This is a genomic window from Pandoraea soli, from assembly GCF_902459595.1.
Classification (GTDB): domain Bacteria; phylum Pseudomonadota; class Gammaproteobacteria; order Burkholderiales; family Burkholderiaceae; genus Pandoraea; species Pandoraea cepalis.
The window spans coordinates 690,303-746,362 of the sequence record NZ_CABPSG010000001.1 but is presented as its reverse complement, the minus strand read 5'-3'; the positions used below and the strand labels follow the sequence as shown (position 1 = coordinate 746,362).

53 protein-coding genes, 1 tRNA gene and 3 pseudogenes (2 of these 57 cut by a window edge) are annotated in these 56,060 nt (G+C 63.8%); 32 read left to right on the top strand and 25 right to left on the bottom strand.

The window, feature by feature from the left end; genetic code table 11:
• Both PSO31014_RS03185 and PSO31014_RS03180 read right to left on the bottom strand, forming a co-directional pair.
• Positions 1-668 (bottom strand): annotated as a pseudogene (locus PSO31014_RS03185) (VOC family protein); it reaches 255 nt to the left of the window's first position.
• A gap of 52 nt (positions 669-720) precedes the next feature.
• Positions 721-2,007 (bottom strand): alpha/beta fold hydrolase, encoded by a 1,287-nt coding sequence (locus PSO31014_RS03180; RefSeq protein ID WP_150550252.1) that lies wholly within the window; start codon positions 2,005-2,007, stop codon positions 721-723.
• A gap of 98 nt (positions 2,008-2,105) precedes the next feature.
• Here PSO31014_RS03180 and PSO31014_RS03175 point away from each other — a divergent pair, with 98 nt between their 5' ends.
• The 4 genes from PSO31014_RS03175 (at position 2,106) to PSO31014_RS03160 (ending at position 4,596) form a co-directional block, all read left to right on the top strand.
• The gene (locus PSO31014_RS03175) at positions 2,106-2,876 is read left to right on the top strand and encodes a TetR/AcrR family transcriptional regulator (protein ID WP_246176196.1); all 771 of its coding nucleotides are present in this window, start codon (positions 2,106-2,108) and stop codon (positions 2,874-2,876) included.
• Between the two features lie 204 nt (positions 2,877-3,080).
• Positions 3,081-3,698, top strand: a complete 618-nt coding sequence (locus PSO31014_RS03170) for a DUF3841 domain-containing protein (RefSeq protein ID WP_150550251.1) — start codon at positions 3,081-3,083, stop codon at positions 3,696-3,698.
• Positions 3,699-4,001: 303 nt separating this feature from the next.
• Positions 4,002-4,268 carry a BrnT family toxin gene (locus PSO31014_RS03165; RefSeq protein ID WP_150550250.1) on the top strand — a complete coding sequence of 89 codons (267 nt, stop codon included), beginning with the start codon at positions 4,002-4,004 and terminating at the stop codon, positions 4,266-4,268.
• Positions 4,255-4,596 (top strand): BrnA antitoxin family protein, encoded by a 342-nt coding sequence (locus tag PSO31014_RS03160; RefSeq protein WP_246176195.1) that lies wholly within the window; start codon positions 4,255-4,257, stop codon positions 4,594-4,596. The genes PSO31014_RS03165 and PSO31014_RS03160 overlap by 14 nt, the downstream gene beginning before the upstream one ends.
• Before the next feature lie 243 nt (positions 4,597-4,839).
• On the opposite strand, the gene PSO31014_RS03155 is transcribed toward PSO31014_RS03160, so the two are convergent.
• Positions 4,840-5,802 (bottom strand): LysR family transcriptional regulator, encoded by a 963-nt coding sequence (locus tag PSO31014_RS03155; protein WP_150550249.1) that lies wholly within the window; start codon positions 5,800-5,802, stop codon positions 4,840-4,842.
• An 88-nt stretch (positions 5,803-5,890) separates the two neighbouring features.
• On the opposite strand from PSO31014_RS03155, the gene PSO31014_RS03150 reads away from it, so the two are divergent.
• The gene (locus tag PSO31014_RS03150) at positions 5,891-6,619 is read left to right on the top strand and encodes an SDR family oxidoreductase (protein WP_150550248.1); all 729 of its coding nucleotides are present in this window, start codon (positions 5,891-5,893) and stop codon (positions 6,617-6,619) included.
• A 444-nt stretch (positions 6,620-7,063) separates the two neighbouring features.
• Here the strand turns inward: PSO31014_RS03150 and PSO31014_RS03145 are convergent, their stop codons facing one another.
• Entirely contained in the window at positions 7,064-7,984 is a 921-nt protein-coding gene (locus PSO31014_RS03145) for an alpha/beta fold hydrolase (protein WP_150550247.1), read from the bottom strand.
• 104 nt (positions 7,985-8,088) lie between these two features.
• Between PSO31014_RS03145 and PSO31014_RS03140 the strand changes: the two genes are divergently transcribed.
• Positions 8,089-8,457 carry a MerR family transcriptional regulator gene (locus tag PSO31014_RS03140; RefSeq protein WP_150550246.1) on the top strand — a complete coding sequence of 123 codons (369 nt, stop codon included), beginning with the start codon at positions 8,089-8,091 and terminating at the stop codon, positions 8,455-8,457.
• A 289-nt stretch (positions 8,458-8,746) separates the two neighbouring features.
• On the opposite strand, the gene PSO31014_RS03135 is transcribed toward PSO31014_RS03140, so the two are convergent.
• Positions 8,747-8,836, bottom strand: a tRNA-Ser gene (locus PSO31014_RS03135).
• 314 nt (positions 8,837-9,150) lie between these two features.
• Between PSO31014_RS03135 and PSO31014_RS03130 the strand changes: the two genes are divergently transcribed.
• Positions 9,151-10,875, top strand: a complete 1,725-nt coding sequence (locus PSO31014_RS03130) for an acyl-CoA synthetase (protein ID WP_150550245.1) — start codon at positions 9,151-9,153, stop codon at positions 10,873-10,875.
• Positions 10,876-10,893: 18 nt separating this feature from the next.
• Here PSO31014_RS03130 and hemW read toward each other — a convergent pair whose 3' ends face one another.
• Genes hemW through rph form a run of 3 tightly spaced genes read right to left on the bottom strand, consistent with a single transcriptional unit; the run spans position 10,894 to position 13,468 of the window.
• Complete coding sequence (gene hemW / locus PSO31014_RS03125) at positions 10,894-12,114, bottom strand: radical SAM family heme chaperone HemW (RefSeq protein WP_150550244.1); 1,221 nt, start codon at positions 12,112-12,114, stop codon at positions 10,894-10,896.
• Positions 12,115-12,119: 5 nt separating this feature from the next.
• Positions 12,120-12,737 carry an RdgB/HAM1 family non-canonical purine NTP pyrophosphatase gene (rdgB, locus tag PSO31014_RS03120; RefSeq protein ID WP_150550243.1) on the bottom strand — a complete coding sequence of 206 codons (618 nt, stop codon included), beginning with the start codon at positions 12,735-12,737 and terminating at the stop codon, positions 12,120-12,122.
• Between the two features lie 2 nt (positions 12,738-12,739).
• Entirely contained in the window at positions 12,740-13,468 is a 729-nt protein-coding gene (gene rph, locus PSO31014_RS03115; RefSeq protein ID WP_017233496.1) for a ribonuclease PH, read from the bottom strand.
• A 211-nt stretch (positions 13,469-13,679) separates the two neighbouring features.
• Here rph and PSO31014_RS03110 point away from each other — a divergent pair, with 211 nt between their 5' ends.
• From PSO31014_RS03110 to PSO31014_RS03095, 4 genes are all read left to right on the top strand, one after another.
• On the top strand, positions 13,680-14,609 hold the full coding sequence (locus PSO31014_RS03110; protein ID WP_174976353.1) for a YicC/YloC family endoribonuclease: 930 nt from the start codon (positions 13,680-13,682) through the stop codon (positions 14,607-14,609).
• A 5-nt stretch (positions 14,610-14,614) separates the two neighbouring features.
• Positions 14,615-15,292, top strand: a complete 678-nt coding sequence (gmk, locus tag PSO31014_RS03105) for a guanylate kinase (protein WP_150550242.1) — start codon at positions 14,615-14,617, stop codon at positions 15,290-15,292.
• Between the two features lie 90 nt (positions 15,293-15,382).
• On the top strand, positions 15,383-15,589 hold the full coding sequence (gene rpoZ, locus PSO31014_RS03100; protein WP_150550241.1) for a DNA-directed RNA polymerase subunit omega: 207 nt from the start codon (positions 15,383-15,385) through the stop codon (positions 15,587-15,589).
• Between the two features lie 60 nt (positions 15,590-15,649).
• Positions 15,650-18,073 (top strand): RelA/SpoT family protein, encoded by a 2,424-nt coding sequence (locus tag PSO31014_RS03095; RefSeq protein WP_150550240.1) that lies wholly within the window; start codon positions 15,650-15,652, stop codon positions 18,071-18,073.
• Positions 18,074-18,139: 66 nt separating this feature from the next.
• Here PSO31014_RS03095 and greB read toward each other — a convergent pair whose 3' ends face one another.
• Positions 18,140-18,703: a transcription elongation factor GreB gene (gene greB / locus PSO31014_RS03090; RefSeq protein ID WP_150550239.1), complete on the bottom strand. Its 564-nt coding sequence runs from the start codon at positions 18,701-18,703 to the stop codon at positions 18,140-18,142.
• Positions 18,704-18,902: 199 nt separating this feature from the next.
• Here greB and PSO31014_RS03085 point away from each other — a divergent pair, with 199 nt between their 5' ends.
• Positions 18,903-19,802 carry a pirin family protein gene (locus tag PSO31014_RS03085; protein WP_150550238.1) on the top strand — a complete coding sequence of 300 codons (900 nt, stop codon included), beginning with the start codon at positions 18,903-18,905 and terminating at the stop codon, positions 19,800-19,802.
• Positions 19,803-19,902: 100 nt separating this feature from the next.
• Here the strand turns inward: PSO31014_RS03085 and PSO31014_RS03080 are convergent, their stop codons facing one another.
• Entirely contained in the window at positions 19,903-22,425 is a 2,523-nt protein-coding gene (locus PSO31014_RS03080; protein ID WP_150550237.1) for a cation:proton antiporter domain-containing protein, read from the bottom strand.
• 191 nt (positions 22,426-22,616) lie between these two features.
• Between PSO31014_RS03080 and trxA the strand changes: the two genes are divergently transcribed.
• The 15 genes and pseudogenes from trxA to PSO31014_RS03005 all read left to right on the top strand — a co-directional run bounded on the left by trxA (position 22,617) and on the right by PSO31014_RS03005 (position 39,214).
• Positions 22,617-23,468: a thioredoxin gene (trxA, locus tag PSO31014_RS03075; RefSeq protein ID WP_150550420.1), complete on the top strand. Its 852-nt coding sequence runs from the start codon at positions 22,617-22,619 to the stop codon at positions 23,466-23,468.
• 32 nt (positions 23,469-23,500) lie between these two features.
• The gene (locus PSO31014_RS03070; protein ID WP_150550236.1) at positions 23,501-23,878 is read left to right on the top strand and encodes a cupin domain-containing protein; all 378 of its coding nucleotides are present in this window, start codon (positions 23,501-23,503) and stop codon (positions 23,876-23,878) included.
• Positions 23,875-24,462, top strand: a complete 588-nt coding sequence (locus PSO31014_RS03065; RefSeq protein WP_150550235.1) for a P-loop nucleotide/nucleoside kinase family protein — start codon at positions 23,875-23,877, stop codon at positions 24,460-24,462. Before PSO31014_RS03070 ends, PSO31014_RS03065 begins: the two co-directional genes overlap by 4 nt.
• Positions 24,463-24,740: 278 nt before the next feature.
• Positions 24,741-25,733 (top strand): amino acid ABC transporter substrate-binding protein, encoded by a 993-nt coding sequence (locus PSO31014_RS03060; RefSeq protein WP_174976352.1) that lies wholly within the window; start codon positions 24,741-24,743, stop codon positions 25,731-25,733.
• A 138-nt stretch (positions 25,734-25,871) separates the two neighbouring features.
• Positions 25,872-25,998, top strand: a pseudogene (locus PSO31014_RS22570) (amino acid ABC transporter substrate-binding protein); the annotation flags it as partial.
• Positions 25,999-26,258: 260 nt separating this feature from the next.
• Entirely contained in the window at positions 26,259-26,351 is a 93-nt protein-coding gene (gene kdpF, locus PSO31014_RS03050; protein ID WP_017231679.1) for a K(+)-transporting ATPase subunit F, read from the top strand.
• Positions 26,348-28,153, top strand: a complete 1,806-nt coding sequence (kdpA, locus tag PSO31014_RS03045; RefSeq protein WP_150550233.1) for a potassium-transporting ATPase subunit KdpA — start codon at positions 26,348-26,350, stop codon at positions 28,151-28,153. Before kdpF ends, kdpA begins: the two co-directional genes overlap by 4 nt.
• A 28-nt stretch (positions 28,154-28,181) precedes the next feature.
• On the top strand, positions 28,182-30,308 hold the full coding sequence (gene kdpB / locus PSO31014_RS03040) for a potassium-transporting ATPase subunit KdpB (RefSeq protein ID WP_150550232.1): 2,127 nt from the start codon (positions 28,182-28,184) through the stop codon (positions 30,306-30,308).
• A gap of 77 nt (positions 30,309-30,385) precedes the next feature.
• Complete coding sequence (kdpC, locus tag PSO31014_RS03035; protein WP_150550231.1) at positions 30,386-30,970, top strand: potassium-transporting ATPase subunit KdpC; 585 nt, start codon at positions 30,386-30,388, stop codon at positions 30,968-30,970.
• A 183-nt stretch (positions 30,971-31,153) separates the two neighbouring features.
• Positions 31,154-33,970 carry a sensor histidine kinase gene (locus tag PSO31014_RS03030; RefSeq protein WP_150550230.1) on the top strand — a complete coding sequence of 939 codons (2,817 nt, stop codon included), beginning with the start codon at positions 31,154-31,156 and terminating at the stop codon, positions 33,968-33,970.
• Complete coding sequence (gene kdpE / locus PSO31014_RS03025) at positions 33,963-34,673, top strand: two-component system response regulator KdpE (RefSeq protein ID WP_150550229.1); 711 nt, start codon at positions 33,963-33,965, stop codon at positions 34,671-34,673. Before PSO31014_RS03030 ends, kdpE begins: the two co-directional genes overlap by 8 nt.
• Before the next feature lie 286 nt (positions 34,674-34,959).
• The gene (sugE, locus tag PSO31014_RS03020) at positions 34,960-35,277 is read left to right on the top strand and encodes a quaternary ammonium compound efflux SMR transporter SugE (RefSeq protein ID WP_017231395.1); all 318 of its coding nucleotides are present in this window, start codon (positions 34,960-34,962) and stop codon (positions 35,275-35,277) included.
• A gap of 281 nt (positions 35,278-35,558) precedes the next feature.
• Positions 35,559-36,155, top strand: a complete 597-nt coding sequence (locus PSO31014_RS03015) for a DUF4126 domain-containing protein (protein WP_150550228.1) — start codon at positions 35,559-35,561, stop codon at positions 36,153-36,155.
• Positions 36,142-38,691, top strand: coding sequence for an ABC transporter permease (locus PSO31014_RS03010; RefSeq protein WP_246176193.1), 2,550 nt, complete (start codon positions 36,142-36,144; stop codon positions 38,689-38,691). Before PSO31014_RS03015 ends, PSO31014_RS03010 begins: the two co-directional genes overlap by 14 nt.
• A 79-nt stretch (positions 38,692-38,770) precedes the next feature.
• Positions 38,771-39,214, top strand: coding sequence for a group II truncated hemoglobin (locus PSO31014_RS03005; protein ID WP_150550227.1), 444 nt, complete (start codon positions 38,771-38,773; stop codon positions 39,212-39,214).
• A gap of 64 nt (positions 39,215-39,278) precedes the next feature.
• Here PSO31014_RS03005 and PSO31014_RS03000 read toward each other — a convergent pair whose 3' ends face one another.
• The 4 genes from PSO31014_RS03000 to PSO31014_RS02985 all read right to left on the bottom strand — a co-directional run bounded on the left by PSO31014_RS03000 (position 39,279) and on the right by PSO31014_RS02985 (position 42,471).
• Positions 39,279-40,199 (bottom strand): hypothetical protein, encoded by a 921-nt coding sequence (locus PSO31014_RS03000; protein ID WP_150550226.1) that lies wholly within the window; start codon positions 40,197-40,199, stop codon positions 39,279-39,281.
• A gap of 78 nt (positions 40,200-40,277) precedes the next feature.
• Positions 40,278-40,808, bottom strand: coding sequence for a hypothetical protein (locus tag PSO31014_RS02995; protein WP_150550225.1), 531 nt, complete (start codon positions 40,806-40,808; stop codon positions 40,278-40,280).
• Between the two features lie 146 nt (positions 40,809-40,954).
• The gene (locus PSO31014_RS02990; protein ID WP_150550224.1) at positions 40,955-41,908 is read right to left on the bottom strand and encodes a hypothetical protein; all 954 of its coding nucleotides are present in this window, start codon (positions 41,906-41,908) and stop codon (positions 40,955-40,957) included.
• Positions 41,909-42,033: 125 nt separating this feature from the next.
• Entirely contained in the window at positions 42,034-42,471 is a 438-nt protein-coding gene (locus PSO31014_RS02985; RefSeq protein WP_150550223.1) for a tetratricopeptide repeat protein, read from the bottom strand.
• A gap of 367 nt (positions 42,472-42,838) precedes the next feature.
• On the opposite strand from PSO31014_RS02985, the gene PSO31014_RS02980 reads away from it, so the two are divergent.
• Together PSO31014_RS02980 and PSO31014_RS02975 are read left to right on the top strand one after the other, a co-directional pair.
• Complete coding sequence (locus PSO31014_RS02980) at positions 42,839-43,570, top strand: alanyl-tRNA editing protein (RefSeq protein ID WP_150550222.1); 732 nt, start codon at positions 42,839-42,841, stop codon at positions 43,568-43,570.
• Positions 43,571-43,625: 55 nt separating this feature from the next.
• A complete protein-coding gene (locus tag PSO31014_RS02975; protein WP_150550221.1) occupies positions 43,626-44,237 on the top strand; it encodes a DUF924 family protein in 612 nt (203 codons plus the stop codon).
• Positions 44,238-44,255: 18 nt separating this feature from the next.
• On the opposite strand, the gene PSO31014_RS02970 is transcribed toward PSO31014_RS02975, so the two are convergent.
• The 11 genes and pseudogenes from PSO31014_RS02970 to PSO31014_RS02920 all read right to left on the bottom strand — a co-directional run bounded on the left by PSO31014_RS02970 (position 44,256) and on the right by PSO31014_RS02920 (position 52,856).
• On the bottom strand, positions 44,256-44,801 hold the full coding sequence (locus tag PSO31014_RS02970) for a DUF2062 domain-containing protein (RefSeq protein WP_150550220.1): 546 nt from the start codon (positions 44,799-44,801) through the stop codon (positions 44,256-44,258).
• Between the two features lie 242 nt (positions 44,802-45,043).
• Entirely contained in the window at positions 45,044-45,640 is a 597-nt protein-coding gene (locus tag PSO31014_RS02965; protein ID WP_150550219.1) for an LOG family protein, read from the bottom strand.
• A 3-nt stretch (positions 45,641-45,643) separates the two neighbouring features.
• Positions 45,644-46,312, bottom strand: coding sequence for a TetR/AcrR family transcriptional regulator (locus tag PSO31014_RS02960; RefSeq protein ID WP_150550218.1), 669 nt, complete (start codon positions 46,310-46,312; stop codon positions 45,644-45,646).
• Between the two features lie 142 nt (positions 46,313-46,454).
• Positions 46,455-46,850 (bottom strand): annotated as a pseudogene (locus PSO31014_RS02955) (diacylglycerol kinase); the annotation flags it as partial.
• A 77-nt stretch (positions 46,851-46,927) separates the two neighbouring features.
• A complete protein-coding gene (locus PSO31014_RS02950; RefSeq protein WP_150550217.1) occupies positions 46,928-47,962 on the bottom strand; it encodes a glycosyltransferase family 4 protein in 1,035 nt (344 codons plus the stop codon).
• Positions 47,963-48,170: 208 nt separating this feature from the next.
• A complete protein-coding gene (locus PSO31014_RS02945) occupies positions 48,171-49,091 on the bottom strand; it encodes a UDP-2,3-diacylglucosamine diphosphatase (protein WP_425494841.1) in 921 nt (306 codons plus the stop codon).
• A gap of 170 nt (positions 49,092-49,261) precedes the next feature.
• Positions 49,262-50,218 carry an esterase/lipase family protein gene (locus PSO31014_RS02940; protein ID WP_150550215.1) on the bottom strand — a complete coding sequence of 319 codons (957 nt, stop codon included), beginning with the start codon at positions 50,216-50,218 and terminating at the stop codon, positions 49,262-49,264.
• The gene (locus tag PSO31014_RS02935) at positions 50,215-50,787 is read right to left on the bottom strand and encodes an RDD family protein (RefSeq protein ID WP_150550214.1); all 573 of its coding nucleotides are present in this window, start codon (positions 50,785-50,787) and stop codon (positions 50,215-50,217) included. Before PSO31014_RS02935 ends, PSO31014_RS02940 begins: the two co-directional genes overlap by 4 nt.
• Before the next feature lie 215 nt (positions 50,788-51,002).
• Positions 51,003-51,836 (bottom strand): DUF3106 domain-containing protein, encoded by an 834-nt coding sequence (locus PSO31014_RS02930; RefSeq protein WP_174976351.1) that lies wholly within the window; start codon positions 51,834-51,836, stop codon positions 51,003-51,005.
• Positions 51,837-51,858: 22 nt separating this feature from the next.
• A complete protein-coding gene (locus tag PSO31014_RS02925; RefSeq protein ID WP_150550212.1) occupies positions 51,859-52,287 on the bottom strand; it encodes a DUF3619 family protein in 429 nt (142 codons plus the stop codon).
• The gene (locus tag PSO31014_RS02920; protein ID WP_017233284.1) at positions 52,284-52,856 is read right to left on the bottom strand and encodes an RNA polymerase sigma factor; all 573 of its coding nucleotides are present in this window, start codon (positions 52,854-52,856) and stop codon (positions 52,284-52,286) included. Before PSO31014_RS02920 ends, PSO31014_RS02925 begins: the two co-directional genes overlap by 4 nt.
• 437 nt (positions 52,857-53,293) lie before the next feature.
• Here PSO31014_RS02920 and PSO31014_RS02915 point away from each other — a divergent pair, with 437 nt between their 5' ends.
• The 3 genes from PSO31014_RS02915 to ilvC all read left to right on the top strand — a co-directional run.
• A complete protein-coding gene (locus PSO31014_RS02915) occupies positions 53,294-55,063 on the top strand; it encodes an acetolactate synthase 3 catalytic subunit (RefSeq protein WP_150550211.1) in 1,770 nt (589 codons plus the stop codon).
• An 82-nt stretch (positions 55,064-55,145) separates the two neighbouring features.
• The gene (gene ilvN, locus PSO31014_RS02910) at positions 55,146-55,637 is read left to right on the top strand and encodes an acetolactate synthase small subunit (protein ID WP_039374158.1); all 492 of its coding nucleotides are present in this window, start codon (positions 55,146-55,148) and stop codon (positions 55,635-55,637) included.
• A 78-nt stretch (positions 55,638-55,715) separates the two neighbouring features.
• A protein-coding gene (ilvC, locus tag PSO31014_RS02905; RefSeq protein WP_150550210.1) for a ketol-acid reductoisomerase crosses the window boundary here: on the top strand, positions 55,716-56,060 show its 5' end (the start). The gene runs 672 nt beyond the window's last position; only the first 345 of its 1,017 coding nucleotides appear in the window; the start codon lies at positions 55,716-55,718; its stop codon lies off the right edge, out of view.

The window sequence follows — 56,060 nt, the reverse complement described above, 5'->3', positions numbered from 1 at the left end:
AGGCTGTGGCGTTTGAGTTTTCATGACTGACGCTCCCCATGAAGCCGTTGGCCGAGGCGCTGAGCCTTGCGTTGCCACACGGTATCGATGCAGGCGAAGGGAGCACCTCCTGCGAGGGCTTCATCTTCGATTTCCATGGCGGCCTCGAGCGTGGCCGACGCGTCGCGCGCATCGATGCCTTCCAGCGCGCGCAGCTTGCGGGTGATCTCGATGAAGTAGCCGTTCGGGTCGCGAAAGTAAATCGACTCGATCACCTCGTGCGCCGTCTCGGTCGAGACTTCCACGCCGCGTGCTTCCAGCCGGGTCTTCCAGGCCCGCAATGCCTCCGGGCTGTCGACCAGCCACGCGGTGTGCGTGGCGTCGAATACGTGGTCGTCGGGCAATGGTGCTCGGCCAGGACGATTGGCGAGGAACACCGGTTCCTCACTGCCCAGATAGTAGAAGAAGGCGATCGTGCTGCCGTGGCCGCTATCGAAGAAGAAGTGCAGGAAGTCGGGGTGCGTTGCCGGCCCCCAGCCGCGGGCGGAAATCGTGTGAATCAGTGGCAGGCCGAGAGTGTCGCGATAGAACTCGACCGTTTGCCGCAGTCGCCAGGTCGGCCGCGCCGTGTGATCCACGCCGTGCAGACGCAAGGCGAGATCGGCTGCGGGGATGTCGTTCAACTTCATATCGGGTCTCCCGAAGTTCGGTAGTGCATTTGGGGGGTAGGGGCAGGGCGTGTCATTGTGGGAAGGTCTCGCGCAGCCAGTCCTGCAGCAGGCGACCGGCGATGTAGCGTCCCGCTTCTTCGCCATCGGCCAGCGCGCGGCCGTGGTGGTCGCCACGTACGCGCCGGTGCGACTTCTGCGTCGAGCCGAGGCTGGCGTAGATGTCGGCGATGACGCTGGGAAAGCAGGCCTGATCGCCCGTGTACTCGATGAGCAGCGTAGGCTGCACGATGGCCGGTGCGGTTTTCGACAGCAAGGCGTTCGAAGACAACCCCGACCATGTGGAGAGCCAGGCCTCGGGAGAGCAGACGCGGCCAAAACCGACCGAACCGTAGTTCGAGGTGAACGGATCGCTGCCCCAGAGCGAGCCGAAACGCCGGTCGGACGGGTCCAGCGTCAGGTCGAAGCAGCGCAGGTCGGCATCGGTTCGCCAGACCGTCATCACGGGCGTGTGCGCGGCTATGCGGCGCAGGCGTGCGTCAGTCCGATCCGAGTCGTGTTTGAGGCGCTCGCGAGCGCCTTGACGCGCCGCGATCAGATCGCGCGCCATGGCGTCGAGACGCGCCGCGCGAGCGGTTTGCGCAGCGCGGTAGCGTGCTACGAAGTCGGCGTCGTAGCGCGTCGCGGGGGCGACTCCCGACTGCCGCGGCGAGAACCCGTTGGCCGGGTCGAACGGGTCGAGCGTCGGGTCGACGGACAGGGCATCTTGCTCGTTGGTCACCGACGGATCGATGCAGGTTTGTAGCAGCGCACCTTGTCCGGGGTGGGGGGCGACAAAAACCACACCGTCGATGGCCGGCATGTCGAGCGAAGCCAGTTTCGTCGGACGTCCGCCTGGCGTGCGCTCGATTCGCGCTTCCGGGGCCAGCCCGGATTGCTGCGCGTATAGGGCGTAGAGGCCACTGCCGCCCGAGTTGCCGAGCAGGATGACGCGTTTGAACCCCGCCTCGCGCAGGAATCGCATGCTGGCGGCGACGTCATAGAGTGCGAACTCGTGTTCCAGTCGCATGTCGTTGCCGACCGAGCGCGGCGCCTGTGTCCACGCCGCATAGCCTGCATTCACGATATCCGGGATCAAGTAATGACACGCCATGAATTCACGCGGATGCATGATGCAGACCACGGTATCGGGAGAACCCGCGGTGTAGAGGGCGCCGCTCGTCGCCGCGCCGTCCGCTGTGCGAAGGACGACATTCCGTGTCGTCGCACCCAATGGCAGATCTCGCGGATTCCAGTCCGTGTTGAGAAATCCCGCCGTCGCGCCGTGACCGACGTTACGACCCTGCAGTTGTTGACTCATCTCCTCACCTCCTTTTTTTACATATTAGTCCAGTTTTTTACGAATGAGTAAACATTCGTGTTGAAATTTGACGCGCGTGTAAAAAAGTCTGGGGCGAAGTGCTTGCGGGGCTTTGCGCTGCAAGGGAATTTGGTTATCGTTGGGGTTTTCTGACGCCTGCGTCAAAAGAGGAACTGAAGGTCGCCATGAGCAAAACACAGACAAAGAGCGACGCGTTGCGGGAGAACATTCTGGAGGTCGCGACGCGGCTATTTATCGAGCGGGGTTTCGACGGGACGAGCTTCAACGACATTGCGGATGTCGTGGGCGTGAGTCGTCCGGCGCTGTACTACTACTTCAAGAGCAAGGAAGCGATTCTCGAAGTGTTGACCACGGTGGTCACGCGTGCGGCAGGGGAGTTAGCCTCCGAGGCGTTACCGGAGGATTTGCGGCAACCGGCCGCGATGTTGCGGCATCTTGTGTTGCGGCATGCCCATTTGATCCTCACACATCCGTTGCAATTTCGTGTGGTGGAGCGCAATGAGGACAACTTGCCGCTCAAGCAGAGGAAGCTCGCCGAGCAATCGCGGCGCGCGGTGCTTGAACAGTTCCGGCAGGCGATTGAGTTGGGTATCGAACGCGGTCAGTTTCGCATGATGGACGCGAAGGTCGCCGCGTTCTCGATCATCGGTATGTGCAACTGGACAGCCTGGTGGTTCACGCCGTCCGGCCCGCGTAAGGTTGACGAGATCGCGGAGCAGATCGCCGACATGGCGCTGCGCTCGGTCGAGCAAGATGCGGGGCGGCAGCTCAGCGAGCAAAGTGTGGCGGGCGTGTTGAAGCTGTTGCGTGACGATATTGATTTGCTCGAGCGACATGTCAAGCCGTGAGCGCGTTGCAGTGCTTGCGCACATAGGTCATGTCGCCGCACGAAACTTGTTCGATGCATGAACCTCGAAATGACGGTTGCGATGGTTCGGGATATCGATCCAACCATCGCCGCGCTTGTATGTATGGCGACCGTGCGGCTTGCTGTTTGAACTCAGTGGAAAACATACGTCGTTCTTTGAATTCGGAATCCCGAGTTTCCCTCCATGCGAAAAATACCCACGCCGACGGCGGAAAATCACGTGCAGCTATGGACTTTTCAACATGTTGAACAATTAAGCACTTTGCTGCGAGAGGGTGTGCTGTGCGGGGATTGGAAGAATATCGAACCCGCTGATGAGAAAGCGTATCGGTATATGTGCCGAGCAATGGAAATGTACGAATTGGATTGCGGGGATGCGCCTCCAATTTGGGCGTGGCACTCTTGTTGGGGGGCTCGGAAGGCGCCTGATAGTGCGGTTGCGGCGCAGTTTCTCAGTCTCGCCCAGCTTGCTGCGAATAACACGGTATTGCTTTCGCTGGAGTGCCCTGATGACCAGTATCTACTCTCCAATTACCACGAATGGTGTGATTTAGTCTATTTTCCGTCATTGTCGAAAGGGATTGATTGCGTTTCGGAAAGGGCATGGCAGGAAGATGATGAGACAGACCATCGAATCTTTTGCGTTGATCTTGTCACCAACGAAGCTGACCTGGTTCAAGCAACACTGCCGATTGTCCGCAAAGAATGGCTGAGACAGGTTCATCGTGTTGGATTGGACGGAGAGGGCGTTCAGTTCCGGCGTTTGACCGATGCAATCGACACTGTATTGCTCATGCCATAAGGCTGACGATGGCTGGCACAAACGCGTCGGTTTCGAGACGCGTGCCAGCTAGAACGTTTGCCCCTTCTCTGTTTTCAAGTCTCACTGGGAAATCGTTGTGGCGGAAGGGGTTAGGGGAGGTTTTGCTTCGAAGGCGGGGGAGCGTGAACAGCCGGAAACCCGAGTGTTCGCTGTGTGTGGGAAACGGGTTGCGGAGCAGTATTCGGAGGGATTTGGTGATGAACAATCGGGAAACTTCCCGATTTATTGTCGCCACAAAAAATAGTTGATGGGCATACATTTTTGTGGGTACAATAAATGCCCATGGATATCAGTTTCGACCCGGCGAAAAGTGACCGGAATGTGCAGGAACGGGGTTTGCCGTTCACGATGGCCCAAGACTTTGAATGGGACAGCGCGGTGATCGAAGAGGATATCCGAGTCGACTATGGCGAAAGACGCTACCGGGCCTTCGGGTATATCGGTGACCGACTGTTCGCATTGGTCTTCACGCCTCGCGCAGAAAAAATACACGTCATCAATTTGCGCAAGGCGAATTCGCGAGAGGTGAAACGCTATGCCGAAACTTAAGCCGGGAACCGTCCTCCCTACACCGGCTGAGGACGCCAAGATCAAAAAGCAAATGCGTCAGGATTCGCAGAATCCAGAATGGACGAAGAAGGACCTCGCCAAGGCACGGCCTGCGAGTAAAGTGTTGCCGGGGATTGTTGGCGAGGAAATTGCTGAGAAGCTGCTCAAGCCTCGTGGTCGGCCCAAGGCCGAGACTACGAAGGAGCGAATCAACATTCGGCTGTCGCCGGAGGTTGTCGATTACTTCAAGGCGTCCGGTAACGGTTGGCAGACGCGAATCGATGCGGCGTTGCGGCAGTTCATTGCAGAGCATCCGCACGTGGTGTGATGGGAGTTGTTGCAGCGGGATAACGAGCGCATTGTCCCACAGGGGATGTTTGCAGCTATCGTGTGCATGACTCTGTGCATCGTCTTCACGGGTGGGCTTGGATTGGGACCAAACTATATTCCGCCCGCTGAGGCTGAGGCAAACCACTACGGGCAACTCAGAAATATTGCGGACCTACCTGCATTAATTCAAAGCAACCGGCCTCCAAGATTCCCGGTGCGGTTCACAACGTTATATCGAGCGTTAAGCAATTTTCGCGGAGTCCGCTGCTGCCACAGGCGAGCGTCGTGTAGCGTTCTGCTCCTCTTTAACCAGTTCGATGAATGCCCTGAGTGGAGCGGACGTAAATCTGCTCGAGAAGTACAGTTGAGGCCCTTCGAATTCTCGCCACCAGTCATGCAAGACAGGGAGAAGCTCGCCGCTTTCCAGATAAGGGGTTAGCCAGTTTTCGAAGGTGCCGATGACGCCGCGTCCGTCGCGCGCGAATCCAATGGCTGCCGAAGCACCATCCACGCCGACGATGAGGCGGCCTGGCGGATCGACCCTGACTGTTTCCTGTCCAAGCTCGAATAGCCAGTCGACGAGAGCGCCGCTCGAAAAACGCAACCGGATACATTCGTGATTCAGCAAGTCGCTCGGGTGTCTGGGAATACCGCGCGCGGCAAGGTATCCGGGTGCAGCGGCCCATGCGATCCGCTGATAACGCGGTCCAATTGGCACAGCTATGGTGTCTTGTGCCAAATGCTCTCCGTATCGGATCCCAGCGTCGCAACCAGCTGCCACGATATCGACGAGTCGGTCATCCACCATGATTTCAACGCGAACTTGCGGATGCGCTTCCATGAAGCGGTCGATGATCGGCGGCAGGATATCGACCATCACCGCGCCCGTCACGTTGATCTTCAGAAGCCCACGTACGACGCGCTGCGAACTGGCGGCGTCACGCAATGCGGCACGCGTTTCTGCCATTAGCGGCGCAATACGGGTGGCAAGTGTGCGCCCCGCTTCTGTGGGCATGACGCTGCGTGTGGTGCGGATCAGCAATGGGACGCCCAACTGCGCCTCAAGTTGTGCGATCCGCTCGCTTACGGTCGAAGGGGACAGGCGCAGCCGTTTGGCAGCGGCCCGAAAACCTCCGGTATCTAGCACAGCGAGGAAGACCGCGAGCAGATCCAGATGGGAGTCGTCGTCATGATTGTTCGGCATGGCGATCAGTCTATTCGATTTTTACATTATTATCAAAAATTGCCGAACTGAATAGAGTAGCCGCAAGCTCATTCTGGAGGACGAAAACATGAATACGACTAAAACTGTTTTGATCACAGGCGCTAACAAGGGCATCGGCTACGAAACGGCTCGACAACTCGGTCGGCTGGGATATCGCATCTGGCTCGGCGGCCGTGACGCCGCACGCGGCGAGACAGCGATGAAGTCTCTGGTGGCGGAGGGTCATGATGTTCGGTTTTTGCCAATCGACGTGACGCGGGACGAAAGCGTACGTGCCGCTGCTGCGCGTGTACGGGACGAAGACGGTCGACTTGATGTGCTGATCAACAACGCCGGCGTTCCAGGCGGCCCTCACACGACACCCAGCAAGCAACCAATCGACAGCATCCGCGCTGTATTCGAGACAAACGTTTTCGGCCCGATCCGCGTGACTCAGGCGTTCGTGCCGTTGTTGCAATCTGCTGGTCGAGGTACCGTCGTGATGGTGAGCAGCGGACTCGGATCTCTCGGCTGGCTGTCTGATCCGGCTAACCAGTTCTATGGCGTGAATATTCTTGGTTACAACAGTTCGAAGTCGGCCCTCAACGCTGTTGCGCTGGCATTTGCAAAAGAGTTCGCGTCGGTCGGCATCAAGGTTGACGCTGTCGATCCAGGCTATACCGCCACCGATTTCAACAGCCACTCGGGTTACCGCACGGTGGAACAGGCAGCCGCAGGCATCGTCTGGCTTGCGACCCAGGACCCGGCCGGGCCGTCAGGACGTTTCTACTTCGAGCAGAACCAGATTCCTTGGTGATGGGGCCTCTGTGCGTGCGCCCGGCGCCTTTGCGCCACAGTAGCGCCGGAGCGGTTCGGAGGAGTCGAGAGCACACGCGAATCAAGGAGAGCACGAGATCGGAGAGATCTCCTTGGTGGCAGGGCTCGCGCGTTAGCACTCGAAGAACAATCCAGGATTGAGCGAACCTGGACGCTGGTCGCCTGCTCGAATGACCGCTTTCGATAAACCTGGCTGGCCGTTCTCGGTCGGGCCATGCCTTTTGCATGAGAGGCCACACCCGGAGTGATTGCTTCGCTTGGGCGTGGGGCGGCGGTCGGCCATAAACGGACTTCGACAAAGCACGAACGTCTGGCCGTTCTCCTCGGACGTTGCGACGCTCAATCCGCGCCAGGCTGCGGGGAAAAATTGAAATGATCGACTCCGGACACACCAGGCCGGTTTTGCGGGCCGGCCAAGTGCGAGTTAGTGGGCCTTCAAGAATGCGGCAATCAGTTCGGTAATCTCTTGCGGCGCATCCTCGAAGCTGTAATGGCCGACTCCGGCGAGTCGGTGAACCGGCGCCATGGGAAAGATCTCGCAGAACAGCGGAAGAAAGTGTTCGGCTGCCAGCGTCCGATCGGCCTCGCCCCAGATGGCAAGCGCTGGCTTTGAACGGATCGCGTCGAGTGCTAGCGCGTCTGGCACTTCGAAACGATGTGCGCCGATCGCGAAGCCCTTTGCCCAGCCAATCGCGCCGGCACTATCGGTCGGCAGAGCGAAGCGCGAGCCGTAGGCGCGCAGCCACGCATCGTCAATACGCGCGTGGTTTTCGAAGCCGTTAAGCTTCAAGACACTCAGGATGTTGAAGCCGAGTTCGTCCAGCACGGGTTCGAGACGGCCTTGCGAATCGGAGCGGAGAATCCACTGGAACCATGGCGAGACTGCGGCATTCGCATTCAGCCGGTCGAATAACGTGCTTTGACCAAACGGCGTCGGGCCGTTCGTGCTGACGACTCGGCGAATGCGGCCCGGATGCCGTGCGGCGAATCCCATGCCAACGGGGCCGCCGAAGTCGTGCATGACGAGAGTGATGTCGTCTAAATCCAGCGCAAGCACGAGCTTTTCAAGGTTGTCGATATGATCCTGTAGCCAGTACGTGCGATGTTCCGGCGTCTCGCTCTTGCCGAATCCCATGTGGTCGGGCGCGATCACACGGTAGTCGCCCGCGAGCGCCTTGATCAGATCACGAAACAGGTAGCCCCACGTCGGTTCCCCGTGAATGCACAGGACGACCGCGCCGTCGGCAGGCCCTTCGTCAACGTAATGCATGCGAAAGCCGGCAACATCGCTGAAGCGCGGCGAAAACGGAAACGTTCCGTCAAACGTGTCATTGGATGGTGTCATATTGGGGGCCTCTTGACGAACGGACCGGCGGGAAATCCGCGCGGTCGAAAGAGGTTAAACTTTGACATCGCTGTCAAGGTCAAGCGTGTCTTTCGGGGGATGTCATGCGTATCGGAGAACTGGCTCGCCGCACCGGCGTCAGTGAGCGGATGCTGCGGTATTACGAGAACGAAGGTCTCCTCAATCCGACGAGGACCGATTCGGGCTACCGCGATTACGGTTCTGACGAAGTAGACGCCGCACAGCGCATCCGCATGCTCACCGCGGCAGGTTTGAAGATCAGCAGTATCCGGCTGTTGCTGCCTTGTGTACTCGGTGAGAAACCGGTGTTTCATCCATGCCTAGAGGCGCGCGCGTTGCTGCGCGGTGAAGTCGAAAAGCTCGACGTTCGGCTGCGCGAACTCAGTGAAACGCGAGAAGTCGTTGCGAGACTGCTCAATGCGGTCGATACCAACGAGACATTGGCGCTCTAACAGTTGCGTGGGTTTGAGTATTGATGCACCGTCGCTGGGCGAGGCCGATCAAGTTGGCGCGTTTCGATCGACGGTGGAAGCCAATGCTTCGGATCACCGTCCAGAAAATGTCTCCACGAACGACCTTAATCGAGCGTGGTAGAGACGCTCACAAATAACCGTGCGACGGCGGAGAAGGGTCGAAAGCCGCAAATAATCGCACCTAAGCGCCTTCGCGGCGCAGTTTCGTGCTTTTGCGGAGCACCGCCCTAAAAAGTCAGCAACCCCTACCGGGAAAACCAAGAAAAACTGGCGGAGGCGGTGAGATTCGAACTCACGGAAGGGTTACCCCTTCGCTGGTTTTCAAGACCAGTCCATTAAACCACTCTGGCACGCCTCCGAGGCGTTGCGCACGACCGGGTGTCGTGGCAGGGGAGGTCGTCTGGTGCGACGACTTGGGATGCGTGCGGTCCGGGAGAATCGGCGTCGGTACCCCGGCGCAGACCGGTACCGCACGGCAGCCGAGATTATACCCGCTCCTCCCGCCATGTGAAGCCTTCGTTCCACCCAAATCGCCCCACACCCCGCCCAAACGCTCACGCTTCCCCCGTCCCCCTCTTGTTTTGTGCCCGTCCGGCATGCATCATGCTTGAAGACGTACGGTGAACGCCCCTCGCGTCACCGTGCGAGGCCTGACATGACCCGGAGACACTCATGGATGCCGACACCTCCCGCGATTCCGCCCAAGAGACGTCAAATGACGCCAGCGGCGAGCGCGCGACCGACACCCCGACGGCCAACGCCTTCACCTGGCAGATTCCGATCCTGTTCAACATCGGTGTCGACGTTTGCGACAAGTGGGCCGATGGCACCAACCGGCTCGCCCTCATCCACGAAAGCGCCGACGGCTCGCACGTGCGACTCACGTTCGATGTCCTGAAACAACTCTCGAATCAGCTCGCCAACGAATGGCGCGCCCACGGCGTCAAGGCCGGCGACCGCGTCGGCATCTTCCTGCCGCAATCGCCCGCCACGCTCGTCGCCCACGTCGCCGCCTATAAACTCGGCGCCATCGCCGTCCCGCTCTTCACACTCTTCGGCCCCGAGGCGCTCGCCTATCGTCTGCAAAACTCCGGCGCCGCCGTGCTCGTGACCGACCTCGCGAGCGTCGCGAAGATCGACGACATTCGCGCCGAATTGCCCGACCTGCGCCTCGTATATGTCGTCCACGACGACCTCCCCGAAGCCCATCATCACGTCGCCGACGACCAGGACTGGGGCGTCGCCGAAGACGGCCTGCTCGCGCTCTGGCCCGCCATTGCATCGCGCGACACCCATTTCGAACCCGTTCAGACCCGCGCCGACGCCCCCGCGCTGATCATCTACACCTCCGGCACCACCGGCAAACCCAAAGGCGCACTGCATGCGCACCGGGTGCTGCTCGGCCACCTCCCCGGCGTGGAGACCTCGCACAACGGCTTTCCGCAAGACGGCGACCTGATCTGGACACCTGCCGACTGGGCCTGGATCGGCGGACTGCTGGACGTTCTGCTCCCCGCACTGCATCACGGCGTGCCCGTGCTCTCGCGACGCTTCGAGAAGTTCGATCCGGTCGCCGCGTTCGATCTCATGGCGCGCCACGGCGTGCGCAACACCTTCCTGCCGCCTACCGCGCTCAAGATGCTGCGCACCGTCCCGTCGCCGCGCGAACACTGGCCGCTGCAACTTCGTTCCGTCGCCAGCGGTGGCGAGTCGCTCGGCCCCGAACTGCTGGCCTGGGGGCGCGAGCACCTCGGCGTCGATATCAATGAGTTCTACGGGCAGACCGAATGCAATATGGTTGTCTCGTCATGCGCCGCGGAATTTCCGGCGCTGCCCGGCGCCATCGGACGCGCCGTTCGCGGACATGACGTGACCATCGTCGACGACGAGGGCACGCCGCTACCGGTGGGCGCCGTCGGCAACATCGCGATTGCAAGACCCAACCCGGTCATGTTCCTCGGCTACTGGCATAACCCGGAAGCCACGATGGACAAGTATCGCGGCGACTTCCTGCTCACGGGGGACTCGGGATTCGTCGATGCGCAGGGCTACATCACGTTCACCGGTCGCTCGGACGATGTGATCACCAGCGCCGGCTACCGCATCGGCCCCGGGCCCATCGAAGACTGCTTGATCCGACATCCGTCGGTGCAGTTCGCCGCTGTCATCGGTGAGCCGGACGAACTCCGCACGGAGATCGTGAAGGCCTTCGTCGTGCTGCGCGAAGGGTATGAGCCGTCCGCCGCACTGGCCAAGGAAATTCAGGATTTCGTGAAGCACCGTCTGGCAGCCCACGAGTACCCGCGCAAGGTGGTGTTCCTGCCGGAGTTGCCGATGACCGTCACCGGCAAGATCATCCGCAAGGCGCTGCGCGAAATGGGCACCGTGCTGGGGTAACGTGGCGGCGCCAGGCGGTTACTTTGCGTCGCGGTCGAGAAAAATTCCCTGAAGGTCATTCAGGAAGCGCTGCCCCAACTCGGTCGGCGCGATGCGCTGCGGGTCGTCGACGAGCAGCCCCTTCTCGACACCCGCCGCCAGCGCCTTGGCAATCCGTGCCATCGGCAATCCAGTGCGATCGGCGAACAGCTCGCTCTTCACGCCTTCGGTCAGCCGCAAGGCGTTGAGCATGAACTCGAACGGCAAGTCGCGCACGTCGACCTCGTTTTCCTCCTGCACCGCGTTGCCCGCCGCGGCCGCTTCCATGAACCGCTGCGGATGCTTGTGGCGGATCTGTCTCAGCACCCGGTGCGGGAACGAAATCTTACTGTGCGCGCCCGCACCGATGCCGAGATAGTCGCCAAACTCCCAATAATTGAGGTTGTGCTTGGCGCGACGGTGCGGCTGCGCATAGGCCGACACCTCGTAGTGTCCATACCCGGCTAGCGCGGTGCGCTCGGCAATCCAGTCCTGCATGTCGGCGGCCGTGTCGTCGTCGGGCACGGTGGGCGGGTATTTGTGGAACTGTGTGTTCGGCTCGAGCGTGAGGTGATACAGCGACAAGTGCGGTGGCGCGAACGACAACGCCGTCTCCACATCCTGCTGGCACTGCGCCAAGGTCTGGTTCGGCAACGCGAACATCAGATCGAGGTTGAAATTATCGAAATTCGCCTGGGCAATCTCGATGGCATGACGCGCTTCGTCGCCATCGTGAATGCGTCCGAGCGCCTTCAGATGCTCGCTATTGAAGCTCTGAATGCCGATCGACAAACGGTTGATGCCACTCGCGCGGAAGCTGCGGAACTTGTCCGCCTCGAACGTGCCGGGGTTCGCTTCCATGGTGATTTCGGCGTCGGCGTCGAGCGGCAGCAGCGCGCGCAGATCCGAGAGCAGACGGTCCAGTCCGTCGGCCGACAACAGGCTCGGCGTGCCGCCCCCAATGAAGACGGTGTGCACCGGGCGACCCCACACCAGCGGCAACGCCTGCTCCAGATCCTGGCGCAAGGCGTCGAGATAAGCTTGCTCGGGGAACGCTTGCGCGCCGCCGTCGCCACGCCACTCATGCGAGTTGAAGTCGCAATACGGACACTTGCGCACGCACCACGGAAAGTGCACGTACAACGACATCGGCGGCAGCGCCGGCAAGCTGATCTTGCCGGGGCGCAGGAAATTCTGCACGGGCAACTCGGATTGACTCATGCCGTTCACGCCTCCCGGCCCAGCTTTTCCAACAACACGCGCAGCGCGCGCGCCCGATGACTGTGCGCATTCTTCACAGCGGGATCGAGTTCGGCCGCCGTCTGATTCAATGCGCGGATGAGAAAGTGCGGATCGTAGCCGAAGCCATGCGCGCCGCGCGGCGTGTCGACAATCTCGCCATCCCAGCGGCCTTCGGCAATGATCGGCTGCGGATCTTCGGCATGACGCACCAGCACGAGCGCGGCGAAGTAGTACGCGTCGCGATAACCGGGGGTGTCGGCGTGCGGCGCGAGTTGCTCGATCAAGTGGCGATTGTTCGCGGCATCCGACTTCTCGCGCCCGGCGCGTGCCGCGTAGCGCGCGGAATACACGCCCGGCGCGCCGCCGAGGATCGGCACGCACAGACCGGAGTCGTCCGCCAGCGCCGGCAGCCCCGTCGCGGCCGACGCATGACGCGCCTTCGCCAGCGCATTCTCGACGAAGGTCACATGGGGCTCGTCGGCTTCGGACACGCCGAGCATTCCCTGCGGTACCAGCTCGATGCCGAGCGGCGCGAACAATGACGCGAACTCGCGCAACTTGCCCGGGTTGTTCGACGCCAGCACGATCTTCTGCATGCCCATCCTCAGACTCCGAGCGCGCGCTTCTGGGCGTCGATCAACTGACGAATGCCGGCGTCCGCCAGATCGAGCAGCACGTTGCTTTGCGCACGGGTGAACGGCGCGCCTTCGGCCGTCCCCTGAATTTCCACGAATCCGCCCTCGCTCGTCATGATGACGTTCATGTCGGTGTCGCACGCGGAATCTTCGACGTAGTTCAGATCGAGCACCGGCGCGCCCTGATACAGCCCGACCGAGACGGCGGCGACATGCGCGCGAATCGGCGACGTTTCGAGTTTGCCGTCGGCGAGGAGTTTCGAAACCGCGTCGTGGGCGGCGACGAAAGCGCCGGTGATCGAGGCGCAACGCGTGCCGCCGTCGGCCTGGATGACGTCGCAATCGATCTGGATGGTGCGCGGGCCGAAGGCCTCGAGGTCGAACACGGCGCGCAGCGAGCGGCCGATCAGGCGCTGGATCTCCTGCGTGCGTCCGCTCTGCTTGCCGCGCGCGGCCTCACGATCGCCGCGGGTGTGCGTGGCGCGCGGCAACATGCCGTACTCCGCCGTGAGCCAACCCTGGCCGGAGTCGCGCAGGAAGCCCGGGACTTTCTCTTCCACGCTGGCCGTGCAGATGACCTTGGTATCGCCGCATTCGATCAGCACCGAACCTTCGGCGTAGCGGGTGTATTGGCGGGTGATGCGCACGGGGCGCAGTGCGTCGTGCGCACGGCCGTCCGGGCGGGGAATTTGCGTCATGAGTGAGTGTCCTGCAAGGTGAATGGGTGCGGTAATACCCGAATGGTATCGCTAAACGCCGCAGGCTTGGCGGCGCGGCCCGGCAGCGCGGGCCGATTCGGGAGCGCAATGCAGGAAAGTGCGATAATCGCGTTTCATCCATGCATGCGAATCCGGTTGCTGCATCGCCTCGCGACAATACTGTCGCGAAGCTGTGGTTCCGGTCACCCCGATGAAAGACAATAATATTTTCAGTATGACCGGCTACGCCAGCGTCACGCGCGACATTGCGCATGCCGATGGTGCCGCAGGCGCGAGCGTGTCGGTCGAATTACGTACGGTCAACTCGCGTTTCCTCGATCTGGCATTCCGTATGCCCGAAGAAGCGCGCGCCTGCGAACCGGTACTGCGCGAAGCGCTCACCGGCAAGCTCTCGCGCGGCAAAGTCGACATCCGTATCAACGTGCAGCGCCCCGAGAACGGCACGAACGGTGCCCTCAATCTCGATGCCGTCAAACAGCTCGCCGATCTTGAACGGCAAGTGCTCGCGTGCTTCCCGGATGCCGAGCGCATGCGCACGGGTGAGATCCTGCGCTGGCCGGGCGTGCTCGGCGAAGAGTCTGTCACGGCCGACGCGCTGCGTGATGCCGTGATCGACGCCGGACGTGCGGCCATTGGCGACCTCGTCGACGTGCGCAAGCGCGAAGGCGCTCAGCTCAAGGCAAGCCTCATCGAGCGCATCGAGTTCATGGAGAAGATCCTCGTGGGCCTGCAGCCGATGGTGCCGGAGCTGATCGCGCGTCATCAACAGAAGATCGTAGATCGACTGCTGGAAGCGCTGGGTCTCGTGGTGCCGGAAGGTTCCACCGCGCCGAGCAAGGACGAAGTCGCCGAGCGCATCCGTCAGGAGGTCACGATTTACGGCGTGCGCATCGACGTCGCGGAAGAACTCACGCGACTCGACGCCCACCTGAAGGAAACCCGCCATATCCTCGACAAGGGGGGCTTGGTGGGCAAACGGCTGGACTTCATGATGCAGGAGCTCAATCGCGAAGCGAACACGCTCGGCTCGAAGGCCGCCTCGAAGGAACTCGCCGATGCCTCGATGGCGCTCAAGCTGTACATCGAGCAGATGCGAGAGCAAGTGCAGAATCTGGAGTAAGCCGCATGTCCGCGTCATCGCAAATCCCGCACGCTACCCTGCACGCCGAGTATCCCGGCAATCTGTTCATGGTGGTCGCCCCCTCGGGGGCGGGCAAGTCCACGCTCGTCAACGCGCTGCTCGCGCAGGACGCCGACATTTGCCTGTCGATCTCCAGCACCACGCGCGCGCCGCGTCCGAACGAGGAAGAGGGCGTGCATTACCACTTCATTTCGGTCGAGCAGTTCCTGGCAAGCCGGAAGGCCGGCGAGTTCCTGGAAAGCGCCGAGGTGCACGGCAACTATTACGGCACGTCGCGCGTATGGATCGAGGATCAGATGCGTGAAGGTCGTGACGTGTTGCTGGAAATCGACTGGCAAGGCGCACAGCAGGTGCGCAAGCGCTTTTCGAACGCGGTTGGGATCTTCATCCTGCCGCCGTCCATCGCGGCGCTCGAGGAGCGCCTGAAGAAGCGTGGGACGGATGAGCCCAACGTCATTGCGCGTCGTCTGTTGGCGGCCGGCGGCGAAATCGCCCACGCGCCCGAAGCGGATTTCATCATCATCAACGACGAATTCCAGCGCGCGCTCGATCAACTGCAATCGGTGTTCACCGCCGTGCGTCTGCGCTTCGCCTCGCAGTATGCGCGGCACCGAACCTTGTTCACCGACCTGGACATTCACGCACCGAACGAACCCTCGTAACACCCTCGCATTCGCCGGCCGCGCTGGCGTTTTTCGCGAGCGTGCCGCGGCTGCGATAGAATACGCCTCATATCAAGAAGGAAACTCCTTATGGCCCGAATTACCGTTGAAGATTGCCTGAAACGTATCCCCAATCGCTTTGAGCTGGCGCTCGCCGCGACGTACCGCGCGCGCCAGTTGGCGCAAGGTCACACGCCGAAGCTCGAGAACAACAAAGACAAGCCGACCGTTGTCGCGCTGCGCGAAATCGCGGCGGGTCTGGTGGGTGTCGAGATGCTCAAGAAAGTGCCGCTCTGATCGGGAGACAGCACTGATGCGATGTGACGTTCCGGGCCGCTCGACGATGCAGGTACACGTATGAGTCATGCAAAATCACCGGCCGCGTCCATCGCTGCGGATGAACCCAAAGCGGGGGAGCCCAAGCCCGAGCGTAAAAAGAAAAAGGGCGAAAGCGCCACGCGGCAGTACATCGACGCGCTGCTCGAGCAGTCGTATCGGCACCTCTTCGGTCCGACGGCGACGCCTGAGCAGCCGCGCAAGCATGAGGTCGTCTCGATCGCCCGCCTGAAGGGCATGCTTGGGGAGTACCTCAAGGAAAGCGACCTCGCGCAAATCAAGGAAGCCTTCCAGTTCAGCGACGAAGCCCACCTGGGCCAGTATCGCCAGAGCGGGCAACCGTACATTACCCATCCCGTCGCCGTTGCCGAGATCTGTGCCGAGTGGAAGCTCGACGCGCAGTCGATCATGGCCGCCTTGTTGCACGACGTGATGGAAGACCAGGGCGTGACCAAGGCCGAACTCGCCGAGCGATTCGGTCCGAAGGTCGCGGAACTGGTCGACGGTCTGTCGAAACTCGACAAGATGGAGTTCAGCAGCCGCGAAGAGGCGCAAGCCGAGAGTTTCCGCAAGATGCTGCTGGCGATGGCGCGCGACGTTCGTGTCATTCTCGTCAAGCTCGCGGACCGGCTGCACAACATGCGCACGCTGGGCGTCACGTCGACGGAGAAGCAGCGCCGTGTGGCGCGCGAGACGCTCGATATCTACGCGCCCATCGCGCACCGCCTGGGCCTGAACAATACCTACCGCGAGCTCCAGGATCTGAGCTTCGCGAATTACCATCCGCGTCGCTACGCCGTGCTCGACAAGGCCGTGAAGGCCGCACGCGGCAACCGGCGCGAAGTGGTCGGCAAGATTCTCGACGCCGTCGAGAAAGCGCTCACGGAAGGTGAGGTAAGTGCCGACGTTTTCGGTCGCGAGAAGACGCTCTTCAGCATCTACAACAAGATGCAGGAGAAGCAATTGTCGTTCTCGCAGGTGCTCGACGTGTACGGCTTCCGTGTCGTCGTCGAGTCCAATGCGCAGTGCTACCTCGCGCTCGGCGTATTGCACGCGCTCTACAAGCCGGTGCCGGGCAAGTTCAAGGACTATATTGCGATCCCGAAGGTCAACGGCTATCAGTCGCTGCATACGACGCTCGTCGGTCCCTTCGGCACCCCGATCGAATTCCAGATCCGCACGCGCCGCATGCATGAAATTGCGGAAGCGGGCGTAGCCGCTCACTGGCTTTACAAGAATGGCGGCGCGGACATGAACGATGTGCAGAAGCACGCGCATCGTTGGTTGCAATCGCTGCTCGACATCCAGAGCGAGACCGGCGATTCGACCGAATTCCTCGAACACGTCAAGATCGACCTGTTCCCCGACGCCGTCTACGTCTTCACGCCGAAGGCGCGCATCATGGCGCTGCCGCGCGGTGCCACGGCGCTCGACTTCGCGTATTCGGTCCACAGCGACCTGGGCAACCAGTGTGTCGCCGTCAAGATCAACAACGAACTGCTGCCGCTGCGCACCGAACTGAAGAACGGCGACATCGTGGAAGTCATCACGGCGCCGTATTCGAAGCCGAACCCCGTCTGGCTCGGGTTCGTGCGCACCGGCAAGGCGCGCTCGGCGATTCGCCATTACCTCAAGACGATGCGCTTCGCCGAGTCGGTGCAACTGGGCGAGCGGCTGGTGGAGCAAGCGCTCAAGGGCTACGGCCTGACGATGAGCGAGATCTCGCCGGAGATCTGGGACAAGCTCGCGCAGTGGACCGGCAACAAGGATCAAGAGGACATCTTCGCGGACATTGGTCTGGGCCGTCGTGTCGCGGCGGTCATGGCCAAGCGCCTCGCGGTGCTCTCGTCGGGCAAGGAAAGCGAGAACGACACCGATAGCCCGGACGATCCGGACTCTCCGCGTACCGGCGACGAAACGGTCGGGCCGCCGGTGCTCATCACCGGCACGGAAGGCATGTCGGTGCAGTTCTCGGCGTGCTGCCGCCCGATTCCCGGCGACGCGATCATGGGGTATATCGGCATCGGGCTGGGCATGGCGATCCACACGACCGATTGTCCGGTCGCGCGCCGCATTCACCGCAAGGACCGGACCCGCTGGATCGATGTGGCGTGGTCCCCGCAGCCGGGGCGTCTGTTCGACGTGGGCATCAAGGTGCTCGTGCGGCACAACCGCGGCGTGTTTTCGCGAGTGGCGGCCGACATCACCGCCTCGGACGCGAACATCGTGCACATTGGCATGGATGAAGTGGTGCCGGACGAATCGGCAACGCTGCGCTTCCTCATTCAGGTGAGCGATCGCGTGCATCTGGCCAACGTCATGCGACGCATTCGCGTGAATCCGGATGTGATGCGCGTGGCGCGCGAGCGACCGAGCGAGCGCCATCAGGAAGAGCTGAATGCCAGTCATGCCATGCGCATCACGCGCGAGCGCGGCGACTACTGACGCGCGGGCCGGTGTCCCCGTCGAACGGGCGCGCGCCGGCACACCCCGCCTGGACGGCCTGATTCGCTAGCCGTCCGACGGCGGGTAGTGCACGTCCAGGATCTCGATCTGTTCGAGCCCGGCCGGCGTGCGCAGCGGCACGATGTCGCCCACTTTCGCTTTGGTGATCGCGCGGGCCATCGGCGAAATCCAGCTCACATATCCCCGGTCGAGATCGACTTCGTCGATGCCGACGATCCTGATCGTGTGCTCGTCGCCCTTGCCGTCGGCATAGGTCACTTGGGCCCCGAAAAACACCTGATCGACGTTCTCCTGACGCCGCGTGTCGACTACCTCGGCGTTATCGAGGCGTCGCGTGAGAAAGCGGATACGCCGATCGATCTCGCGCAAGCGCCGCTTGCCGTAGATGTAATCGCCGTTCTCCGAGCGGTCGCCGTTGGACGCCGCCCACGACACGATCTTCACCACCTCGGGGCGTTGATTGTCGATGAGGTCGAGCAATTCGTCCTTCAGACGTTGATAGCCCGTCGGCGTGATGTAGTTCTTGGCACCCGCGGGAATGTCCGGGGTGCCGGCGTCGAGATCGTCATCGTCGTCGCCACTGTCTTCCTTGACAAAGGCTTTGTTCATAAGTCGATGCACGCGCTGCGCGCGTGTGGGGAGCGTTTCGGGATCCCTGCATTATAGGAGCGATGCGCATTGTCCATGGGCGCAGGCGCGAAAAGCCGCTCGGCAATCATGCACAGGTGTCATGGAGCGAGCCGGCAATGTCCTCTACAATCGGTTCACATTCGCCCCATTGCCCATCCGAACGCAGGAGAGCTGCACCATGACCGATTCCACCAGCCCCTTCCTCGCCGTGCTCAAGCCGCACCTGAGCGACATCGGCGCCTTTACCGTGCAGCGCAGTCTGCCCAGTCTGCCGTTCAAGACGGTCGGGCCGTTCATTTTCTTCGACCACATGGGGCCGGCCACGCTGTCGCCGGGCCAGAGCATGGACGTTCGTCCGCACCCGCACATTGGGCTGGCGACCGTCACGTATTTGTTCGACGGTGAGATCTGGCATCGCGACAGTCTTGGCAGCGATCAGCGCATCACCCCGGGCGCGGTGAACTGGATGACGGCGGGGCGCGGCATCGTTCATTCCGAACGCACGCCGCACGATGTGCGCGAGCGCGGCGGCGACGTTCACGGAATTCAGACGTGGGTGGCCCTGCCGCAGGCCGACGAGGAAGCCGAGCCGTCGTTTGCGCATCACGAGGCGTCGTCGCTGCCCGACATCTTCCTGCCCGGCGTGCATATGCGCCTGATTCTCGGCCAGGCGTTTGGCCAGACGGCGCCGGTGAAGGTGTTTTCGCCGATCTTCTATCTGGCCGTCGATATGGCCCCGTGCTCGGCGTTCGTGCTGCCGCCCGAGTATGCGGAGCGCGCCGTGTACACCGTGCAGGGTGAGGTGACGGTGAACGACGAGGTGCTGCCCGAACATCGTATGGGCGTGCTCGCCCAGGGCGCGGATATGCGCATTGTGGCAGGCGACCAACCGGCGCGGTTGATGCTGCTCGGCGGCGCGCCGCTCGACGGCGATCGGTTCATCTTCTGGAACTTCGTGTCGTCGAGTCGTGAGCGCATCGAACAGGCCAAGGCGGCCTGGACGGCCCAGCAGATGGGCACCGTGCCCGGCGAGACGGAGTGGATTCCGCTGCCGGAGCGAAAGCCGTCGGCGAATTAAGCTTCGTGTAAGCGTGCCGACGCCGGTTGCCGAAACGATCGGCCGCCGGCGTTTTTATTCGGGGACGTGGGCGCTGGTGGGCAATGCCCCACGGCCCACCTCACGCACTCAGCACGATGACCGAGCACCGGCGGTCTTCCAGCAGACGGTGCGAGACTGCGCCGAAGTTGAGGCGGTCGCCGAAGCGAGGTTGCACGCCGAGCACGAGCAGATTGTGTTTGCCGTGATGGATCTGGTGCAGCACGGCTTCGTCGACCTTCCCGCCGGCGAGCAGACGGGTGCGAAGCTTCACACCGTTGCGCTTGGCCAGCGCATGCAGGTTCTCCATCATGGCGGCTTCGGCGGCGTCAGGCTTCAGCGCGCGCGGGCGCCAGCGCCGATGCAGCATGCCGGGCGCGACCCGCGCGGACACGTGGAGCGCCGTGACGGGCGCGTTCGCCGCGCGCGCCAGTGTGATCGCGAGTTCGGCCGCGTGCCGCGAGTAGTCGGTGCCCGATACGGGCACGAGGATGTTGAGCGGCGCATCGGGCTTGCGCGCATGCTCGCCGTGGGCCAGCACGATGCCGATCGCGCCATCGAACGCCTTGGTGAGCGGCAGCACGCCCGTGGGCAAGGGGAGCGGCGGGACGTCGGAATCCGTCTCCTCGCCCGGGGCGTCGAATCCGGCGATCACGAAACCGTAGCCCTTGGCGATTTCATCGGAAATGCGATTGGCTTCGTGGCTGCGGTCGGGTTGCAATGCTTCCTGCTCGCGCGCCGCGTCCGACGGATCGCTCGCCACGAAATCGCCTGTCTCGGTCGCGTCGCTCACGCGCTTGTCGTCGTGCGCTTCACCCACCGGCTTATGCTTCGGGGCGTCGTGGTCGTTCGACGCGTCTGCGGACGACGCCTTGCCGGCGCTCTCCTTGACAGGACCATGCGGCAATTCCGGCGTTTTCTGCGGCGCCTTGCCGGTGCGCTCGCGCAGCACCAGACGCGCCGCCTCGCGCGCCTTGTCGGCGCCTGAATCGTCTTCGACCCCCGGCGTGCCGGGGGCACGTGGCGCCGCCAGTGTGGCGGCGGCGAGCGCGATATCGTAGGCGTCGCGCCCGTCGCTTTCGCCGTCGGTCGCGTGGGCGCGCGTGTCCTTGCCGGCTGGCTTGTCCGAGAGTTCAGCGGGCTCGCTGGCGTCACGCGCCGCCGCGCCGTCGTTCGTCTTGGTGGGCGACGGGGCGAGCACGGTGGTCAGTGTGCCGCGCACGCCGGCTGTCAGCCCGGCGATCCATGCGGCGAAGCGCCCGTTGGCGCTGCCGTCCACGGCGGCCAGAATCCGTTCGACGTTCGGCAGGAAGTCCTTCTCCTCGGCCGCCTCTTTCTCGAGCCGAGCCTTCTCCTGCGCCGAGAGCGGAATGCGCACGAGTGCCCGTCGCAGCACAGGCGGCATGATGAGTGTGGTGATCAGCGCCATGACGACGACCATGGTGAACAGGTCCTGGCTGAGCACGCCCAGCGAAAGCCCGATGCTGGCCACGATGATTTCGGTGGAGCCGCGCGCGTTCATGCCGGTCGCGAGTGCCAGCGCTTCGGCCGACGACATGCCGCCCAGGCGTGCGCCAGCGAAGCCGCCGGTGAATTTGCCCACGCTCGCGATCAGGATCAATCCGGCGACCAGACCGAGCATGCGCCAGTCGAGCAGGATCGTCAGATCCACCGACAGGCCCGCAACCCCGAAGAACACCGGCGCGAAGAGCGCAACGATCAACCCGCGCAGCTGTGCCTCGATCTGTTCGGTGAGAATCGGCGATTGCCCGATCATGACGCCCGCCATGAACGCGCCCAGGGCGGTATGCACGCCGAGCTTGTCGGTGGCGAGTGCCAGCACGAAGGTGATGACGAGAATCGCGCTGAGCGCGGGCATCTCGGCGGTAAAGCGGTCGTTGGTCCAGCGAATGGCGACGGCGACGGCACGTTTGCCCACGGTGAAGCACAGCACGATGAACAGCAACGTGCCCCCCAGGCTGATCGACAGATGGCCGAGATCGATCGAGCCGCTCGCCCCCAGGCCGGCGATGGCGGCGATGATGATCCAGCCGGTGGTGTCGTCGAGAATGGCGGCCGCCAGGATGATCTGGCCGATGTTGCGGCGCAGATAGTCGACTTCGCGAATGACCGTCGCCACGACTTTGACGGACGAGATCGACAGCGCGGTGCCGAGGAACAGGGAGGTGACCAGCCGGGCCTCGGGATGCGGCAGGAGATTGTCGGGTAGATGCCAGCCAAGCGCAAAGCCGCAGGCGAAGGGGACCACCATGCCCCCGGCCGACGCGAAGATCGCCATTCGCTTCATGCGGCGAACGAGGCCCAGATCGGTTTCCAGCCCGGTGGACAGCAGCAGTAGCAGCACGCCCAATTCGGCGACCGCGTCGAGCATCCGTTTCTGCGCTTCGGAATCGGGAAAGACGGCGTGCTGCCAGGCAGGCATCAGGGCGCCGAAGACGGATGGGCCGAGCAGCACGCCGGCCAGCAACTGCCCCATGACCGCCGGCTGGCGCAGACGCTGCATGACCTCGCCGAGCAATCTGCCGACAAGGACCAAGAGGAGTAGTTGGGTGAAGAAAATTGCCGTGCCATGGCCTGCGTGCATGTGCCTCCCTGCAAGTCGTCCGACAGGTGGGACGTTGCGCGGCCAGGTCGGGAACCCGGCGCGCGCGTGCGCGTCCGTACCGATTTACCCAGTTTTGCGATTACCATGCTTACCATGCATCAAGCCGGTGGCTGCATTCGATGAGTGACGGCCACCGTCCACGCAATTTACCACGCTCGATAGGACCTATGATCGATACCCATCTCGCCAGTTTCGATGCCGACGTGCTGGCCGTCTCGCATCAAGTGCCGGTGCTCGCCGATTTTTGGGCGCCGTGGTGCGGCCCGTGCAACGTGCTTGGGCCGTTGCTGGAAAAGCTGGAAGCCGAAGCGCAGGGCCGCATTCGTCTTGTGAAGATCAACGCCGATGAGAACGCGCAGCTTTGCGCGGAGTATGGCGTGCGCAGCCTGCCGACGGTGGTCGCCTTCGTCGACGGCGAGCCGGTCGACCAGTTCGTGGGGGCCTTGCCCGAGGGGCAGTTGCGCGCGTTCATCGATCGGATCGTGCCGAATCCGGCGGAGATGGCGCGTCGCGTGGCGCGCGAGGCGTTGACGGCGGGCAAGCCCGAGGTCGCGCGCGACGCATTGCAAGCCGCGCTGGCGCTGGATCCCGCGCATGACGAAGTGCGTCTCGATCTGGTCGACGTGCTGCTCGGCATGGGCGAGGTCGACGGCGCGCGCGCGGCGCTGACGCTGCTGTCGCCGCGCACGGCCGCCAGTGGCGACGCTCGCATCGCCGCGCTGAACACGCGCATTGCTGCCGCCGAGCAGGCGAGTCATCTGCCGCCGGCGCAGGCGCTGCTTGCGCGCGTGCAAGCGGATCCTGACAATTTGCAGGCGCGGCTCGATCTTGCCAACCGCTATCTGGCGGATCGCACCTACGAACCGGCATTGCAGGCGTTGCTGGACATCGTGCAGCGCGACCGCGCGTTTGGCGACGACGCCGCACGCAAGTCGATGCTGGCCATCTTCGATGCGCTCTCGGAGACGGACCCGGCCACGGTGGCCGCGTGGCGCCGCAAGCTGAGCGCGGCGCTCAATTGAGTCCACTTTGTTGACATTTTTTCCTCACGCTGATGACTGCTCCCGCTCTTATCACTTTCGCACCCGCCCAGTCGGGTGAAGCCGTCTTCGACCATCCCGCACAAGCGCGTCGCCTCGAAGGCAATCCGCAGCGGGTGACGCGGCCGTTCTACACGGATGCGCTGGGCGAGTTCGATTGCGGCGAATGGACGTGCGAGCCTGGCGCGTGGCGCATTGTTTTTGGTCCGCATCGTCAGGAATATTTTTCGGTGATCGAGGGACGCATTCGCATCAGCGATCTCGACGGCAACGCGTCGGAGTTCGGGCCGGGGGACGCCTGTGTGATCCCGGCGGGCTTCGAGGGCGTGTTCGAGGTCGTCGAACCGGTGCGCAAACACTTCGTGATGTTCGAGCGCAAGGCGCAATCATGACGCGCCTCATTTTCTTCTGCGGTCACGCCGGGGCGGGCAAGACGACGCTGGCGAAGCGTCTGATCGGCCCGCTGATTACGCGCAGCGGGGAAGCGTTCTGTCTGCTCGATAAAGACACGCTTTATGGTGCTTACAGTGCTTCGGTGATGGGCGCGTTGACGGGGAATCCGAACGACCGCGACAGCCCAGTGTATTTGCAGACGTTGCGCGACCCCGAGTACGCGGGACTGCTGGACACGGCGCGCGAGAATCTGCGTCTCGGGGTGAACGTGCTGGTGGTCGGACCGTTTTCGCGCGAGCTGCGCGAAGGGCGGTTGTTCGATCGCGCGTGGCTGGGTGTCGATGACGACGTGGGCGTGCATGTGGTCTGGGTCGAGCTCGGCGAGGCCGATGCGAAGGCGCGCATCGTGAGCCGAGGCAATCCGAACGACGCTTATAAGCTGGCGCATTGGGACGATTACCGGCTGCGCCGGTTCTCGCCGTCCGCCGAGGCGTTCCCGCAGTTGGCGCGCTACGACAATACCGCGCCGACGGCGGAAGACGACGAGCGTCTGCTGCAAACGTTGCTGGCGTCGACTCGCTGATATTCGAAATACGTTCCTAGGGAATTGTCCGAAAAGGGATTCCCGCGAGGAAGATCGGGGCAGGGCGTTGCTAAGGTACGGACACTTTTCGCTCTGTCCCCGCCTCGATCATGTTCCTGTCAACTTGTCGGTTGTCATCGTCTGCGGCCCGTGTCGCAGGTTTCCTAAGCGCATGCTTGCGTCGTGTGTTGACGGCTTCGGCCGCGTTGGCGGTCGTTATCGTCACTCTCGTCGCTATCGTCGTTATCCCGATCGTGGCGCATGCAGGAGAGCCGCCTGTGCCCGGACTGCCCCGGGTGAACGCGGCGGCTATCCCGTTGTCGATAGCGGACTCTGCGGCGGCATCCGGCGACGACGCTTCGGCGCTCACCTCGATGTCCGATGTCTCTCCGACGATGGCACGCATTCGCGAACGCGGACGCATCGTGCTGGGCTATCGACAAACGGCGGTTCCATTTTCTTATGTGGATGCGCAGGATCAGCCAATGGGGCTGGCGTGGGCGCTGTGTCAGCGTGTCGTGCAGGCGCTGCAACGCGAGCTGGCGATGCCGGATCTGCGCAGCACCCCCGTGCGGGTGATCGAGCAGATGCGCGGGACGCTGATCAAGGGGGATGCCATCGACATCGATTGCGCACCGTCGACCGTCACGGCCGCGCGCGAGCGACAGGTGGCCTTCAGTCTGCCGTATTACGCCGCGAATGTCCGCCTCATGGTTCGGCAGGGCGCCGGGATTCATTCGATCGACGATATGCGCGGGCTACGGCTGGCCGTGGTGCAAGGCACGACCGCCGAGCGGCTGGTGCGCGCCCGACACGCGCGGGCAGGCTTTCAGCTCTTGATGGCACGCGACTACGACGACGCGTTTCGCATGCTGCGCGAACATCGCGCCCAAGCGCTCGCGCTCGACGACGTGCTGCTCGAAGGCCTGCGCGCCACCAGCAAGTCGCCGGACGCCTTCCATATCGTCGGACCGCCGCTGGCGACTCAGCCCGAGTACTACGCCCTCGCCCTGCCCAAGGACGATCCGGCGTTCAAGACGCGTGTCGACGCCGCCCTCGCCGAGATCTTCCGCACCGGCGTTATGCGCCAACTCCAACGCGCGTCGTTCCAGACCGCCGTGCCGCCTTTCGGGCATGTCCTTCAGGTCGTGCCGTCGCCCGACGTGCTCGCGATTTGGGAAGCCGGGGCGCGTTACGGGGTAAGCGCTGACGGCATCACCCACGCCCCGGAGCACGACACCTCCGCTGCGTCTTCCTCCCCACGCGGCTGACTCGCCTCGGGAATCCACTCGCCCCCCCCCTCCCTCAAGACGCGATATCGCCCCTCCTCGACGGACCGAGGCCCCTTTCCGCCTCTCAGACATAAACCCAACTCGCTGCAGAAAGGGGCCCCGGTCCGTCTCTTCCCCGCCCGCGATCACGGCGAGTCGATGTTGACGCTGGAAACCGGCCGCGCCAAAGCCTTCGCCCTGGACGACGTGCTGCTCGCCGGTCTGCGCGCCACCGCGCAAGCCAGGCGACTTTGTCATTGTCGGTGGGCTTTTTGCATTGTCGGGGCGCCGTTTTTACGCGTTGTTTACACCTCGTTTATCCCTTTTATCTCCGTCTTTACGCGTCAATCCGTATCTTTCAATGCACGGCTGGCATGCGCATGCAAGGGCGCGTCGCGTCCGTGGCGTGCCAGCCGCCACACGATAGGGAGTTGTCATGGACTGGCTATATCTCGGCGTCATCGCGGTGTTTGCTGCCTCGACCGTCGGCTTTGTCGCGTTCTGCGCGTCGGTAGGAGGGCAGCAATGACCGCCATGTATTGGTTGAGCGGCGGACTCACGATCGCGCTGCTCGCTTATCTCGTCTACGCGCTCTTTAAGCCGGAGGACCTGGCATGACGCTCAACGCCTGGATCCAGCTCGGCGTTTTCCTCGTCGTGCTGCTGGTGCTGGCACGCCCGCTCGGCCGCTTCATGGCCGACGTGCTCGCCGGCGAATCTCGCGTGAACCGCTGGTTCGCACCCATGGAACGTGCGCTCTACCGCCTGTGCGGCATCGATCCCGAAAAGGAAATGCACTGGCGCGCGTACGCGATCGCGCTCGTCGGCTTCAACGCGCTCGGCGCCTTGGCCGTCTACGCGCTGCAACGCTGGCAAGTCTGGCTACCGTTCAATCCGCAAGGGTTGGGGGCCGTTACCCCGGACTCGTCGATGAATACGGCCGTGAGCTTTGTGTCCAATACCAACTGGCAAGGCTACAGCGGTGAGTCGACCATGAGCTATCTCACGCAGATGCTCGGTCTGGCGGTGCAGAACTTCATGTCGGCCGCCACCGGGATTGCCGTGGTGGTCGCGCTCATTCGCGGCTTTGCCCGTCACACGGCACAGACGATCGGCAACTTCTGGGTCGATATGACCCGTATTACGCTCTACATTCTGGTGCCGCTTTCGGTCTTGCTGGCAGCGGCTTTCATGAGTCAGGGCGTGATTCAGAACTTCAGCGCTTATCAGGATGTCACGACGCTGCAAGCCACGCATTACGATAATCCGGTGCTTGGCCCGGACGGTCAGCCGAAGCTCGACGCCGCCGGCAAGCCGGTGACAACGCCCGCCGTGACGCAGACGCAAACCCTGCCGATGGGCCCGGTCGCCTCGCAGGAAGCGATCAAGATGCTCGGCACGAACGGTGGCGGCTTCTTCAACGCGAATTCGGCGCACCCGTTCGAAAACCCGACGCCGCTGTCGAACTTCCTTCAGATTCTGGCGATCTTCCTGATCCCGGCGGCGCTGTGTCATATGTTCGGACGCATGGTCGGCGATCGTCGCCAGGGACTGGCGCTGCTCGCCGCAATGACGATTGCGTTCTCGATTGCCGCCGTGGCCACGGTGTCGGCCGAGCAGGCGGGCAATCCGGTGCTGACGACGCTCGGTGTCGATCAGCAGGCGAGCGCCACGCAGGCGGGCGGCAACATGGAAGGCAAGGAAACGCGCTTCGGTATCGCGGCCTCTGGCATTTTCGCCACGGTGACGACGGCGGCGTCGTGCGGCGCGGTCAACGCGATGCACGATTCGCTCACGCCGCTGGGCGGGCTGGTACCGATGCTGCTGATGCAGTTGGGCGAGGTGATCTTCGGTGGGGTGGGCTCGGGCCTGTACGGCATGCTCGTCTTCGCGATGCTCGCGGTGTTCGTGGCCGGGCTGATGATCGGCCGCACCCCGGAGTACCTCGGCAAGAAGATCGAGGCGTTCGAGATGAAGATGGTCGCCGTGGCCGTGCTCATGACGCCGCTGCTGGTGCTGCTCGGCACGGCGCTTGCGGTGCTGGTGCCGGCAGGGCAGGCGGGCGTAGCGAATCCGGCGACGCACGGCTTCTCGGAAATTCTCTACGCCTATAGTTCGGCCGCAAACAATAACGGCAGCGCGTTTGCCGGGCTGTCGGCCAACACGCCGTTTTACAACAGCACGCTGGCGATCGCGATGTGGTTCGGCCGCTTCTGGGTGATTGTGCCGGTGCTGGCGATTGCCGGTGCCCTCGCCCGCAAGAAGCGCATCGCCGCGACCTCGGGCACGTTGCCTACGCATGGTCCGCTGTTCGTCGTGCTGCTGCTCGGTACGGTGCTGTTGGTGGGCGCGCTGACGTATATGCCCGCGCTCGCACTCGGTCCGGTCGCCGAACATCTGACGATGATCGGCGCGCATTGATTATTGAAATGAGGCATTCGAGGCACTCATGAATCAACCCTCAGGAAATACCGTCACCCGGCCGGCGGGCAAAGGGCACACGTCGACGTCACTGTCGATGTTCGACCCCGCGATCGTCAAGCCGGCCATTGTCGACTCGTTCCGCAAGCTGCACCCGCTCACGCAAGCCCGAAACCCGGTGATGTTCGTGGTGTACGTGGGCAGCCTGCTCACGACGGTGCTGTTCGGCATGGCCGTGGCGGGCCACGCCGAGGCGAGCGCGCCGTTCATCCTCGCCATCACGCTGTGGCTGTGGTTCACGGTCTTGTTCGCGAATTTTGCCGAAGCGCTGGCGGAAGGCCGCAGCAAGGCGCAAGCCGCATCGTTGCGCCAGGCCAAGAAGAATGTGCCGGCCAAGCAATTGCGCTCGGCCCGGCGCGACGCGGAATGTCTGGTGATCGACAGCGCCAGTCTGCGTCGCGGCGATTTCGTGCTGGTCGAGGCCGGTGATGTGGTGCCGGCCGACGGCGAAGTCGTGGAAGGCGTGGCGTCGGTCGACGAGTCGGCCATCACAGGCGAGTCCGCGCCCGTGATTCGTGAGTCGGGCGGCGATTTTTCGGCCGTGACCGGCGGCACGCGCGTGCTCTCGGACTGGCTGGTCATGCGCGTGACGGTCAACCCGGGCGAGGCATTCCTCGACCGCATGATCGCCATGGTCGAAGGCGCGAAGCGGCAGAAGACGCCGAATGAAATCGCGCTCACGATCCTGCTCGTCGCGCTTACGCTGGTGCTGCTGCTCGCCACGGCCACGCTGCTGCCGTATTCGATCTACAGCGTGTTCGTCACGCAAGCGGGGCATCCGGTCACGATTACCGTACTCGTCGCGCTGCTGGTGTGTCTGATTCCGACGACGATCGGCGGGCTGCTCTCGGCCATCGGCGTGGCCGGCATGAGTCGCATGATGCAAGCGAACGTGATCGCCACGTCGGGTCGCGCCGTGGAAGCCGCGGGCGACGTGGATGTGCTGTTGCTCGACAAGACTGGCACGATCACGCTGGGCAACCGTCAGGCATCGCAATTCGTGCCGGCCCCGGGGGTGGATGAGCGCACGCTGGCCGACGCCGCGCAACTCGCCTCGCTGGCCGACGAGACGCCGGAAGGCCGCAGCATCGCCGTGCTCGCCAAGCAGCGTTTCAATCTGCGTGAGCGCGAAATGGGCGGTCTGCACGCGCTGTTCATCCCGTTCTCGGCGCAAACGCGCATGAGCGGGGTGGACCTCACGGACAAGCAGATCCGCAAGGGCGCAGCGGACGCGCTCAAGCGCTACGTGGAATCGGCCGGCGGGGTATGGCCGGTGGCGCTGGCCAGCGCGGTCGACGAGATTGCGCGTCGCGGCAGCACGCCCCTGGTGGTGGCCGAGCAAGACGCACTCGGTACGCGCGCGCTGGGCGTGATCGAGCTGAAGGACGTGGTCAAGGGCGGCATCAAGGAGCGCTTCGCCGAACTGCGCCAGATGGGCATCACGACGCTGATGGTGACGGGCGACAACCGTCTGACGGCGGCGGCCATTGCGGCCGAAGCCGGGGTCGACGACTTCCTAGCCGAAGCCACGCCGGAAGCGAAGCTCGCGACGATTCGCAAGTATCAGGCCGAAGGCAAGCTGGTGGCGATGACGGGCGACGGCACGAACGACGCCCCGGCACTCGCCCAGGCGGATGTGGCGGTGGCGATGAACTCGGGAACGCAAGCCGCGAAGGAAGCGGGCAACATGGTCGACCTGGATTCGAATCCGACCAAGCTGATCGAGATCGTTGAGATCGGCAAGCAGATGCTGATGACGCGCGGCAGTCTCACGACGTTCTCGATTGCGAACGACGTGGCGAAGTACTTCGCGATTATTCCGGCGGCGTTCGCCACCACGTATCCACAGCTCGATGCGCTCAATGTGATGCGCCTGGCGAGCCCGTCGTCGGCGATTCTGTCGGCCGTGATCTTCAACGCGCTGATCATCGTGGTGCTGATTCCACTGGCGCTCAAGGGCGTGAAGTATCGCCCGGTCGGGGCCGCGACGCTGCTGCGCCGCAACCTTCTGGTGTACGGTCTGGGCGGGATTCTGGTGCCGTTCGTCGGCATCAAGGTCATCGACATGATCATTGCCGCGATGGGCTGGGCCTGATCGCGCGGCGCCCGAACGCGGCGGCCGATCGGCCTCGCGTTCGGGCCACATTGCTGAAACTCTAAGGAATCGATGTCATGAAAACCCTTTTGCGTCCGATGCTCAGTCTGTTCGTCGTGCTGTCGGTCATTACAGGGCTGGTGTATCCGCTGGTCGTGACCGGCATCGGCCGCGCGGCATTTTCTCGCGAAGCCGCCGGCAGTCTTATCTACAAAGACGGTAAGGCGGTCGGCTCGTCGCTGATCGGCCAGAATTTCGACGAACCGAAGTACTTCTGGGGGCGCCTGTCGGCCACGGCGCTGATGCCCAACAACGGCGTGTCCTCAGGCGGGTCGAACTTCGGCCCGCTCAACCCCGCGCTCGCCGACGCCGTCAAGGCACGCATCGCCGCGTTGCGCGCGGCGGATCCGAGCGCAACCCTGCCGGTGCCGGGCGATCTGGTCACGGCATCGGCCAGCGGTCTCGATCCGGCCATCAGTCCGGCGGCCGCCGAGTATCAGGTCGTGCGCGTGGCGAAGGCGCGTGGCCTCGACCCCGACGCCGTGCGCGCGCTGGTTGCGCGATACACGCAAGGCCGTCAGTGGGGCATATTCGGAGAGCCCCGGGTGAATGTTCTGCCGCTGAACCTCGCGTTGGACGCCTTGGCGCACGGCAGCGTCTGAAATGGGTATCCGCCACGCGAGGCAGACGGGTGAATGTCTGGTCTTGCCTCGCCGCCTGCGGTAGATTGGCGGCACGCCCAGCGCGTGTCGCCTTTTGACGTCATCGGGCAACCGATGCATCGACACGAGCCTCGCCCAATGGCGAGGCGCTCGCTTTTCTGATGGATGGATTCGATGGCTGGCATGGAACGCCCTGATCCCGATGAACTGCTCGGCAAGCTGCAACGCGAGGAAGCCCGCGAGCAGCGTGGCCGGCTGAAGATTTTCTTCGGCGCGTCCGCCGGCGTGGGCAAGACGTTCGCGATGTTGCAGGCGGCGCGCAAGCTCAGCGAGGAGGGCACCGACGTGGTGGTCGGTGTGCTGGAGACGCATGGCCGCGACGAAACGGCGCGCTTGCTGGCGGGGCTGGAAGTCCTGCCGCAGAAGTCGGTCGACTACCGCGGCCGCGTGCTGCGCGAATTCGATCTCGACGGCATGCTGGCGCGCAAACCGGCCGTGGCGCTGATCGACGAACTCGCCCATGCAAACGTGCCGGGCATGCGTCACCTGAAGCGCTGGCAGGACGTGCAGGAATTGCTCGCCGCCGGCATCGACGTGTACACCACGCTCAATGTGCAGCATCTGGAGCGACTCAATGACGTGGTCGGGCAAATCACCGGCATTCGTGTGTGGGAGACGGTGCCCGATCGCATCTTCGACCTGGCCGACGAAGTGAAGTTGGTCGACTTGCCGCCAGACGAACTGCTCGAGCGCATGCGCGAGGGTAAGGTGTACATGGCCGCGCAGGCCGAGCGCGCGGTGCGCAACTTCTTCCGCAAGGGCAATCTGATCGCGTTGCGCGAATTGGCGCTGCGTCGCACGGCCGACCGCGTCGATGCGCAAATGCGCGAGTACCGCGCCGATCAATCGATCAGCCAGGTGTGGCAAGCCCGTGAGCGGCTACTTGTTGCCATCGGCCCGGGGCCGGAGGGCGTGGCGCTCGCCCGCGCGGCAGCGCGGCTTGCCGCGAGCCTGCGCGCCGATTGGCTGGCCGTACACGTCGAGACGCCCGCCATCCTGCGGCAATCGCCGGTTCGTCGAGAAAGCACCTACGCAACGCTCAAACTGGCGCAGGAACTGGGGGCCGAAACCCTCACGCTCGATGGCGCGGACGCGGCGACCACGCTGCTCGCCTACGCGCAGATGCGTAACGTATCGAGACTGGTGGTGGGCGCGAGCGGCGCACGGCGCGGGTGGACCGCTCGCACGCCACTGCACGAACAACTGTTGCGGCGCGCGCGCGGTGTGGACGTCGTGCTGATCGGGCCGGCGGCAGACGACGCGGAGGCTGACAAGCGCGTGGTGCGCGGCGACTGGCGCGGCTGGTTCGAAACGGCACCGGAGTTGGGGCTCGTGGGCGGACCCTGGCGTGCCTATGCATGGGCCGTCGGTATCTGCGGCGCCGTGTCACTTGTCGCGGCGGAACTCACGTCGTTCCTCGATCTGGCCAATATCTCCATGTTGTACCTGCTCGGCGTGATCGTGGCGGCCATGCGGCTTGGGCGTGGGCCAGGGGTGCTCGCGTCGTTTCTGTCGGTGCTGGCGTTCGACTTCTTTTTCGTGCCACCGAAGATGTCGCTGTCGGTGTCCGACACCCAGTACCTGCTGACGTTCGCCGTCATGCTCACCGTCGCCCTGGTCATCAGCCATCTGACGACCAGCCTGCGGTTCCAGGCGCGGCTGGCCACGTGGCGCGAGCGTCGCACGGGGGCGGTGTACGCCATGGCCCGCGAACTGGCGGCGGCACTCACTACGCCACAGATCGTGGAAATCGGGTCGCGCCATGTGCGCGAAGTGTTCCAGGCACGCGTGGCGCTGCTGCTGCCCGACAGTCTGGGCAGTGTGCGCCAGCCGGTCGAGAACGCGCAGTCGGAAACGATGCCGGCGCATATCGATACCGATGTCGCCCAGTGGGTGTACGACCGTCAGCAAGCGGCGGGGCGGGGAACCAACACGTTGCCCGCGTCGGACGCTTACTATCTCCCGCTTCGCGCGCCGATGCGTACGCGTGGTGTGCTGGTGGTCGCCCCGGCGCCGGAGGGCGGCGGCGCCATCGACACGCCGGATCAGCAGCGTTTGCTCGATACGTTTGCCGCACAGATCGCGCTCGCACTCGAACGTGTGCATTACGTCGAAATCGCGCAGGATGCACTGGTGACGATGGAGTCCGAGCGGCTACGCAATTCCCTGCTCTCGGCGATCTCGCACGATCTGCGAACACCGCTGACGTCCATCGTGGGTTTCGCCAGCATGCTGAGCCGCAATGCCCAGACGCCCGGGCCGTTGCGCACCGAACTCGTCGAGGCCATTCACGAGGAAGCGCAGCGCATGACGGGGCTCGTGACCAATCTGCTCGACATGGCGAAGTTGCAGGCGGGCGGCGTGCAACTCAACCGTCAGTGGCAGATGCTCGAGGAAGTGGTGGGTACGTCGTTGCGCGCCTGCCGCCGTTCGCTCGCCGGGCATGAGGTGACGACCCGGCTGCCCACCGACCTGCCATTGCTGCGCTTCGATGCCGTGCTGCTGGAGCGGCTGTTCACCAATCTGCTGGAGAACGCCGCGAAGTATTCGCCCGTGGGCTCGCATATCGAGATCGCCGCGCGCGTGCAGGGCGACGAGGTCGAGGTGAGCGTGAGCGACGACGGGCCAGGCTTGCCCGCAGGCATGGAAGGACGCATCTTCGAGAAGTTCATGCGCGGGGAAAAGGAGTCTGCCAAGCCCGGCATCGGACTCGGACTGGCGATCTGTCGCGCCATCGTGGAGGCGCACAGCGGTAGAATTCACGCCACCAACGGGCCCGACGGTCATGGCGCGCGTTTCATCTTCACGTTGCCGATCGAGACGCCGCCGATGGCGCCAGAGAGTCCGGAGGGCTCGGAGGACGTCGATACGGACTTGCTCGTCGATGAGGCCCAGACACCCCGCTCCCCCGACGCCAACGCGCCCCAACATCATGAGTGAACCAACCATCACCATCGTGGTGATTGAAGACGAACGACAGATCCGACGGTTTCTGCGCACCTCGCTGGAAGTCGAAGGCATGGTCGTGCACGAGGCGGAAACCGGGCGGCAGGGCATGGTCGAGGCGGCGACGCGCAAGCCGGATCTGCTCATCGTCGATCTGGGATTGCCGGATATCGACGGCGTGGAGGTCATTCGCGAAGTGCGAAGCTGGACCGATATGCCGATCATCGTACTGTCCGCTCGCAACGAGGAGGCAGAGAAGGTCGTCGCGCTCGATGTCGGTGCGGACGACTACCTCACCAAACCGTTCGGGGTGTCGGAACTGCTCGCGCGGATACGGGCACAGTTGCGACGTCATCATCGTGGCGGCAATTCGGAAACGCTGGACGAAGCGTTCTCGTTCGGCGACATCCACATCGATCTGGCGAGACGCAAGGTCACGCGCGCGGGAGACCCGGTGCATCTGACACCGATCGAGTACCGGCTGCTGATCACGCTGGTGCGCCACGCGGGACGCGTGTTGACACACCGGCAATTGCTCAAGGAGGTGTGGGGGCCGTCGCACGTCGAGAGCCATCACTATCTGCGCATCTACATGGGACACCTGCGGCAGAAGCTGGAGGCCGATCCGGCACAGCCGCAACACATTCTCACGGAGACGGGGGTCGGCTACCGGCTCGAAATCGACGCCATCGGCTGAGTGCTTGCGGAGAATGCCGCAAGGGCGAGTTCGCGTCGCGGTGCGATCCCGAAGGCCTGGGCATCGGTGCAAGGGATGACCGCGGCGCGCGAGCTTTGCTAAAATCGTGCGGTTCCCCGTGGCATGTCCGGCGATCTCCCTTGCGGTGAGATGCCAATTTGCAGCGTCACGACGTTGGCGTTCTGTCACGTCATTCGACATCCGAAGGAACCCCGTGACGGGACGACCCGGCACGCGGATCGCTTGTCTTCCGGGGACGACCCCGATTTCTCTATCGGAGTCAGTCATGGCCTGGATGCTGTTGGTTATTGCCGGTTTGCTGGAAGTGGCGTGGGCCGTTGGCCTCAAATACACGCAGGGTTTTTCGCGGCTCTGGCCGTCGGTGTTCACGATTGGCGCAATGATCGGCAGTGTCTGGCTGCTCGCATTGGCCGTGCGTTCGCTGCCATTGGGCACCGCGTACGCGATCTGGACCGGTATTGGCGCCGTCGGTGCGTTCGTGCTGGGCATTATGCTGTTCGGCGAGTCGGCGTCCGCCGCCCGGATTGCCAGCGTGACGCTGATTCTGGCGGGCCTGGTCGGGTTGAAGTTGACCGCAGCGTGAAGGGCGCCTGCCGTTTGCGCCGGCCACGCCAAATCCTCAATGTCCGGCACCGGTGGTGCGTTGCCCCAGCGCGCGGCATAATGACGCCGTAGCGGTCGAGTGACCGTTCGGTGGCTGTTCCGCGACGGTCGTTCGCCGACTGAACGCCACCGATGCGTCACTTGTGACGTCAGTCCGGCGGGTAGGGGGCGGTTCGCGTCCTGCCCGGTGGCCGTTGCCGCGTCGGCGGTACACGACGCGTGATCGTGCGACGCCGTCATGTCGGCGGCAGTGAGGTCGCCATGCTTGAATCGATTGCACTGGGTGCGGGGCTGTCTTGGGGCAGTGGCCTGCGGTTGTACCTGACGGTGTTCTGCGCGGGAATGGCTGCGCGTCTGGGGTGGTTGCATCTGCCGCCCTCGCTGGTGGTGCTGACGTCGACGTGGGTGATTGCCACGGCCGGCGTGTTGGCGGCCATCGAGTTCTTCGCCGATAAAATTCCCTTTGTCGATAGTGCCTGGGACGCCGTCCACACGTTCATCCGCATTCCGGCCGGAATCCTGCTGGGCGCGGCGGCACTGGGGCAAATGGATCCGACCGTCACGGTGCTCGCAGGGCTGGCGGGCGGTGCGCTGGCAGGCACGGCCCATCTGGCAAAAGCGGGTAGCCGGGCACTGATCAACACGTCGCCGGAACCTTTCTCCAATGTCGCGGCCTCAGCCGGCGAAGATGTGTCGACGGTGGGCGGACTGGCGCTGGCGTTTTTCCTTCCCGCCGTTTTTCTCGTAATGTTACTGATCTTCGTCGTGCTGGCGTGGTGGTGGCTGCCCCGCGTCTGGCGCGGTTGGCGCTCATTGCTGGCGCGGGTCAAAGGATTGAGGAACGATGGGGTTCACTGACGTTGCCCGCCAGGCATGGCGGATGTTCCTGCGCGATTGGCGCGCAGGCGAGTTGCATCTGCTTCTCGTGGCGTTGTTGCTGGCGGTCGGTGCACTTTCCAGCGTGGGTTTTCTCTCGGATCGGATGCAGGGCGGGCTCGAACGCGATGCCCGTCAGATGCTCGCCGCCGACCTCGTCGTGCGCAGCGACGCCCCTCTGCCGCCCGCGTTTGCGGGTCAGGCGCAGGCCGATGGGCTGGCCACCGCCGTCGTCGCCAACTTCCCCAGCATGGCCAGTGTCCCCGGCGAACACGGGCAAGTCGGCGCGAGCCGTTTGTCGTCGCTCAAGGCCGTGAGCGACGGCTATCCGTTGCGCGGGCAGGTCCGTACCGCCCCCGATGCCGGCGCCGACACACCGGATGCACCCGCCGCAAGCATTCCTGCGCCAGGCACGGTGTGGGTCGACGCCGCGTTGCTTGATGCCCTGCATGTCAAGCCCGGCGAGTCCATTCGCGTGGGCAACCGCACGTTGCGCATTGCCGCCGTCATCACGCGAGAAATGGATCGCGGTTTTGGCTTCGGATCGCTGGCGCCGCGCGTCATGATGCGCTTCGACGAACTGCCGTCGACGGGACTCGTGCAGTTCGGTAGCCGCATTACCTATCGTCTGCTGATCGCGGGGACGGACGCCCAGGTCGGCAAGTTTGCCGCGTGGGCGCGCCCGGCCGCCGAACGGGCGCGCGGCGTGCATCTCGAATCGCTGGAGGAAGGACAGCCGCAGGTGCGACAAACGCTCGATCGCGCCGACCGTTTCCTCTCGCTGGTGGCCTTGCTCGCCGCCGTGCTGGCGGCGGTGGCGGTGGGCATCGCGTCGCGTCGGTACAGCGAGCGCCATCTCGATGCCTGCGCCGTCATGCGTTGCCTGGGCTTGTCGCGCCGCGCGTTGCGCGGGATGGTGACGCTTGAATTCATCGGACTCGGCCTGATCGGCGGCATGTTGGGCGTCGCGCTCGGCTACGCGGCGCATTGGGTGCTGCTCGCCCAGTTGGGGGACGTGATCCCGGCGGGGTTGCCGGCGCCGACGTGGCGACCGGCGGTCTTCGGTCTGGCGAGTGCGCTGGTGATGCTGCTCGGTTTCGCGTTGCCGCCGTTGCTGCCGCTCTCCGAAGTCGCGCCCCTGCATGTGTTGCGTCGCGATGTCGTGGGTGGGGCGCGCAGGCAAGGGTGGCTGGCGTATGGCGCGAGTGCGCTGGCCTTCGGTGCGCTGTTGCTGTTCGCGGCGCGAGACCTGCGTCTCGGGGCGATGGTGGCGGGCGGCTTCGTGGCGGGCGCGGTGGTGTTCGGCGTGCTCGCCTGGCTCGCCATTCGCGTGTTGGCCGCCTGGGCCAGGCGTCGCGGGGCCGCGGGCGGGGCGATGGGCGGCATCGGTTGGCGCTACGCCGTGGCGGGTTTGCGTCGCCGCGGGCTCGGCAGTGCGCTGCAAGTGGTGGCGCTCGGGCTCGGGTTGATGGCGCTTTTGTTGCTTGCCGTCACGCGTAACGACCTGGTCGCGGGCTGGCGTCAGTCGAGCCCGCCCGACGCGCCGAACCGCTTCGTCATCGATATCCAGCCGGGGCAGGACGCGCCGGTGTTGGCTCAGTTGCGCGCGGCGGGACTGCCGAACGTGCAGCTCTCGCCGATGATCCGTGCGCGTCTGACGGCCATCAACGGCAAGGCGGTGACGGGCGACAGCTACACCGAGGCGCGGGCGCGGCGACTTGCGGAGCGTGAGTTCAACCTGTCGTACACGGCGGTGTTGCCCGAAGGCAATCGCGTGACGGCCGGACAGTGGTACGGCGATGCCTCGACGCCCCAGGTCTCCATGGAAGAGGGCATCGCAAAGACGCTCGGACTGGCCCTTGGCGACACGCTGCGCTTCGAAGTCGCGGGCCAGCATATCGACGCGCCGATCACGAGTTTTCGCAAGCTGGACTGGGGATCGATGCGCGTGAATTTCTTCGTGGTGATGCCGCCCGCCGCGCTGCGCGACTTCCCGATGACGTGGATCACGTCGTTCCATCTTGCGCCGCGGCAACAGGGCGTGGCCGATGCCCTGGTGCGCCAGTTCCCCAATGTGACGGTGATCGACACGGGCGCCTTGCTCGCGCAGATCCAGCAAATCCTGTCGCAAGTCATCGATGCCGTGCAAGCGCTCTTTGTCTTTACGCTCGCGGCGGGCGTGCTGGTGCTGTATGCGGCGCTTGCGGGCACGCGAGACGAGCGCATGCGCGAGAGCGGCATCTTGCGCGCGTTGGGGGCGTCGTCGAGGCAGCTTCGCGACGTGCATCTGGCGGAACTGGTGACCGTGGGCGCTTTGGCCGGGCTGCTGGCCGCGTTGGGCGCCGGCGCACTCGGCTGGGCGCTGGCGCGCTACGTCTTCGAGTTCGCGCTGCACTTCAATCCGTGGCTGCCGGCGCTGGGCGTCGGGGCGGGCGTGCTGTGCGCGCTGATCGGCGGATGGAGCGGCCTGCGGGCGGTGCTGCGTCAATCGGCGCTGCGCACGTTGCGCGAGGTCTGACGCCCGTCAGGGGAGGTGCGGCATCGTGCCGCTCGCGCACGCGTGGCAGACGCGATGGGCCTGGGGCACAATAGCGGGCATGACGACCGAAAACACTCCGCAAACCCCGCAGACGGACGACGATGCGCAGAACGCTCCCGCGCAACCGACGGCCTTTTCCCTGCTCGGCGGCGAGGATCGCGTGCGCGAACTCGTCGACCGTTTCTACGACCTGATGGACCTCGAGTCCGAGTTCGCGGGCATTCGTAGCCTGCACCCAGAGTCGCTTGGCGATTCGCGCGACAAGCTTTTCTGGTTCCTGTGCGGATGGCTGGGCGGGCCGAATCACTACATCGAGCGATTCGGCCATCCGATGCTGCGGGCCCGTCACCTGCCGTTCCCGATTGCCTCGAGCGAGCGCGACCAATGGTTACGCTGCATGGCGTGGGCCATGCAGGATATTGGCGTCGAGGCGTCGCTCCAGGAACGGCTGATGCAGGCGTTCCACGGCACCGCGGACTGGATGCGGAACCGGGCGGGTTGAGGCGCCGGGAGGGCCTGATTGGGCCCTTCAACCCCGGCGACGCGGCGGGGCAACTCCGGACGTGTCAGACGCTCATGACGCCAGGGCGCATGCCGGTACGCGCGTGCGACGGCGTCTGATCCGGATCGGTTTCGTCAGCGTGTCGGCTTGACTCCGGGAATTCGGACGTGTCCGGTCGATATCTTCCCTCGTGCCCGAACGGGCTCTCATAGTTCAATTGGCGCTCGACGAGATCCATCGAGCGACGCGCCTCCATCGCCGTCATCCACTCGGTCAGCCCTTCGGTGGCGATGCCGCCGAACGCGCGATAAACGGCAGCCGAAAAACCAATACACGATTGCAGCGCGTCGATGTCGAGCGTGTCGCCGGGCGTCGCTTCGGAAGGAGGGGCAGACGGCGTTGGCGCGACCAACTGCGATAGCTCGGCCATGGCGTGATGCTCCCCGGCGATTCTGCCCGCCTGATTGAAGAACACCATCATCGAGGCGCCCAGCAAGGTTGTCTGGTATTTGGCCCCATATCGCTCAAGGTGTTTTGACCCTAGAAGGGCGCCCGCCGAGGTCAGCCAGGCGGTGTTCTTGATGTCCGCCGTGGTCGTCGAGGGCGTGCAGTACTTGCCAATGGCGACCGTCAAATCCATCAGGCTGGACAACGTCGCCAGGGAAGCCGTTGCAAGCGTGACGTTGTGGGCGGTCGCCAATGCACTGTCGTCGTAGATTTCCTTGATGTTGTTCAGGCTGGCCACGCTTAACGAAGCCAGGCTGAGTCCGAAGTTGCCGACGTGTTGCATCAAGGCGGTAAAGCGGCCGACGGTGGACGGCGACGGCCGTAGCCGATGTTGCGCGTGCGCGTCGTCTTGTAGCCCGCCGAGCGCGATTCGCACTTCGCCCGCGAGAGATGCCTCGTTCGGGGCCGTGGCAGACGCGCCGGCGGGGTCAGGGGGGGAGACGTAGGTGGACGGGGGCAGAGCGTCGAGTCGGGGCATGAATGGGTTCCGAAGGATGAGGTCAGAAGGACCCGGTCGGTAGGACGAGGCCAGTGCGACGAAGTCAGTAGGACAAGGTCAGCGGGCGTCGATCAGACGCGTCAACTTGTCGTGCAGATCAGGAGGGCGGCCGGCGCGTCGCACCATGTCGAGCGCATCGTTGGCCATCTCGCGGGCGGTCTGTGTATCGCCATTTCGCTGCATGCACACGGCGGCGAAGTACAAGGGCTCGGGGTCGCCATAGTCTCGGGCGACCGCGATCATCAAGGGGGCGAGGGCATGTTGGTAATCGCCGAGTTGACAAAGCACGTAGCCGAACGCCTTGTAGGCGTCTGTGCGTTCCGGGTAAGCGAGGCAGAGATCGGCAAAGGCGCGCGCGGCACCGACGAGGTCGTTGGCCGCGCACAAGGCATACGCATGCGAAAAGGCGCGTGACGCGATCTGTGGATCGATCGTTTCCACGCATGGTGACGCGGCCTGCGAGATGTTCGGCAGAACCGAATCCGGCACGACACCCCGGAGGCCGTCGGCGGGGCGGCACTCATGCGCCGCGCCGTGGACAGGGACTTGGATTTCGCCTGTGGCGCGTGGGTCTGAATATTTCTGCATACAAGGTCTTTCCTCGTTCGTATTGCCGATGGCACACCCATCAGGCGTTGACATGCGAGCGCCCACAGCGAGGCAGGAGGACGGGCGTCCTTTCCGCCCCGCCACGTCAGCGTGTCTGCGTTCCCCTTGGACGACGCAGGCGGGGCTCATGGCCCGGGCGGGGATGAGTGCGAACTCATCCGCGAACTCACTTCAGGCATGACGGTGTCCAGGGCATCGTGAAAGACTTCGTTCGGCACATCGAAGTCGACGGAATACACGTCCGACTGGGCATCGAAGAAGTCATCGTCGCCGCTGATCGCCAGCGACCGGATGTCAGAGGTATCGGTGAGGATGGGCGGACGTGCCGGATCGACCGAGACCGACGCCCGCGCCGATTCGTCGCGTGACAATCTCGGGACGACCGTCACCCCCTCCAGTTCGTAGTCCAACCGCGGGCGAGGGGCCATGTGCACGTAATCGCCTTCCCCTTCCAGCACGACGTAGTTCACGGTGGTCTCCGCCGCCGTGATTCGGTCCACGGACGCTCGCCGCTCGCGGCCGTTGATGATGGTGCCGAGCACGCGGTTTTGCAGAAAATCGGTCGCGGTCGCCACCCCGTCGGTGATAGCCGAGCTGGCATCGTCGTTGGCGGCGGCTTTCAGCCATGCCGGCACCGGTATCCCCAGCGTATCGAGCAACGGCGCGGCGCCGTTATGTAGGGCGCCAAACACCAGCGGACCGTTAGTCACCGCTGTGTTGATTACGCCCCCGTACTCTCGTAGGAAGTCGATGCCAGTCCACTGCCCGATCGCCTGGAAGACGTTGTTGTCGCGAATCTCTGCGCCGGGAACGTCGTCTGGACCGTTCCAGAACTGGCTGGCGGCGAGCATCAGGCTTGCGATTTCCGTGGATGCCGCCAGCAGATGAAGGGGAATATCGACGTAACCCTTCCAGTCGTCGTTCATGGTGGCGATGGCGACACCCAACGCAGTGGTCTTCGCGATGGCGTTGACAACGTGTCCGATGAGGGCGGCGTTGCGCGCGCCGCGATGCGTTTGAAGCGCGCTTTGAAACTGCTCCCAACGTCCTGCCATCAGGTCCGTCGGTGGCTCGGGCATCGTAATTTGCACCTGCGGGCTTGCACTGGCATTGCCTGCGTTAGCGACATGCTGAAGGGGCGCTGGCGGATGAGACGACGAGAGGGTACCTATCGACATGGGGGGCTTCCGGAAATAAATGAGCGTTAAATCGAGGCGAGAAAGCGTTCGGCGTTGGCGCCGATATGGGCATGCGCCGCGCTCTCCCGGGCGGTTTCGAGGGCGTGTATGGCGAGGTCGCGTGCGAGCGCGCCATCGCCCAACTTCGCCAGGCATTGCGCACAAATCAGCATGGGTTCGGGGTCATCCGGGGCGAACAGCGACACTGAACTGAGCGGCGCAAGCGCGAGCGCGTATTCCTCGCGCGCGAAATGCGAGTAGCCGACCAGCTTGTTCACGCTGACGTCCAGTGGGCGCTCTCTGAGAAGCGGGTATAGCCCATGAAGTGCCGCGTCGTAATCGGCGGCGAGGTACGCGTCGCGTGCTTGCTGGTAACGCTGGGATGCGGTGTCGTCAGGCGGGGGGCGCAGGCGGGCGGCGGCATCGTGGTGGCGCGGCGGGGGGGTATTTCGTGAGACACGCATGAGAGAAGGGGTTCCGGTTGGCATCGTTTCGGATGTGTCCGAGCGCCAATGGCATGGCACTCGGACGAATCCTAAGGTTGCCGCCGTATCCGTCTCTTTCGATTTGAGGACAAAGATGTTGTCCGGTCTCGAGCTGTGAACGCATTGGGAAAAACAGGGTGTCGCGTACGCCGCACATGCCCAATTCGACAGCGTTGGGTCGATGCCGCGAAACCTTCGCCAGATGGCGATGTCGGCGGTGGCCGCTCCTTCGGAGACGTGCCGCGCGGGCATGTGGCGACCGTACTGGCGTTTCGGCGTCGGATTGTCCCTTGTCACTCGGCCCTGGTTCGCGCGACTATGGCGGATGACCCACGGAGACGCCCCAATGACTACAGAAGCCCTCTTTCGGCAGGACGCCTATTTGCGCCAGTGCGAGGCGCGCATCACGCATATCGATGAGACCGGCATCATGCTCGATCGCACCGTCTTCTACCCGCTGGGCGGTGGACAGGCGGGCGACGCCGGCGAGTTGCTGCTTGCGGACGGCACTCGCCTCGCCATCGCCGACACGCGCAAGTCGAAACACGAGGGCGCGACGCCCGACGACGCGGTCCACGTGCCCGCCGAGGGACAGCACGATGTGCTGGCGTCGCTCTCGGTCGGCGACACCGTGCGGGCGGAGATCGACTGGGCGCGACGCTTTCGTCACATGCGCCTTCATACCGCGTCGCACCTGATGTGCGCGGTGCTGCCGCATGCGGTGGATGGATGTAGCATCACCACGGAATACGCGCGGCTCGATTTCGTGACGAACGAGCCGATCGAGCGAGAGACCGTCGAAGCCGGGCTGGCGGCGCTCGTGGCGGCCGCAAGGCCTGTGGCGCTTGACAGTATCAGCGACGAGGAGATGGCCGCGCGTCCAGAGCTGGTGCGCACGATGAGCGTGAAGCCGCCGGTGGGGTTGGGGCGCGTGCGTTTGGTGCGCATCGAGGGCATCGATTTGCAGCCGTGCGGCGGCACGCACGTGGCCAATACAGCGGAAATCGGCGCGCTGCGCGTGACCAAGATCGAGAAGAAGACGTCGCGTACGCGCCGGGTGGTATTGGCCTTCGCCTGAGTCTGGCATCATGCGAGTCATCCTTCCCACGCACGCTCACACCTCAGGATGATCGATGGCGACGCCGGCAGCAGCGATATCTCCGCAAGTGCCCCCATGGCAAACGGTGCTCGAGTTTTGGTTTGGCTCACCCGACGCTCCCGATTACGGAATGGAGCGTCCGGAATGGTTCCGTAAGTCGAACGCGTTCGATGACGCGATTCGTGCTCGTTTCGGCGCGCTGCACGCGCAGGCGATCGACGGGGCGCTGGAGGATTGGGCGCGGACACCCCTCGGTGCCTGTGCGCTGATCGTGGTGCTCGATCAATTCTCGCGCAATCTGTTCCGGGGCGATGCGAAAGCCTTTGCGGGCGATGCGCGCGCGCTGGCCGTGGCGCGGCGTCTGGTCGAGGCGGGCGACGATCGGCATCTGCCCACGCCGCAGCATCGCGTCTTCGTCTACCTGCCGTTCGAACACGACGAATCGCTGGAGAGCCAGCACCTTTCACTGGCGTTGTACGAACAATTGGCGAAGTCGTTCGGGCTGGTCGATAACCTCGATTACGCGCGCAAGCATGCGGTCATCATCGAGCGTTTCGGACGATATCCGCATCGGAACCACGCATTGGGGCGGGCATCGACGCCCGAGGAAAGCGCGTTTCTGAAGACGCCCGGATCGTCGTTCTGACGACGGACGACGGGACGCTCAGTCCCGGGGGGCGTCAGACGCGCTCACCGTTGTCCCGGGGCGGCATCGTTGGTGCCAACGGATCGCGCAGAAGCCAATCACGTAGGCGAGCGCTCCGCCGGCCACCGCACACGCGGCGAGGCCGGTCGCGAGATGCAGCGTCGCCGTGCCGAAATCGAGGTTCATCAACTGAGTCCACAAGCTTTCTCTCGCCTGTGTCGCGGCAGCCACCGTCGCCTCGATCTCGGCCTGCGGTGGCCACTCGAACATCCAGCGGCCCAGACGGTGCGCGCCCCAATAAACGAAGGGCGCCGTGAGTGGATTGGTCACCAGCGTGCCGACCGCCGCGAGGAATAGATTCCCCCGAAGCAAAGCCGCCGCGAGAATGGCCACGAGCATCTGGCCAAACGGAATCAAAATCCCGAAGAAGACGCCGCACGCCAGTCCAATCGCCACGCCATGGGGCGTGGCTTGCCACAAGGCGCGGCGCAGCAGCAACCCCGCATGGGGGCGCAGCCAGCGCGAACGCAGCAGCCGCATCGGGCGAAGCATCTTTAACATCATGGACAGGTTGCTCGTCGAGGAAAGCGTTGACCCAGGCGGGCATGGGGCGGGTGAGCAGACGGGTAATCCGCATGCAACGGATGTCTGAGTGCCACGTGCCGCAGGAGTTCAATGACGGCGCTGGTGCACGGGCGGCGTCGCCGGGGGCCGTTGTCTGGCAGGCGGAACGCGCTGGCGGTGGGGGGGAGGGAAGAACCGACGCTGCGCAGCCGGCGGACTGCGCAGCGATGACGCGGACGCGCTTAGATCTGTGAGCGCTGGTGCGTCCAGCGATCGATTTGCGACGGCGTGAACTGTCGCAGGGTATCGAGCAAGGCTTCGGGCGACGCGCTGATCTGCAACTGGTCGAGCTGCGGCGCCTTGAGGAACTGCTCCGTCACCATCGATTTGAGGAACACGATCAGCGGATCGTAATACTGCTCGACGTTGAGCAGACCGATCGGTTTCGCGTGGTAGCCAATCTGCAGCCACGTAAAGACTTCGAACAGTTCCTCGCACGTGCCGATACCGCCCGGCATGGCAATGAACGCATCCGACAGATCGGCCATCATCTGCTTGCGCTGGTGCATGTTTTCGACGACATGCAATTGCGTCAGCCCGGTGTGACCGACTTCCCGTTCCATCAGGGCTTTCGGAATGATGCCGATCACCTCGCCGCCGTGGGCCAGCACGGCGTCGGCAATGATGCCCATCAGCCCGACCTTGCCGCCGCCATACACGAGACGAATGCCGGCTTGCGCCATGCGTCGGCCCAGGTCACGTGCGGCCTCGGCGTAGGCAGGACGTACCCCCGTGGCGGCACCGCAGTAAATACAGAGGGATTTGACTTCCGACGCCATGCCTTATTGCGCTCCCTTGGATGACGATTCTCGCGCCATCTTGTCGTACATCTCGCGCGAGCTGCCTTTCAGATACGGCGCCATTTGCGAGAGGATGTGGTAGCTCGCCTGATGCAACCCGGCGCCGATTTCCGCGGGGTCGTTGTACTTGCGCGGGTTCATCACGAACTGGTAGGACAACCAATAAGTGGAGAGCACCACCATGTTGGTCGTGACCACCTCGATCTGCTCGGACGTGATTTCCATTTCGCCCTCGGCCACGAGCAGGTCGCACATATCGCGCGCGAAACGCTTTTTGTGACCGACGATGACCTTGAAGTGTGTCTCCAGCGTGCGGTTGCGCGCCAGCAGGTCGTTGAGGTCGCGGTAGAGAAAACGGAAACGCCACAGAAACTCGGACATGTATTGCAGGTACGTCCAGACTTCATCGAGCTTGGGCTTGTGATCGTCAGGCAGCCGCAGTCGCCGTTCGATTTCCTGCTCGAACTGGGCGAAGATGCTGTTGATGATGTCGTCTTTATTGCGGAAGTGGTAGTACAGATTGCCGGGGCTGATTTTCATCTCCTCGGCAATCGTGGTGGTCGTTACGTTGGGCTCGCCAATGTCGTTGAAGAGGCGTAGTGACACCTCGAGAATTCGTTCGCGGGTACGGCGTGGCGGCTTTGCTTCCATATCTGTCGGCCCCGGTAAGCGGCAAGCGTGGCGAACGATGTTCTCCGCTTGCGTCTTTGAGTTGAATATCAGGTATATGGCGACCGATTATACCCGGCAGCCGCGCACTGCCAAGCATGGGGGAGGAAGGCGGTGAACGTTATCAGAAAAACGCTGTACGTACGCGTTCGACGATGACGGGCCCGGCGAGCAAGGCCCAGGTGAGCAGGCAAAGGCCGAGCGCAATGAGGACGGCCGCGCTGCCGAAATCCTTGGCACGTTTGGACAGTTCGTGCCGCTCCAGCGAAATGCGGTCGATGGCCGCTTCGATGCTGGAGTTGACCAGCTCGATGATGAGCACGAGCAGCACCGAGCCGATGAGCAGCACGCGCTCGACAGAGGTGACGGGCAGGAAGACCGCCGCCGGCAAGAGAATGGCGGCGAGCGCCAGTTCCTGCCGGAAGGCGCTCTCTTCGAACACGGCGAACTTGAAGCCGGACAGGGAGTATTTCAGGGCACGCCAGGCACGCATGATGCCCCGGTTGCCCTTGTACGGATTCGGTTGTTTGTCGCGTGGCGGCGGGTGGTCGATGAACAAGCGTCGGGTTCCTCGCCGCAACGGGCTCTGGAGGTGGATCAGACCGCGCTCGCGAGCGACAGCTCGGGCTTGCGCGGATGCAGATGCGAGACGAACTCTTCGGAGGCCGCCTGCCACGAAAACCGTTCGGCCCAGGCACGCGCACTCGGGCGCGAGACCTTGAGCGCATCGAGACAAGCCTCGCGCAAGTCCTCTCGCAGTGCGCCGCCTTCGCCTTCCGGGCAGCCGTTGAGGACATCGACCGGGCCGGTCACCGGGAAGGCCGCGACCGGCAGGCCGCAAGCCATTGCTTCGAGCAGCACCAGGCCGAACGTATCGGTACGGCTGGGGAAGACGAACACGTCGGCCGATGCATAGACCTTCGCCAGTTCGGGCTGCGACAGCATGCCGAGGTAATTCACGTCGGGGTAGCGCGAGCGCAGTTCGGCCAGTTGCGGCCCTTCGCCCGCGACCCATTTCGAGCCCGGCAAATCCAGTTTCAGGAAGGCCTCGATGTTCTTCTCCACGGCGACACGCCCCACGTAGAGGAAAATCGGATGTGCCGAATTTAGCACATGTGCGTCTTGCACACGGAAGATGTCGAGGTCGACGCCACGCGTCCAAAGCACCACGTTCTGGAAGCCATTCGCTTCGAGATCGCGCTTGACCACCGGCGTGGGTGCCATCACGGCGTGCGAGGCCTTGTGGAACCAGCGCAGAAAGCGGTAGGTCGTTGCGAGCGCAAAGCCGAAGCGCGCTTGCACATACTCCGGGAAGCGCGTGTGGTAGGCCGTGGTGAACGGGAAGTCGTTGCGCAGAGCCCATTTGCGCGCGGCCATGCCGAGCGGCCCTTCGGTGGCGATGTGCAGGGCGTCCGGTTCGAAGTCTTCGATGCGCCGCGTCACGCGTGCGCCGGCGAAGAACGCGAGACGGATTTCGGGGTAGGTCGGGCACGGCATCGTGCGGAATTCCTGCGGCGTAAGCAGTTCGACACGATGGCCGGCCGCTTCCAACTGAGCGCGCGTGTTCTTCAACGTGCGGACCACGCCGTTGATCTGCGGATCCCAGGCGTCGGTGATGATCATGATTTTCATCGGGCGCTCCTTCGCGCACATGGCGCGCATCGGTGACACGCGCGACCTCGCGCGTGACGGGTATGCACGTACGGCGACACAGTGCCGTGCGTGCGCGGGGTTAACTGGGTGGAACAGGTCGGCATCCTGGGCCGGCGTGTCGGACCGGTATTTTCCGAGTCGCCGCGATCATGGCGGCGCGAGGCCGGGCCGAGGTCGCGGTGCGGGCTCAAGCGTTGACCGGCGCGGCTTTCACGCGGGCGCGCACGTTGCGCTTTTGCGTCCAGTGGATGATGCGCAGCTCGCCCTCGGTCGTCTCGACCAGCGCCGAGAGGCTCTCCACCCAATCGCCGTCGTTGCAGTAGAGCAAGCCGTCGATCTCGCGAATCTCGGGCTTGTGGATGTGTCCGCACACCACGCCGTCGCAGCCACGGCGGCGCGCTTCGTCGGCCATCACGTGCTCGAAGGCGGAAATGAAGTTCACCGCGTTTTTCACCTGGTGTTTCAGATACTGCGACAGCGACCAGTACGGGAAGCCGAAGCGCGTGCGCACGCGATTGAACCAGCGGTTGAGCAGCAGGGTGAGGGTGTAGAGCGAGTCGCCCAGATACGCGAGCCACTTGGCGTGCTGAATCACGCCGTCGAACAGATCGCCGTGGGTGACCCACAGACGCTTGCCCGACAGTGTGGTGTGGAACGCCTCGTCGCGCACCGCAATGTCGCCGAACGCCAGCCCGCAGAACTGACGCGCCGCTTCGTCGTGATTGCCGGGCACGTAGATCACTTGCGTACCCTTGCGCGCGCGGCGCAGCATTTTCTGCACAACGTCGTTGTGCGCCTGCGGCCAGTGCCAGCCGCGTCGCAGATGCCAGCCGTCGATGATGTCGCCGACCAGGTACAGGTAGTCGGACTCGTGATGACGCAGGAAGTCGAGCAGGTAGTCCGCCTGGCAGCCTTGGGTGCCGAGGTGAATGTCCGAGAGCCAGATCGTACGGTAGCGGGTGATGCCGTCGGGGGGCGGGTCGAGGGGGTCGGGCGTGTCGGGCGGCAGTTCGATCGTGGTGGGAGGACTGGCGGGCGGGGCGGCGGGGCGGCCCGGTGGGGTGTCTGCGAAGTGACCGGCGCGAGCCGCAGGCGTTGGGATCGGCAACTCAAAGGTGGGGGTCGTCGTCATACCGGCTCGCACGTCGCGTTGAACATGCGTGCATTGCGCCACGATTTCGTGAAGCGACGATGACAGTCACGATCATGTCGCGAAAGTGGCGTCCAACGTCGCGACAATGCGACAGCCGGACCCGCGCCAGAATGGAACGTCTCGGATCAGACGGCGCGCGGCAATCCCTGGGCCACGCGCTCGAGCGTCTCGAGCACATGGGCGCGCACACGTGGATGCGTGCCGAGCGACACATGTCCGAGCCGGTCGAGCGCAATGTTGTGGGCACCGGGCAGCACGCAAGTGCTCACCGGGTAGACGACGTTGTCGTGGAACGTGTAAATCGACGTGATGCGAGCGCGTTGCGCTGGCGTCTCGCGACCGGCGAGCGCCGCGAGCCATTCGCTGCCGATGCCCATCTGGCGAGCGTTGGTGCCAATGCCGTGGCGCGCATGCAGGGTGCCGAAGTGCGGCGAGCCAAGCGTGATGGTGTGGGCGACCGGCAGGGTCGGCGCATGGCGCAGGCAGGCGCGTGCCGCGAGTCCGCCCATGCTGTGGCCGACGATGACGACGGGCAGCCGAGTGCGTTCGGCAAGGGTGCGAGCGGCGTTGGCAATCGTAGGGGCGTAATCGTCGATGTCGCCGAACATCGGGCCAAGATTGACGGCGTCGCAGTCGTAGCCCGCGTCGGCGAGGTGGCGCGAGAAACGCAGCCAGAACGCGCGGTTACAGCCGTAACCGTGCAACAGCAATACCGAGACGGGGCGCGCCGGGCCACGCGGCGAGGGCAGCCGGGCGGCGCTGAACCACGGTTGGCAGAGATCGAGCAGGAAGATCGATGCCGCGCATTCGTATGCCCATACGGCCGCATGGGTGCCGGCGGTGGCGCGCCGTTCCGGCGACGGGTCGCCCTGTGCGGCCATGGCGAAGCCGGCCGCAAGACCCATGGCGTGGGCGACGGGCAACCATAGCACCGTCCATAACAAGGTCGTCCAGGGGCTATGCCAAACCATCCATGTGGCGACGGCGACGACGAGCGACAGCCCGATTTCGATGCCACCGTAGATCAGGTGGGCGCGCGAGGCGCGCGGGGCAGGGCGGGCAGCGGGGGGCGCCGTGGTCATTTGCCCAGCACGCTCACGAGACGCGTGCCGGCGAGCCGGTCGTGTATGAACTGGTGATCCGGCGTCACCCGCATGGCCAAGGCCCAGAGCACGACCCAGCCGGTGAGCAACGCGACACTGCCCCAGCCCGTGAGTCCGAGTCCCCAGTCGAGCGCCATGGCCGGCAGTACCCACAACCATGCGAGCGCATAGCGCGCGACAGCGCGGGCGAACCGCACCGGTTGGCCATGCGCGTCGACCAGACGGATCTTCCACGTCTTCATTGCCAGCGTCTGGCCACCGTGGGTCCAGAACCACACGAAGTACGCGCCAAGGACGAGAAATAGCCAGGCTTGCATGGCGTGCCGGTGCATCAACCCGCTACGCTGCTGGGTGAGGGCGCTGAACAGGTAGCCGGCAAGGAACAGCACGCCGAAGAGCAGCAGCGATTCGTAGACCATCGAGAGCACGCGGCGGCGTAGCGTCGGCACGGCGTAGCCGCCCGGTTCGATGCCGGACAGCACATGTGGCAAGGGCGCGGCGTCTGGCGAGCGAGGCGGTGTGGCGGGCTGGGTGGCGGAGTCGGTCATCGCGGCGTGGTCTGGGATTTTTGTCGGGTGCCTCGCGCCCGTGCTGGCATGGGGCAGTGGCGGCGGGCACGTCGCGTCCTGTGCCGCACATTATGCGCAAGAATGCGCCAGGGAGCCAGCCGGTCGGCGGGGCGTTTCGCGCGCGCAAAGACAAACGGCCGCCCGGGGGCGGCCGTTGCGGCACGACGATGGCCTGGGTTGGCCGACGTCAGGCGTCAGTTGTGATGATAAATCTCGGCGTTGAAGACGGCGTCGCCATTCTTGTCGCCGTTTGCCGCGCCCGCGCTCGCCGGCGCCGCGCCTGGCGACGGTACGGCAGACGTCGGCATCGATTGCCCGGTCGCGGGTGCTGCCACGCCCGATGCCACCGGCGCCGGCAACGCGCCATTCTTGCCCGGGGTGCCCGCCTCCTTGCGATGTACTGCGGCGTATGGATTCTTCACGCCCGGGCGGCCCGACGGCGGCGCGCTGACCACGTTCGGACGGTTGGCCTGCTTTCTGTCGTCCGCGGCAAGGCGCTTTTTCTGTTCTTCGGTGAGTTGCTGATACTGCTGCCACATCTGCGCTTTTCGCTCAGGCGGCAGCGTCTTGGCGTTCTGATAACTCTCGCGCGCCAGCTTGCGCTGCTCGGGCGTCAGGCGGACCCAGTCCGCCATACGGTCATGCAGGCGCTTGCGGCCTTCCGGTGACAGCGTATGAAAGCGCTTGGCAATCTCGATCCACTTCTCGCGCTGGCGCTCGCTCATGCGATTCCAGTCCTGGGCGAGCGGCGCAAGCGCCTCTCGCTGGCTGGCCGTGAGCTTGGCCCAGTAACCGCCGGGCGATGCAACAGACACCACCGGGGCGCCGCTCGCGCCCGGGCCGCTGGCGGTCAGACTGCCGACCGGCCCATGGGTGGGGTTGGCGCCGCCGGGGGCGGATGCGCCGGCAATGACCGGAGGCACGTCGGACACCGCTTCAGGCGCGTGCGTGCGGCGCAGCGCGGCCGTGCCGGCGAGCGCGGCCACGATCAGTGCGGCGAGCAGAAGAAATACGTTGCGTCGCGTCACGGGGGGGGCTTGGGTAGAGGGGCTACTGGGCACGCTTCACATAGGCGTTGAAACCATGGTCGGCATAGGCCGACAACGGGAGTTCGTCGCTCAATACGGCGGCATCGATGTCTGCCAGATCCTGAATGTGTTGCTGATGCTCCCAGTACGCGAGCCCTGCCAGGCCGATCACCAATGCGGCGAGCGGCCAGAGCAGTCCGAGACGGCGCAGCTTGTCGAACGTGCGGTGCGGGCCGCCGGCTTCCGACGATGGCATGGCGCCGACACCGGCGAGCACCAGCGCCGGTTGCACGATGGCCACCGGTTCGGGTTTTTTGCGCGCGAGCGCCTCCTGGCGAGCGGCAGCCAGCCGGGCCGCGATATTCGGCGACGGCGCGTCGGACGCTTCGTCCAGCGCACGTCGCACGCGATGTGCGAAGCGGAGTTCCCTCGTTTCCAGATCGTGACTCATAACCTGATCCCTTTTGCCTTCAACGCCTGCGCCAATGCATGAGTGGCGCGCGAGCAGTGCGTCTTGACGCTGCCCTCCGAGCACCCCATCGTGGCGGCCGTCTCGGCAACGTCCATATCTTCCCAGTAACGCATGAGGAACGCTTCTCGTTGACGTGTCGGCAGTTTCTGAATTTCCGCGTCGATGAGCGAGAGGATTTCGGCGCGCGAAACGGTCTCTTCGCTGCTCTCGGTCTGCACAGACCCATCCTCGGCCAATAAGGTTTCCAGAGGATCGAAGTCGTCGCGTTCGTCGTCGCCCGGGCCCGCGAGATTCGAGAATAGCGTGACCCAGGTGTTACGCACCTTTTGCCGACGGAAATAGTCGTGAATCGCGTTCTGGAGAATGCGCGTGAACAGCAGCGGCAGGTCGGCCGGCGGCTTGTCGCCGTATTTCTCGGCCAGGCGGATCATCGCATCCTGAACGATATCGAGGGCGGCCTCGTCGTCGCGTACGGCATAGACGGCCTGCTTGAAGGCGCGCCGTTCGATGCCCGCGAGAAAATCCGCCAGTTCCTTGTCAGATGCCATCCGGTGGGGTGCACGCAGCGTTGCGCGCTGCGCCTGTGAAATGCCATGTAAGCGTAACGGCTACATAAAGATTTAGATAGCCGGTGCGGATGCTACCAAAAACGCGCTTTGCTGTAACCGCTTTTGCTTCCGGTGGTGCCCGTTTGCGACGGTGCCGGACTCGACGGCTTCCCATCGTGTAAAGATTGTGCCCCGACATGGGGCGGTGTGGGGAGTCCGCGAGGCTGACTTCGCAGTCATGCCGCGAATGCATAAACCCGCTTGACCATTTTGCTGCAAACCGGTATCGTTTCCAGTTCGCAATATCTGTGATTGTCTCAATATCGGCACGCCTATCCGGTGTGTCCATCATTCAGACGCGCAGCTTGAGCCCGAACCACAAGTTCGCGGGGAGAGCACCCGATCAAAATTTTTGCCGAAACTTTGAAAGGTCGACGATGAATATGCCAAGCGCGGAATTCTCCGAGGCGGAAGCTACACGCCACCAAAATACTTCCGAAGACATGATTGGCGCCGAGATTCTCGTGCGCTCGCTTCAGGAAGAAGGGGTCGAACATCTGTGGGGTTATCCCGGCGGTTCGGTTCTCTATATCTACGACGAACTCTACAAGCAGGACAAGATCCAGCACATCCTGGTGCGCCATGAGCAAGCCGCCGTGCATGCGGCCGACGCTTATTCGCGTTCCACCGACAAGGTTGGCGTGTGTCTCGTGACGTCCGGCCCCGGCGTGACCAATGCGGTCACCGGGATTGCCACGGCGTACATGGATTCGATCCCGCTCGTCATCATTACCGGGCAGGTGCCCACGGCCGCCATTGGCCAGGACGCCTTCCAGGAGTGCGACACGGTCGGTATCACCCGTCCGTGCGTCAAGCACAACTTCCTCGTGAAGGACGTGCGCGATCTCGCCGCGACCATCAAGAAAGCCTTCTACATCGCCAAGACGGGCCGTCCGGGCCCGGTGCTGGTCGATATTCCGAAGGACGTGTCCAAGGCGCGCTGCCGCTTCGAATATCCGAAATCGGTGTCGCTGCGCTCGTACAATCCGGTCACGAAAGGTCACTCGGGTCAGATCCGCAAGGCGATGAGCCTGCTGCTCTCGGCCAAGCGCCCCTATATCTATACGGGCGGCGGCATCATTCTGGCCGACGCGTCGAAGGAACTGAATCAGTTCTGCGACCTGCTCGGCTATCCGGTGACCAACACGCTCATGGGCCTGGGCGGGTATCGTGCGAGCGATCCCAAGTTCCTCGGCATGCTGGGCATGCACGGCACCTACGAAGCCAACATGGCCATGCAGCACTGCGACGTGCTCATCGCCATCGGCGCGCGCTTCGACGACCGTGTGATCGGTAATCCGGAGCACTTCTCCGAGCGTGCGCGCAAGATCATTCACGTCGATATCGACCCATCGTCGATTTCCAAGCGTGTGAAGGTCGATATCCCGATCGTCGGCGACGTGAAGGAAGTGCTGCGCGAGATGATCGAAAACCTGCAAACGGCGGAGCACGGCCCGGACACCGAAGCGCTGGCCGACTGGTGGAAGCAGATCGAGGAATGGCGCTCGCGCGATTGCCTCGCGTTCGATCGCCAGAGCGAAATCATCAAGCCGCAACATGTGGTCGAGACGTACTGGAAGCTCACCGACGGCGAGGCCTTCGTGTGCTCGGACGTTGGTCAGCACCAGATGTGGGCCGCACAGTACTACCGCTTCAACAAGCCGCGCCGTTGGATCAACTCGGGCGGCCTGGGCACGATGGGCTTCGGCCTGCCGGCGGCGATGGGCGTGAAGATGGCGCATCCGGATGCCGAAGTCGCCTGTATCACCGGCGAAGGCTCGATCCAGATGTGCATCCAGGAACTCTCGACGTGCCTGCAATACCGCACGCCGATCAAGATTCTGTCGCTCAACAACCGCTATCTGGGCATGGTTCGCCAGTGGCAGCAGATCGAGTACAGCAAGCGTTACTCCAGTTCGTACATGGACGCGCTGCCCGACTTCGTGAAGCTTGCCGAGGCGTACGGTCATGTGGGCATTCGCATCGAGAAGTCGTCGGACGTCGAGCCGGCACTGCGCGAGGCGTTGCGCCTGAAGGATCGTACGGTATTCATGGATTTCCAAACGGATCCCACCGAAAACGTCTGGCCAATGGTCCAGGCGGGCAAGGGCATCAGCGAGATGCTGCTTGGTTCGGAAGATCTGTAAGCCGAGGCGCGCGCCGACAGTCGCCGCCGGTCAGGCCGGCGCGGGCGCGACGTCCCTACACTAGGACAATCCGGGATACACCATGAGGCATATTATTTCTGTTTTGCTCGAGAACGAGCCGGGCGCGCTGTCGCGTGTGGTCGGCCTGTTTTCGGCGCGTGGTTACAATATCGAGACCCTCACCGTCGCGCCGACCGAAGATCGGTCGCTCTCGCGCATGACGGTGGTCACGACGGGCTCCGACGACATCATCGAACAGATCACCAAGCACCTGAACCGGCTCATCGAGGTGGTGAAGGTGGTCGATCTGACCGAAGGGGCGCATATCGAACGTGAGCTGATGCTCATCAAGGTGCGCGCCGTGGGCAAGGAGCGAGAAGAGATGAAGCGGATGTCGGATATTTTCCGCGGCCGCATCATTGACGTTACTGAAAAGACCTATACGATCGAACTCACCGGGAATTCGTCGAAACTCGACGCCTTCATCGACGGGCTCGATCGTACGGCGATTCTCGAGACGGTTCGTACCGGTGGCTCGGGCATCGGGCGCGGTGAGCGCATCCTGAAAGTCTGATCGGTAGCGGCAACGCGGTAAGCGGATTTCGATCCATTCTGATTTGAGTAATTTTTTGGCATTACGGGACAATTCCAAATGAAAGTTTTCTACGACAAAGACGCCGACCTCTCCCTCATCAAGGGCAAGCAAGTGACGATCATCGGCTATGGCTCGCAAGGCCATGCCCACGCCCAGAACCTGAAGGACAGCGGTGTGAACGTGACGGTCGGTCTGCGCAAGAATGGCGCTTCGTGGAACAAGGCGGTCAGCGCCGGCCTGAACACCAAGGAAGTGGCAGAAGCCGTGAAGTCGGCCGACATCGTCATGATGCTGCTGCCGGACGAGCAGATCGGCGACGTGTACAAGAACGAAGTGCATGGCAACATCAAGGAAGGCGCCGCTCTGGCCTTCGCGCACGGCTTCAACGTGCATTACGGCTGC

Coding starts and splice junctions, on each gene's coding strand:
- PSO31014_RS03180 (WP_150550252.1), bottom strand. CDS start 2,007: ATGAGTCAACAACTGCAGGGTCGTAACGTCGGTCACGGCGCGACGGCG.
- PSO31014_RS03170 (WP_150550251.1), top strand. CDS start 3,081: ATGCGAAAAATACCCACGCCGACGGCGGAAAATCACGTGCAGCTATGG.
- PSO31014_RS03165 (WP_150550250.1), top strand. CDS start 4,002: ATGGATATCAGTTTCGACCCGGCGAAAAGTGACCGGAATGTGCAGGAA.
- PSO31014_RS03160 (WP_246176195.1), top strand. CDS start 4,255: ATGCCGAAACTTAAGCCGGGAACCGTCCTCCCTACACCGGCTGAGGAC.
- PSO31014_RS03155 (WP_150550249.1), bottom strand. CDS start 5,802: ATGCCGAACAATCATGACGACGACTCCCATCTGGATCTGCTCGCGGTC.
- PSO31014_RS03150 (WP_150550248.1), top strand. CDS start 5,891: ATGAATACGACTAAAACTGTTTTGATCACAGGCGCTAACAAGGGCATC.
- PSO31014_RS03145 (WP_150550247.1), bottom strand. CDS start 7,984: ATGACACCATCCAATGACACGTTTGACGGAACGTTTCCGTTTTCGCCG.
- PSO31014_RS03140 (WP_150550246.1), top strand. CDS start 8,089: ATGCGTATCGGAGAACTGGCTCGCCGCACCGGCGTCAGTGAGCGGATG.
- PSO31014_RS03130 (WP_150550245.1), top strand. CDS start 9,151: ATGGATGCCGACACCTCCCGCGATTCCGCCCAAGAGACGTCAAATGAC.
- hemW (WP_150550244.1), bottom strand. CDS start 12,114: ATGAGTCAATCCGAGTTGCCCGTGCAGAATTTCCTGCGCCCCGGCAAG.
- rdgB (WP_150550243.1), bottom strand. CDS start 12,737: ATGGGCATGCAGAAGATCGTGCTGGCGTCGAACAACCCGGGCAAGTTG.
- rph (WP_017233496.1), bottom strand. CDS start 13,468: ATGACGCAAATTCCCCGCCCGGACGGCCGTGCGCACGACGCACTGCGC.
- PSO31014_RS03110 (WP_174976353.1), top strand. CDS start 13,680: ATGAAAGACAATAATATTTTCAGTATGACCGGCTACGCCAGCGTCACG.
- gmk (WP_150550242.1), top strand. CDS start 14,615: ATGTCCGCGTCATCGCAAATCCCGCACGCTACCCTGCACGCCGAGTAT.
- rpoZ (WP_150550241.1), top strand. CDS start 15,383: ATGGCCCGAATTACCGTTGAAGATTGCCTGAAACGTATCCCCAATCGC.
- PSO31014_RS03095 (WP_150550240.1), top strand. CDS start 15,650: ATGAGTCATGCAAAATCACCGGCCGCGTCCATCGCTGCGGATGAACCC.
- greB (WP_150550239.1), bottom strand. CDS start 18,703: ATGAACAAAGCCTTTGTCAAGGAAGACAGTGGCGACGACGATGACGAT.
- PSO31014_RS03085 (WP_150550238.1), top strand. CDS start 18,903: ATGACCGATTCCACCAGCCCCTTCCTCGCCGTGCTCAAGCCGCACCTG.
- PSO31014_RS03080 (WP_150550237.1), bottom strand. CDS start 22,425: ATGCACGCAGGCCATGGCACGGCAATTTTCTTCACCCAACTACTCCTC.
- PSO31014_RS03070 (WP_150550236.1), top strand. CDS start 23,501: ATGACTGCTCCCGCTCTTATCACTTTCGCACCCGCCCAGTCGGGTGAA.
- PSO31014_RS03065 (WP_150550235.1), top strand. CDS start 23,875: ATGACGCGCCTCATTTTCTTCTGCGGTCACGCCGGGGCGGGCAAGACG.
- kdpF (WP_017231679.1), top strand. CDS start 26,259: ATGACCGCCATGTATTGGTTGAGCGGCGGACTCACGATCGCGCTGCTC.
- kdpA (WP_150550233.1), top strand. CDS start 26,348: ATGACGCTCAACGCCTGGATCCAGCTCGGCGTTTTCCTCGTCGTGCTG.
- kdpB (WP_150550232.1), top strand. CDS start 28,182: ATGAATCAACCCTCAGGAAATACCGTCACCCGGCCGGCGGGCAAAGGG.
- kdpC (WP_150550231.1), top strand. CDS start 30,386: ATGAAAACCCTTTTGCGTCCGATGCTCAGTCTGTTCGTCGTGCTGTCG.
- PSO31014_RS03030 (WP_150550230.1), top strand. CDS start 31,154: ATGGAACGCCCTGATCCCGATGAACTGCTCGGCAAGCTGCAACGCGAG.
- kdpE (WP_150550229.1), top strand. CDS start 33,963: ATGAGTGAACCAACCATCACCATCGTGGTGATTGAAGACGAACGACAG.
- sugE (WP_017231395.1), top strand. CDS start 34,960: ATGGCCTGGATGCTGTTGGTTATTGCCGGTTTGCTGGAAGTGGCGTGG.
- PSO31014_RS03015 (WP_150550228.1), top strand. CDS start 35,559: ATGCTTGAATCGATTGCACTGGGTGCGGGGCTGTCTTGGGGCAGTGGC.
- PSO31014_RS03010 (WP_246176193.1), top strand. CDS start 36,142: ATGGGGTTCACTGACGTTGCCCGCCAGGCATGGCGGATGTTCCTGCGC.
- PSO31014_RS03005 (WP_150550227.1), top strand. CDS start 38,771: ATGACGACCGAAAACACTCCGCAAACCCCGCAGACGGACGACGATGCG.
- PSO31014_RS03000 (WP_150550226.1), bottom strand. CDS start 40,199: ATGCCCCGACTCGACGCTCTGCCCCCGTCCACCTACGTCTCCCCCCCT.
- PSO31014_RS02995 (WP_150550225.1), bottom strand. CDS start 40,808: ATGCAGAAATATTCAGACCCACGCGCCACAGGCGAAATCCAAGTCCCT.
- PSO31014_RS02990 (WP_150550224.1), bottom strand. CDS start 41,908: ATGCCCGAGCCACCGACGGACCTGATGGCAGGACGTTGGGAGCAGTTT.
- PSO31014_RS02985 (WP_150550223.1), bottom strand. CDS start 42,471: ATGCGTGTCTCACGAAATACCCCCCCGCCGCGCCACCACGATGCCGCC.
- PSO31014_RS02980 (WP_150550222.1), top strand. CDS start 42,839: ATGACTACAGAAGCCCTCTTTCGGCAGGACGCCTATTTGCGCCAGTGC.
- PSO31014_RS02975 (WP_150550221.1), top strand. CDS start 43,626: ATGGCGACGCCGGCAGCAGCGATATCTCCGCAAGTGCCCCCATGGCAA.
- PSO31014_RS02970 (WP_150550220.1), bottom strand. CDS start 44,801: ATGATGTTAAAGATGCTTCGCCCGATGCGGCTGCTGCGTTCGCGCTGG.
- PSO31014_RS02965 (WP_150550219.1), bottom strand. CDS start 45,640: ATGGCGTCGGAAGTCAAATCCCTCTGTATTTACTGCGGTGCCGCCACG.
- PSO31014_RS02960 (WP_150550218.1), bottom strand. CDS start 46,312: ATGGAAGCAAAGCCGCCACGCCGTACCCGCGAACGAATTCTCGAGGTG.
- PSO31014_RS02950 (WP_150550217.1), bottom strand. CDS start 47,962: ATGAAAATCATGATCATCACCGACGCCTGGGATCCGCAGATCAACGGC.
- PSO31014_RS02940 (WP_150550215.1), bottom strand. CDS start 50,218: ATGACCACGGCGCCCCCCGCTGCCCGCCCTGCCCCGCGCGCCTCGCGC.
- PSO31014_RS02935 (WP_150550214.1), bottom strand. CDS start 50,787: ATGACCGACTCCGCCACCCAGCCCGCCACACCGCCTCGCTCGCCAGAC.
- PSO31014_RS02925 (WP_150550212.1), bottom strand. CDS start 52,287: ATGAGTCACGATCTGGAAACGAGGGAACTCCGCTTCGCACATCGCGTG.
- PSO31014_RS02920 (WP_017233284.1), bottom strand. CDS start 52,856: ATGGCATCTGACAAGGAACTGGCGGATTTTCTCGCGGGCATCGAACGG.
- PSO31014_RS02915 (WP_150550211.1), top strand. CDS start 53,294: ATGAATATGCCAAGCGCGGAATTCTCCGAGGCGGAAGCTACACGCCAC.
- ilvN (WP_039374158.1), top strand. CDS start 55,146: ATGAGGCATATTATTTCTGTTTTGCTCGAGAACGAGCCGGGCGCGCTG.